Genomic DNA, 43,318 nt, shown 5'->3' with positions numbered 1-43,318 from the left:
ACGACGGGATCAGCCAGCTGTCACCAGAAATAGCCCGCGTCCCAGCCGTCGTAAACGCCGCACAGGTTCGCGACCTGCCACAGGGGCAGCCAGTAGTAGGCCGGGGCGGTGAACCCGCCCAGGGCGCTGCCCGCGGGGTCCGCGATGAGCAGCTCGCGGGTGTCCGGGTCGTAGCCGTCGATCACCACGTAGTGCCCGATGCGGCTGGTGTTCCCGTGCCACAGCGGGTAGGAGCCCGCCGGGGCCTGCCAGTACGCGATCGAGGGGTACCCGTTGCGGACGTTCTCAGTGACGCGCTCCCACAGCAGGTTCGCGGAGTAGGAGGTCGCCGGCTTGGTGGGGACCTTCTGGAAGCTGTAGGTGGCTCCGGGCATCGTCGCGCTGAGGTAGTCGTCGATGGTCCAGAACGGGGTGGCGCCGTACTCCTCCGTCTCCAGGTGCGCGGCGATCGTCGCGAGCGACGGCGGCGTCGCCATCTTCGCGCTCAGTACCATCCACACCGACGTCGGGCCGCAGTAGTAAGAGTTCGGCTGGTAGAGGTGCTTCGAGGCGGTCTCGACGCGGCCGGAGGCGGAGGCCGGCGCCGACAGCGCGGCGCTGCCGGCCGCCAGGCCGGTCCCGAGGAGCGCGGCGGTGCCGAGCGTGCGCAGGGCTCCGCGGCGGGTCAGCCGGGGAGCGGTCGTCGTGAGATCGGGCATGTCGGTCCCTTCGATGCGGGGGGATGGAGGCCACCCGGGGCCGCAGGCGCGCCGCTGACCGCCTCGACGAGCTCGGGGCCGTCCCAGCGGGCCGAACGCCCCGGGCCCGATCAGGCTAGGGTCCACGCCGCCGGATGTCGATGGGTAGCTCTACCCCTTGACATCTGACCTCAGATGCTTCCCCTCCCCACGCTCAGCGCCGTCGGCGCCGGGTCCCGAAGAGGCTGCGCGTGATCTCCCGGCCCAGCACCGTCCCGGCCGAGCGCAGGAACGACTTCACCGCCGGGTTGGCGAGCACACCCTCGTCCTTCGCACCGGAGGAGCGCTTCCGGGCAGGGGCCGCGGCGCCCTTTGTCCGCGTCGACGTCGGCGCCGGCTCTGCGCCCTCCTCTGCGGCGGCCTCGGCCTCCGCCTCGGCTCGCTCGGCGAGGATCTCGAAGGCGCTCTCGCGGTCCACGGGGGTGCCGTACTTCTGCTGGAGAGGGGAAGCGGCGACGGCCTGCTCGATGACCTGCTCCCCGGCGGGCACCATCGCGGATTCGGGGGCGCGCACCGCTGTGATCGCGACCGGCGTCGGGGCGCCGTCCTCGCTCATCACGGTGACGATGGCCTCGCCGGTGCCGAGCCCGGGGATGACCTTCTCGAGGTCGTGCTCCGAGGTGGGGAAGGTGGAGGCGGTGGCCTTGAGCGCCTTCGCGTCGTCCGGGGTGAAGGCCCGCAGAGCGTGCTGGACCCGGTTGCCCAGCTGGGCGAGCACGTCGCCGGGGATGTCCTTCGGGGTCTGGGTGATGAAGAAGACCCCAACCCCCTTGGAGCGGATGAGCCGGACCGTCTGCACCACCTGGTCCAGGAAGGACGCGGAGGCGTTCTTGAACAGCAGGTGCGCCTCGTCGAAGAAGAACACCAGCTTCGGCACCTCGGCGTCGCCCACCTCGGGCAGCTCCTGGTACAGCTCCGCGAGCATCCACATCATGAAGGTGCTGAACAGCCCCGGGCGGGTGGCCACCCCGGGCAGTTCCAGGCAGGAGATGATCCCGGTGCCCTCGGGCGTGGAGCGCAGCAGCTCCTGCACGTCGAAGGCCGGTTCGCCGAAGAACACATCGGCCCCGGACGCTTCGAAGGCGGTGAGCTTGCGCAGGATCACCCCGGCGGTGGCGGTCGAAATGCCGCCGATGCCCTTCAGCTCGAGCTTGCCCTCCTCGGAGGTGAGGAACTGGATCAGGGCACGCAGGTCCTTCAGGTCCAGCAGAGCCAGACCGCCCTGGTCCGCGTAGTGGAAGATCAGGCCCAGCGAGCTCTCCTGGGTCTCGTTGAGATCCAGCACCTTGCTCAGCAGCACCGGCCCGAAGTCGCTCACGGTGGTGCGGATCGGCACCCCCTGGCCCTGACCGCCCAGGCTGTAGAACTCCACGGGAGCCGCGCGGGAGATCCACTCCTGGCCTCGCGCGGCAGCGCGCGGTGAGCTTCTCGGAGGCGGGCCCGGGCACGGCGATGCCGGAGAGGTCACCCTTCATGTCCGCCACGAACACGGCGGCGCCGGCGTGGGCGGCCTGCTCGGCGATCACCTGCAGGGTGCGGGTCTTGCCGGTGCCGGTGGCGCCGGCGATCAGGCCGTGGCGGTTCAGCATCGAGACGGCGAGGTTCACCGGCACGCTCGGGTCCGGCTCGTCCCCGTCGAGCATCGCGCCGAGGTGGATGCGCGCACCCTCGAAGCCGTAGGCGGTGCGGATCGCCTCGGCCTTCTACGAGCTCGCGGGCGGCGCGGCCGGGGCGTCCTGTGCCCGGGAAGCCGGGGCGTCCTGCGTCCCGGGCGTGGCGGGATCCTGCTGCGCACTGGTCATCATGGCCTCCTCGCCGGCGAACCGGCGCGCTCGCGGTCGGGACGCACCGATCGTAGCGGGAGAACGCGGCTGACCCGCTACCGTGATCACATGAAGCCACCCCCGCCGGCCGAGATCCGTGCCGAGGACGAGCTCGCCGCCGCGGACGTACGCGTCATGCTCACCGCCCCCTCCCGCGCCGCCCTGCTCGAGAACCTCGGGATCACCGACCAGGACGCCTCGGACCTGCTCCCCTTGCTCGACGCCGCCGCGGCCGACGCGGAGGTGCTGGCCGAGGTGGCCGAGACCGCGAACCGTCTGCGCGCCGCCGCCGGACTCGAGGTGCCCGAGGTCGACCTCGCCGCCGAGAAGGAGCGCCACGACGCCCTCCAGCGGCGTCTTGCCCCCGGGGAGGGTCTGGTGGCGATCCTCGCCCTGCTGGTCTCGACCTCGACGGTGCGCGCCTGGCACGCCGTCCGCGGGCTCACTCCCGAGCAGTCCTGGGAGGTGCTCGCCGATCTCGGCCAGCAGATGCGGGTCCATCGCGCCGGCACGGGGCGCCTGGGCCTCCACCAGCAGAACTGGGTGAGCATGAACTGGGCGGGACGGCTCGTGCACCTCGGGCGCCTCCAGTTCGACCTGCACCGCCGAAGGGCCGCCCTGCTCGCAGGCGCCGGTTCGACGCCGTCGGCCGATAGCTCCCGCCGCTGGGTGCTCGGCACCCACATCCCGGCGCGGGGCCCGCTGGATCCCTCGGAGGTCGACGCCTCCTTCGACGCCGCGACCGCCTACTTCACGGAGCACTACCCCGAGCTCGGCGCGGGGCGCGGCCCGGAGGAGCCCGCGTTCGGCCATGAGTTCGTCTGCGACTCGTGGCTGCTGAGCGACCAGCTCGCCGAGATCACGGGAGAGGGCTCGAACCTCGCCCGCTTCGCCGCGCGCTGGGAGATGCTCGAGCGCTCCCGGATGGACGACGGGGCGCTCTTCTTCGTGTTCGGCCGCCGGCCACCGGTCGACGTCGCCTCGCTCCCCCGCTCCTCGCGCCTCGAGCGCGGGGTCGCCGAGCGCCTCGAGGACGGGCGCGGCTGGATCGGCGGCCTCGGGCGCCTGCTGCGCTGAACCCTGCCCACCTCGGCCCGGGCTCACTCGGCCTCCGGCTCAGATCTCGGTGCCCGACCCGTCGTAGAGGGTGAGCACCTGGTCGAAGGCGCGGACCGGGTCGATGCCGCGCCGCATGGAGATCGCGAACGCGCTGCGGGTCAGGGCGAAGCTGACCTGCACCAGGATCACCGCATGATCGCGGGCGAACTCGCCCTCGAGCGCCTCCGCGAGCTCCTCGACCAGCTCGGTCTGCATCGCCTGGAGGTTTCCGCTGGAGACCAGGTGCAGGCTCGGCTCCTGCTCCATGACCTGCTTCTTCAGCTCGCGCAGACCGCGGTCGACGGGGACGTTCGCGATCGCCTCACGCATGATCGAGCGCATCGCCTCGCGCGCCGGCATGACCGCGAGCTTCTCCCGCAACGAGGCGATCGCCTGCGCGCCCTCCCCGCCGTTGATCCCGAGGATCGCGGACTCCTTGGTCGCCCAGTGGTTGAAGAAGGTGCGGGTGGAGACCCCGGCGCGCTCGGCGATCATCTGCGCTGTGACCGCCGAGAGCCCGTGCTCGACCACCAGCTCGAGGGCGGCGCGATGCATCGCCATGCGGGTCTGGCGCTTCTTCTGCTCCCGCAGGCCGAGCTCCTCCGAGCCCGCAGAATCATGGTCATCGGTCGTCTGCGCGGAAGTCACGTTCCCATCCTAGGTCCGACACATCACTCAATCTGCACTCGATGCAATAGTGCAGTCAATGCAACAGTTCTGTATTGTTGCCGAGTCACAGCCCGACGGGGTGCTGCGGCCGTCCCCCACCGCTCACCCCCGAGGACCTCATGACTGCATCCATCACCCGGGCACCGCAGGCGGAAGCCGCAGAACCCGCCGCCTTCACCGGCCTCGACCGCCAGGGCACGCTCGTCTTCGTCGGGCTCATGCTCGGCATGTTCGTCGCCTCCCTCTCCCAGACCATCGTCGGTCCGGCGATGCCGCGCATCGTCGCCGAGCTCGGCGGCGTCGAGCACTACAGCTGGATCGCGACCGCCGCGATGCTCGTCTCCGCCGTCGCGGTCCCGATCGTCGGCAAGCTCTCCGACCTCTACGGGCGCCGCTGGTTCTACCTCGGCGGCCTCGCCGTGTTCATGATCGGCTCCGTGCTCGCCGGCCTCGCCCAGGGCTTCTGGTTCCTGGTCTTCGCCCGCGCCGTGCAGGGCCTGGGCATGGGCACCCTGATGCCGCTGAGCCAGACCATCATCGGCGACATCATCCCGCCCCGTCAGCGCGGCAAGTACCAGGGCATCATGGGCGCCGTCTTCGGCGTGACCTCCGTGGTGGGCCCGCTCCTCGGTGGCACCATCACCGACAACTTCGGCTGGCGCTGGCTGTTCTACCTCACCCTCCCTCTCGGCGTGGTCGCCTTCGGCTTCATCCTGCGCTTCCTGCACCTGCCGGCCGCCGGCCAGCACGGCAAGGTCGACCTGCTCGGTTTGATCACGCTGACCCCCGGACTCGTCGTCGGCCTGCTCGCGACCACCTGGGGCGGCAACGACTACGCCTGGGGCTCCCCCGTGATCATCGGGATGTACGCGGTGGCGGCCGCGTTCCTGATCGCCTTCGTCGTCATCGAGACCAAGGTGCCCGAGCCGCTGCTGCCGATGCACCTGCTGCTGCGCCCGATCGTCGCGCTCTCCGTCGCGGCCTCCTTCGCGATCGCGGTGGCGATGTTCGGCGCGATCATCTACATCCCGGTCTACGCGCAGGGGGTCATGGGCGTCTCCGCCACCAACTCCGGCGCGATCCTGATCCCGCTGTCGGTCGCGATGATCCTCACCTCGATCGTGGTGGGCCTGCTGATCACGCGCCTCGGCACCTACAAGATCTTCCTCGTGCTCGGCGGCGCCGTGCTCGTGGGCGGGTACCTGCTGCTGGCGAACCTGCAGTACGGCGACTCGCAGTGGCACCTCACCCTGGCCATGATCGTGATCGGCCTGGGCCTGGGCCTGTGCATGCAGGTGTTCACGCTCGTGGTCCAGAACGTCGTCCCCCGGCGCGAGCTGGGCATCGCCACGGCCGCGATCCAGTTCTTCCGCAACATCGGCTCGACCATCGGCACCGCCGTGCTCGGCACGGTGATGACCGCCCAGATGGGCACCGCCATCCAGAACCAGATCTCGGCCCTGCCCGCCGAGCAGCTCGCCGCGCTCCAGCAGGGCGGCGGCGATCTCGACGCCTCCGGCCTCGAGGCCGCGGTGCTCGACCCGGCAGCGCTCGAGCAGCTGCCCGCCTTCCTCGTGGACCCGATCCGCATGGGCATGAGCGAGGCGATGCACGTCGTGTTCCTCACCGCTGTGCCCTTCGTGGTGCTCGCCTTCGTGCTCTCGCTGTTCGTGAAGCAGGTCCCTCTGCGCGAGACCGTCGAGAGCGCCGAGGACATGGCCGCGGACTCCGACAAGCAGCTCGGCCCCGCCGCCGACGGGGCGCTCGCCGGCGAGCGTGCGGCCGGGTCCGTGCCCGTCACCGGCGAGATCCGCACGATCCATCCCCACGCCGACGGGCAGGACGGCGCGGAGCCCGCCCGCTGACCCGCGCCGTCGCCACCCCGCGCGACGACGCATCGCGACACCCCGCAGCACCGTCCCCTCCCGCGCCAGCTCCCCGATGCCCGAAGTCCTCCCGTCCCCGCGTGAAAAGATGGGCGGATGCTGCTCGTCGATCACTTCGCACCCACGCTGCCCGCCGCTCTCGAGGGCCGACTCGCCACGCGCCTGCCGCTCGCCTCGGACGTGGCCCCCGTGACCGAGCTGCTCACGGCCGCGATGCGCCGCTACGACCCTGAGGCCGCGGTCGACGAGGCAGGACTGCGCTCGCGGATGGTGGGGCTGAAGTCGTGGTCCCGGCGCCAGGTCGTCGTCGTGCCCGCCGGCGCCGACGGCTCCCCCACCCTCGAGCTGCCGCCTCTGGCGTGGATCGCTCTCGAGGACCGCGCGAGCGGGCGCACGAACGTCCAGTTCGTCATCGCCGCCGACGCCCCCGAGCGGGAGGAGCTCGCCGCCTCGCTGCTGGACTGGGCGGTCGAGGTGGGCGGCTCCTTCGCCCGCGCCCGCGGCGTGGAGGCCACCAAGCTCACCACCGACGCGAACGCGCTGGACACCGACCGCGCCCAGCTCCTCGAGGTGGCAGGCTACGAGATGGTCCGCTCCTGGCTGCACATGCGCCGCCCCGTCTCACCCGAGGAGGCGACCTCGCTGCCCGCCCCGCGGGAGGGGACCCGGGTCCGGCGCGTGCACCGTCACGAGTCCGGCCTGCCGGTCGCCCAGGACGTCCGCACCGTGCACCGGATGCTTGAGGAGTCGTTCGCCGACCACTGGGGCTCCTACCGCGAGTCCTTCGCCGAGTTCGTCCAGCGCCTGATCGAGGCCCCGGACGAGGCCGACTGGGACCACTGGTGGATCGCGGAGATCGAGCGCGAGGGCCGCTGGCTGCCGGCGGGTGGCCTCGTCGCCGCCCTGATCAAGGCCACCGCAACCCGCGGCGAGGGCACGTATCTGGAGTACCTCGGTGTGCACCGCAGCGCCCGTGGGCACGGGATCGCGAAGTCCCTGCTGCGGGCAGCGTTGCGAGACGCCGCCGAGCGCGGGCGGAAGTTCGTCGACCTCGAAGTGGACGAGGACTCCCCCACCGGCGCGGACCGGATCTATGCCTCGATGGGATGGGAGACCTATGAGCGCACCCGCTCCTGGCATGCGACCGCGCCCTCGCACCCCTCGCGTCTGCTGGAGCCGCCGCCCTCGGCGTGACCCGCCGGTGCACAGGGCAGCACGGGGCCGGTCAGGCGGTGGGCCCGCGGCGCCCGCGCATCCATCGCCAGAGCCGCAGCGGGAACATGCCCAGTAGCGGGGCGTGCTCGCCGAGGCGGGCGTCACCGCGCTGGTCGAAGGCCGCAGCGAAGCGCTCGGCCTCGGCTGCGGTGTCGTAGTCCTTCGTGCCTCCGCCTTCTCCGCAGCCCCGCTCGCACTCCCAGCGCATCGTGCGTCCATCGGCGCGGAAGGCCGGTCGGTGGCCGAACACCAGGCAACCCAGGGGCGTCATGCCCGCTCACCCGTCTCTCCTGCGCCCATCTCGGTCTCGCCGTCGCCGGGGCCGTCATCCTCCTGCGCGGTGAGCGGGGCGGCGAGGTCCTCGAGCTCCCGCCCCTCCGCGCGGACGCCGAACACCAGCTCGGCGACGCCGCCGAGGGACATCACCGCCGCGGCGATCAGGAAGCCGATGGCCACCGGCATCCGCTCCCCGGTGTCGATGAGGCTTCCGAACAGCAACGGGCCGGCGATGCCGCCCGCCGCGGTCCCGAGCGCATAGAAGAAGGCGATCGCGAGCGCCCGCGTCTCCATCGGGAAGATCTCGCTCACCGTCAGATAGGCGGCGCTGGCGCCGGAGGAGGCCAGGAAGAACGTGATCACCAACAGGATCATGAAGGCGGTGAGCCCGCCGGTCTGGCTGAGGAACACCCACGCCAGGGGCAGGGTCACCGCGGCGCTGCCGAAGTAGGCGAGGGCGATCATCGGTTTGCGACCGACGCTGTCGAAGAAGTGTCCCAGCAGCACCGGGCCGGCGAAGTTCGACAGCGCCCAGAAGATGATGAACAGCGGAGTGAGCGACGCACCGACGTCGTAGAAGGACGACAGCAGAACGCCGAGGTTGAAGGTGATGCCGTTGTAGAGGAACGCCTGTCCGAGGAACAGCGCCAGGCACAGGATCGAGCGCCGCGGGTACTTGCGGAATGCGACCGAGGCGATCTCGCGGAACGGGATCGCCTTGCGCTGACGGATCGTGAGCGAACCCTCCGCCGGGGGCAGCTCCTCGCCCCGTTCCTCCTCGATGCCCTCCTCGATCCCGCGCACGATCCGTTCGGCCTCCTCCTCGCGGCCGTGGATGAACAGCCAGCGAGGGCTCTCCGGCACGTGGCGCCGCACGAACAGCACGCAGATGCCGAGGACCGCGCCGAAGCCGAAGGCGAGTCGCCATCCCAGATCGATGGGCAGCAGCACCGTGCTGAGCAGCACCAGCGACAACGCGGAGCCCGCGGCCGAGCCCAGCCAGTAGGAGCCGTTGATGATCAGGTCCACCCGCCCCCGCGCCCTCGCAGGGATCAGCTCGTCGATCGCAGAGTTGACGGCCGCGTACTCACCGCCGATCCCGGCGCCGGTCAGGAAGCGGCAGAGGAAGAAGTACCAAGGGGAGAAGGAGAAGGCCGTCGCCACGGTGGCCACGAGGTAGAGCACGAGCGTCCACAGGAAGAGCTTCTTGCGGCCCAGCCGGTCGGTGAGCTGGCCGAAGACGAGCGCACCGAGGCAGGCGCCGACGATGTAGATGGCACCGGCCACGCCGATCTGGCCGGCGGAGATGTCCAGACCGCTGCCGTCCTCGGTGAGCCGGGCGGCCACGTTGCCGACCATCGTCACTTCGAGGCCGTCGAGGATCCATACGCTGCCCAGCCCGATCACCACGCGCCAGTGGAAGCGGGACCAGGGCAGGCGGTCCAGCCTCGAGGGCACCTGCGTCGTGATCGTGTCGCTCTCGGCCTCGGCCATCAGTCCACCCTTCTCACTCGACGACGTCGCGACAGTCGACGGAGGACGACCGCTCACCGACGTCCGCAGAACGCAGCCCTTCGCCGCCCGACGCGGCAAGGCGCCTCCCCGCCGATCGGTCGGAGCCTGCTGCGAAGTCCCCGACGGCGCAGGGGCTCACTCCCACTCGATGGTGCCCGGGGGCTTGCTGGTCACGTCCAGGACCACGCGGTTGATCTCGGGCACCTCATTGGTGATGCGGGTGGAGATGCGGCCCAGCACCTCGTACGGCACCTTGGCCCAGTCGGCGGTCATGGCGTCGTCGCTGGTGACGGGGCGCAGCACGATGGGGTGGCCGTAGGTGCGGCCATCGCCCTGCACGCCCACGGAGCGCACATCTGCCAGCAGCACCACGGGGCACTGCCAGATCTCGCGGTCCAGACCGGCAGCGGTGAGCTCCGCACGGGCGATCGCGTCGGCTCGCCGCAGGATGTCCAGGCGCTCACGGGTGACCTTGCCGATGATGCGGATGCCCAGGCCCGGCCCGGGGAACGGCTGGCGCCAGACGATCTCGTCGGGCAGGCCCAGCTCTGAGCCGACGGCGCGCACCTCGTCCTTGAACAGGGTGCGCAGCGGCTCGACGAGTTCGAAGGAGAGATCCTCCGGCAGGCCGCCCACGTTGTGGTGGCTCTTGATGTTGGCAGCGCCCTCTCCCCCGCCGGACTCGACGACGTCGGGGTACAGGGTGCCCTGGACCAGGAACGCGGTGGCGTCCTCGCTGGTGGTGTGGGTGCCGCCGCCGGCCTCGTCCTCCACCAGGCCGCGCTCGCGGAGGATCTCGGCCTGGGCGCGCTCGAAGGTGCGGATGAACTCGCGGCCGATGATCTTGCGCTTCTGCTCGGGGTCGGTGACCCCGGCCAGTGCCTGCAGGAACTGGTCCTCGGCATCGACCACCACGAGCTTCGCCCCACCGGTGGACTCGCCGAAGGCCTTCTCGATCTGCGCGGACTCGTCCTGCCGCATGAGTCCATGGTTGACGTACACGCAGGTGAGGCGGTCCCCTATGGCACGCTGCACGAGGGCCGCGGCCACGGCGGAGTCCACGCCGCCGGAGAGCGCACAGATGGCGGTGCCCTCGCCCACCTGCTCGCGGATCCTCTCGACCTGCTCCTCGATCACGTTGCCGGTGGTCCAGGTGGGGTCGATGCCGGCGCCCCGGTACAGGAAGTTCTCCAGCACTTCCTGGCCGCGGTCGGAGTGACCCACCTCGGGGTGCCACTGCACGCCGTACAGCCGCTTCTCGGGGTGCTCGAAGGCCGCCACGGGACTGCCGGCGGAGGTGGCCACCACCTGGAATCCCTCCGGCGCGGCGGTGACGGAGTCGCCGTGGCTCATCCACACGTTCTGCTCGACGTCCTGATCGGCCAGCAGCTGGGACGCGGCGTCGACGGCCTCCAGGCGCGTCGCTCCGTACTCGCGCACACCGGTGGGGGCGACGGTGCCGTCGAGTGCGGCGGCCATCGACTGGAACCCGTAGCACAGGCCCAGCACAGGAACCCCGGCCTCCAACAGCGCCGGGTCCAGGCGTGGGGCTCCGGGTTCGTACACCGAGCTGGGGCCTCCGGAGAGGATGATCGCCAGCGGTCTGCGAGCCAGGATCTCCGCCACCGGCATGGTGTGCGGGACGACCTCGGAGTAGACGTCGGCCTCACGGACCCGGCGCGCGATCAGCTGCGCGTACTGGGCCCCGAAGTCGACGACGAGGACCGGATCGGCATCGGTGTTCTCAGCTGTGCTCACGCCCGGAAGTCTACGGCGTCAGGCAGGGCGTTCCTGGTCCTGCAGCGTGGGGCGGCGGGAGAGATCGGACTCCACCTGCTGGTGGGTCCAGCGCTCCCCGAAGAAGGACAGCACCGGGACCACACCGAAGAACATCAGCAGCAGCATCCGCGGCAGCCCCCAGCGCATCCGCATCCACAGGTCGAAGGCGAGGATCACGTAGACCATGTAGATCAGGCCGTGGATCGGGGACCACACCGAGGAGATCTGGTCCCAGGTGGCGGAGGTGGAGGTGAACAGACCCTCGCCGCCGTACACCCCGTACCGCATCACCATGATCGCGACCAGCACCAGCAGTGCGATGCCCTCCACGATGGAGGCGATGCGGAAGCGCGCGAAGGAGGTCCGCACGGCCATTTCGTCGAGGGGGCGGGTGGAGGAGGCCACGATCATCGGTCCTTGTCAGCAGTCGGGGCGGCGGCGGAAGAGGTCGCCGGGGCGGTATCGGACCCGCCCACGCTACCGCCATCCAGCTCTCGTTCGAGTGCCTCGCGCTGGTCGGCCAGCTCGTCCAGGTAGGCGGTGCGCACAGAGCGCCCCCACAGGTACAGGAAGAAGGCCCCGAACAGGATCCACTGCGCGGCGTAGCCGATGTTCTGCCAGTCCAGCCCGCGCGAGAACGCCGACTGCGCGGCCGGCATCGGTGACAGGCCCGCGGACTCGGAGGTCTGAGCCACGTACCCGGCGTACATGGGCGCGCCCCATTCGTTGACCAGCTGCGGGGTGGCGATCTCCGTGGCCACGCCCCCCTCGATGCCGTCGGAGGCGGCCTCGCTGGCCTCGATCCGACCGGCCACGGCGACCTCGCCCGACGGGGGCGGCGGTGCCAGGGAGGGGTCGAGGTGGCCGTCGGCGCCGGTGACCTCTGCGGTGGGCAGCCAGCCGCGCGCAACCGGGAGGCGGGCTGCCGTGCCGTCGTCGAGGTCGACGTGCAGGGCCGTGACCACCACGGTGGCCTCGGTCCCGTCGATGCGCCGCCCGGCCACCAGCACCTGCTCGGCGGGATCGAACCGCCCCTGTGCGGTGACCAGCTCGCCCACGATGTCGTTGGTCACGGCTCCCCCGACCTCGAGCACGTCGCGCACGTCCCCCAGCTCAGCGGGGGCATCATCGCGGCTGGTCAGGGCACGGTGGGCACGGTCCCACTGCCAGGAGGCCAGCAGTCCGCACCCCACCGTCGCCGCCACCATGAGGGCGAGCAGGCCCAGCAGGCGGGGGCGAAGAGCGGTGCGCAGCATGACCCCATGGTAGGAGCGTCAGCTGGGGACCAGGCGTGCACAGCTGGCATCTGCCCAGGTGCGGGGGGGGCAGCATGAGAGCCGTCACCGCTGTGGGCAGCGGGACTTCGGGCCTGCCGTCGTGGGCTCCCCCACCGTATTGTGGGGAGCGTGTCGCAGAGTGTCTATGTCGCCAGCCCGGAGGGAATGACAGGGAAGTCGATGGTGGCTTTCGGTCTTCTCGAAGCCCTCGCATCCCAGTCCGACCGCGTCGGGGTGTTCCGACCGGTCGTCAAGGCCGATCGGGCGCGTGACTACGCGGTCGACCTGCTGACCCGGCATCCCGCCGTGGACCAGTCCTACGAGGACGCCATCGGCGTGGACTACCAGCTGATGCTCTCGGACCCGGACAAGGCGCACGAGCAGATCCTGCGCCACTACCGCGAGCTCGCCGAGCGCTACTCGATGCTCGTCGTGCTGGGCTCGGACTACGACGACCTGGCCAACCCTGCCGAGCTCTCCTTCAACGCGGAGGTCGCGGCGAACCTGGGTGCCTCCGTGGTGCTGGTGCTGTCCGGGCTGGACCGCAGCCCCGAGCAGATCGGGGCGCTCGCCTCGGTGTCCCTGGGCGAGTTCGCCGGGCACCACGCCCCGCCGATCGCCGTGGTGGTCAACCGTGCGGATCCCGACTCGCTCACGCAGATCCACGAGACCGTGGCCGCGAAGGCCCAGGGCGGCATCGTCGCGGTGATCCCGGAGAGCCCGGTCATCATGGCCCCCACCGTGGGGGAGCTCAAGGAGGCCGTCGGCGGCAGCCTGCTGCAGGGCAACCCCGAGTGGTTGGGGCGCGTGGCCATCGGCACCGTGGTGGCCGCGATGAGCCTGCCCAACGTGCTGAACCGCCTCACGGAGAACTGCACCGTCGTCGCCCCCGGCGACCGGTTCGACCTGCTGCCCGGGCTGCTGATGGCTCAGCAGTCGGGCACGTTCCCCTCGCTGTCCTCGATCGTGCTGACCGGGGGCTACGAGATCCCGGAGGAGGTCACGCGGCTGCTCAGCGGCGTCCAGCAGGACCTCCCGGTGATCGCCACCGACCTGTCCACCTTCGAGACCGCCGTGCAGGTGGCCAAGACCCGTGGCCGCCTCCAGGCCAGCAGCCCGCAGAAGCTGGATGCCGCCCGCCGTGCCGTGGCCGAGCACCTGCCCACGCCCACCCTGCTGAAGGCCCTCGAGGTCAACCGCAGCGAAGTGGTCACCCCGATGATGTTCGAGTTCGAGCTGCTGGCCCGTGCCCGCGGCGAGAAGAAGCGGATCGTGCTGCCCGAGGGCGATGAGCCCCGCATCCTCGCCGCCGCCGAGGCGATCCTGGCCCGCGGCGTGGCGGATCTGATCCTGCTGGGCGACGAGAACGCGATCCGGGCCAAGGCCTCCCAGCTGGGCCACGACATCTCCGAGGCCCGTGTGGTCTCCCCCCAGGATCCGGAGCTGCTGGAGAAGTACTCTGCGGAGTACGCACGCCTGCGCGCCAAGAAGGGCGTGACCATCGAGCAGGCCCGCGAGAAGGTGCAGGACGTCTCCTACTTCGGCACCATGATGGTGCAGATGGGCGAGGCCGACGGCATGGTCTCCGGGGCGGTCCATTCCACCGCCCACACGATCCGCCCCTCCTTCGAGATCATCAAGACCAAGCCGGGCGCGAAGATCGTCTCCTCCGTGTTCCTGATGGCCCTGCACGACCGGGTGCTGGTGTACGGCGACTGCGCGGTGAACCCTGACCCCACCGCCGAGCAGCTGGCCGACATCGCGGTCCAGTCCGTCGCCACCGCGGAGCAGTTCGGCATCGACCCGAGGGTCGCGATGCTCTCCTACTCCACCGGCACCTCCGGGACCGGCGCCGACGTGGACAAGGTGCGCGAGGCCACCGAGATCGTGCGCGGGGAGAACCCCGAGCTCGACGTCGAGGGCCCTATCCAGTACGACGCCGCGGTGGACGTCTCGGTCGCCAAGACCAAGCTGCCCGAGTCCTCCGTGGCCGGCCGTGCCACCGTGTTCGTCTTCCCGGACCTCAACACCGGCAACAACACCTACAAGGCCGTGCAGCGCTCCGCCGGGGCGATCGCCATCGGCCCGGTGCTGCAGGGCCTGAACAAGCCGGTCAACGACCTCTCCCGCGGCGCGCTGGTGGACGACATCATCAACACCGTGGTCATCACCGCCATCCAGGCGCAGGCCGAGTCCACCGCTGCACACTGACCCGCCACCGGGCGGCCATCTACTGTCGCCCTCGGGCCCCGCGCAGGTGTGCCGACACCATCGTCGGTGCCCCCGGCCGCGCCCCGACCGACACCGACCTCCCACAGACCAGGAGACACCACCCCATGAACGCCACGCCCGCCGATCCCCGCGTCCTCGTGATCAACTCTGGCTCCTCGTCCCTGAAGTTCCAGCTGCTCTCCCCTGCCGATGGCACCGTGGACGCCACCGGGATCGTGGAGCGGATCGGCCTGGACATGGGCGCTGCGCGCATCACCGCCGGGGAGCAGGAGTCCACCTTCGCCGGTCCGGTCCCGGACCACGTGGAGGCGATGAGGATCGTGGAGCAGCTGTTCGGCGAGGTGGGACTGTCCCTCACGGACGATCGCATCATGGCCGTGGGTCACCGCGTGGTGCAGGGCGGTGCGCGTTTCGACGGCCCCACCCTGGTCGATGACGACGTCCGCCAGGACGTGTACGAGCTGGGCCGCCTGGCCCCGCTGCACAACTACGCGGCGGTGGACGGCATCGACGGTGCGCGCAAGCTGCTGCCCGAGGTCCCCCACGTGGTGGTGTTCGACACCTCGTTCTTCACCGCACTGCCCGATGCCGCGGCCACCTACGCGCTGGCCAAGGACTTCGCCCAGCAGTACAGGGTGCGCCGCTACGGCGCCCACGGCACCAGCCACCGGTACGTCTCCGAGACGGTCTCCGCGCACCTGGCCGACCAGGGCAAGGACGTCTCCGACCTGCGCCAGATCGTGCTGCACCTGGGCAACGGGGCCTCCGCCTCCGCCATCCGCGGTGGTGTCCCGCAGGACACCTCGATGGGCCTGACCCCGCTGGAGGGACTGGTGATGGGCACCCGCACCGGTGACATCGACCCCTCCGTGTACATCCACCTGCACCGACAGGCGGGCCTGAGCGCGGACGAGATCGACACCATCCTCAACAAGCGCTCCGGCATGCAGGGGCTGTGCGGCATGAGCGACTTCCGCGACATCACCGCGGCGGTCGACGCGGGTGACGAGACCGCGCGGCTGGCACTGGACGTGTACGTGCACCGCCTGCGCAAGTACATCGGCTCCTACGCCTTCGTGCTGGGCGGCGTGGACACCATCGCCTTCACCGCCGGCATCGGCGAGAACGTGTGGCAGGTGCGCGAGCAGGCCCTGGCCGGCCTCGAGGGCTTCGGCATCGAACTGGACCTGGAGAAGAACCGCGAGCGCTCCAAGCAGCTGCGCGTGATCTCGACCCCCGAGAGCGCCGTGACGGTGCTGGTGGTCCCCACGGATGAGGAGCTGGCGATCGCCCAGCAGGCTGCGGAGGTCGCCGCCGCTCTCTGAGCGCTACGAGACGGCTGCTGCGCGATCTGCCACGGCCCACCGCTACGCCGACTCCCACAGCTGGTCCTCGGCGACCTCGCTGCGCCAGCATACCGACGGCATGGGCGTCAACTATCTCGGTGTCCCCGCAGATTCTGTCAGCACCGTCACCTGTGAGGTGGAGGGCGCCGACATCGAGGTCGAGAGGGACAGCTCCGCCATCGTCCTCGGCGAGATCGACGGCGTGGACTACGTGAGCGTCTACTCGATCACTGCCGTCAGCGAGCAGCAGGTGACGGTGAACTGCGAGGGAACGGACCAGCTCGCCCACGCTCCGATGGGGGCGGTGGGCGTGCTGATCAGCACAGCGATCGGCGTCCTGATCCCGGTGGTCCTGGGCCTGCTGTCGCTGGTTCTCTTGATCTGGGGCATCATCGCCCTGGTGCGCTCCACCAGCCAGCGTTGAGCGGGCGGTGCGCGCCGGTGGGCGACGGCAGCCGGGCGATCAGCGTTCGATGCGCGACAGCAGCCCGGTGCGGATCCCCGGGTACTCCTCCCGCAGGATGCTGAAGTACGCCGCGTCGGCGATGGTGCCGTCGGCGGCAGTGCGGAACCTGCGCAGCGTGCCCTCGTAGGTCGCTCCCAGTCGTAGGATCGCCCGGCGCGAGCGCTCGTTGCGGCTGTCGCAGCGCAGAGCCACGCGGCCGACGTCAAGGGTGTCGAAGGCATGGTCCAGCAGCAGCAGCTTCACCGTGGGATTCAGCGCGCCGCCCCACAGCTCCCGCGCGTAGTGTGTGTTGCCGATCTCGACCCGCAGGCGCGGCACCAGGTCGTACAGCGTGGTCCGGCCGACGACGGTGCCCTCGTGCTCCACGGCGAAGCCGTACAGCGCCGGGCGGGAGACCAGCTCGAGAAGGTGCTGGGCCATCTCCTGATCCGTGCGTGGCAGCGGCACGCTCATCCCCGACCAGATCTCCTGGTCGACGATGGCGCGGAGCGCGGGAGCGTCGTCCGGCTGCAGCGGGCGCAGGCGCACCGAGCCATGGGCGAGGGTGATGTCGTGCTGCATGGGTGCTCCTGGTGGTTCGTGGCCGGGAAGGGAGGGCCGATGATCTGGTGGTCGCGGTTCAGTGCTCGCCGAGCATCTGTCCGCCATCCGGCCGGGTCCTGCCCAGCATGCGGCGGCGACGGGTGGCCTCCTGCTCCGCCTGGATCTTCTTGTGCACGCCGGCCGCCACCGCCCAGACCAGGCCGAGCCGCACCGAAAGGATCTGGAACCCCTCCATTGCTCTGCCTCGTTTCGAGCTCAGACGGTGGTGACGACCTCGACCCGCTGGAACTCCTTGAGATCGAGGTAGCCGGTGGTGGCCATGGCGTGCCGCAGAGCTCCCACCATGTTGGTGGTGCCGTCGGCGGCGACCGACGGGCCGAACAGGATCTGCTCGAGCGGGCCGGCCGTGCCCACGGCCACGCGGTGGCCGCGCGTGAGCGTGGGATGGTGGGCCTCGCTTCCCCAGTGGTAGCCGCGCCCAGGAGCCTCCTCGGCGCGAGCCAGGGCCGCACCGACCATCAGGCCGTCGGCCCCGCAGGCGATGGCCTTGACCAGGTCGCCGGAGTGGCCCAGGCCGCCGTCGGCGATGACATGCACGTAGCGGCCACCGGACTCGTCCAGGTAGTCGCGGCGAGCACCGGCCACGTCGGCCACGGCGCTGGCCAGCGGCACCGAGATGCCGAGGGTCTCGCGAGTGGTGTGGGAGGCCCCACCGCCGAAGCCGACCAGCACACCGGCAGCGCCCGTGCGCATCAGGTGCAGGGCCGCGGTGTAGGTGGCGCAGCCGCCCACGATCACGGGGACGTCCAGCTCGTAGATGAACCTCTTGAGGTTCAGCGGTTCGCGCCCGGAGGAGACGTGCTCGGCCGAGACCGTGGTGCCGCGGATGAAGAACAGGTCCACACCGGCGTCGACGACCGTCTTCCAGTGCTCCTGGGTGCGCTGGGGCGACAGGGAGCCGGCGGCGGTCACGCCCGCGTCTCGCAGTTCGCGGATCCGGTCGCGGATCAGCTCCGCCTTGACCGGTTCGGCGTAGATCTCGCGCATCAGGGCCACCACGTCGTCGTCCGAGGCGGCGGCGATGCGGTCGTAGTAGCGGGTGGGGTCCTCGTAGCGGGTCCACAGGCCCTCGAGGTCCAGCACGCCCAGGCCGCCGAGCTTGCCCAGGGCGATCGCGGTGGCCGGGGACATGGCGGAGTCCATGGGGGCACCGAAGATGGGGATGTCGAAGTGGTAGGCGTCCATCTGCCACGCCGTGGAGACGTCCTCGGGGTCACGGGTGCGGCGGGAGGGCACCACCGCCACGTCGTCGAGGCTGTAGCTGCGTCGTCCCCGCTTGTTGCGGCCGATCTCGATCTCGCTCATCACCATGCCAGTCTATCGACGCTTCGAAATCTCACAGCCGAACCGCCCCCTGCTCGCGCCGCCGGGCGATGTGCTGCTGGTGCAGGTCGGCGCGCGAGGAACGCGACACGGCACGCGTGGTGACGACCACGAGTTCTGACTGTTTGACCAGAATCGTCATTCCGGTCAAACTGGTGGTGCTGGAAGGCCTCGACGGACAAGGAGCCGGGCCCGTGAATGACGACGATCGCAGCCGAGCACACTCGGTGACCGTGGAGCGCGCAGGGTCTCGCCTGCACGCCTGGGTCCACGGGTCCGACGGCGCACCCCTGATCGCCCTCACGCATGGGGCCACCATGGATCACCGCATGTTCGATCCGCAGATCCCCGCGCTCACGGACGCCGGGTACCGAGTGCTAACCTGGGACGTGCGAGGACACGGCATATCGAAGCCGTTGGGCCGCACCCCGATCACGATCGGCGACATGGCCGAGGACCTGTTCGCACTGCTGGAGCACATAGGAGTCGACGAACCGATCTGCGTGGGCGGCCAGTCACTGGGCGGGATTGTGGCACAGGAGATGGTGCTGCGCCGGCCGGGCGTCTTCAGTGCCGTGGTCATCATCGGATCCACCTGCACGACGATGCCGATACCCCGGTGGGAGCAGTGGGCTCTGCGCACGTCGACGTTGTGGTTCGTCCCATGGCCGTGGGGGTTCCTCCAACGAACCTTCGCTCGCTCCACTGCACGCACGCGAAACGTCCAGGAGTATGCGGTCGATGCCATCGGCCAGTTGTCCAAACGCGAGTTCCTGCATGTGTGGGGGGCTGTGACACGCGCGATCCGGCCCCGTCCCAACTACCTGATCGAGGTGCCGCTGCTGCTCACCCACGGCGAACACGACAGGACGGGCAACGTCGCTCGCACGATGCCGGCATGGGCCGCACGTGACCCGCATTCGCGTTACGAGGTGATCCCCGATGCCTCGCACAACGCGAACCAGGACAACCCAGCGCGCTTCAACCAGGTGCTGCTGGAGTTTTTGACCGAGCACTATCCCGCAGGAAGCACGGCATGAAGGACCGACGCGAACAGCTGCTGGAGGCCGCTGCACAACTCTTCGTCCAGCACGGCGTCCGCAAGACGAGCGTCGCGGACGTGACCCGCGCCGCGGGTGTCTCCAAGGGGTCCTTCTATCTGGAGTTCTCGTCCAAGGACGCCCTGTTCGACGAGGTGGTGCGCCACGAGTTCAGCGCCTACCTCGCCGACGCCGCGGCGCGTGTGGCGCAGGACCCAGCGGGAGGACGGCTCTCCCGCATCTACCACCACAGCGTGCATGCGCTGCTGCACCGCGCGTTCCTGCGCTCGCTCTACACGGACACCAGCGGGGCACTGACGGGACTGCTCCACGGTCGCGGTCCGGGTCACTACCGGCCCCGCGTGCTGCTGGGCGCCGAGTTCATCGAGCAGATGCAGGCCGCCGGGCTCATCCGGGCGGATCGACGGCCCGCCGCGATCAGCCACACCCTCAGCACACTGATGGTCGGCCCGCTGCTGTCCGAGCCTCTCTTGCGAAGCGAGGGCTCGCCTCCGCTGGCGGACACCCTGCAGGCGATCAGCTCGATGATCACTGATTCGTACGAGTGCGCGTCCGGCGACGTCGAGGCCGGGAAGAGGGCCTTCGCTGCGCTGATCGAGGCGATGACGGAAGCCATGGGAGAAGATCTGCCGTCGGTGATCGCACCTCGCCCTGCGCCGGGTGAGCCCACAGGCGGAGGACACCGATGATCCTGCAGCGCCCGCGCACGTCGGTCTGCTACGAGGTGAGCGGCGACGGACCAGCGGTCGTCCTGATCCATGCCATCAGCACGGGTCGACGTATGTGGGACCACCACGTCGCGCAGCTTCGCGCACGCTCCAGGGTGATCACGTTCGATGCCCGCGGCGTCGGGGACTCGGGTGACCTGACCGGCACCGATCGTGTGCGGGACCAGATCGCCGACCGCTGTGCCAGCCCCGCGACTTCACCATGATCCTGTCCGAGGCGCTGGACGAAGTGGACAACAGGCAGGCCCACCAGAACGAGTGATCGGCTCGTGAACCACTACCGTTGCTCCATGGACCGTAGCGACCGAGCCAAGGCGGACGACCGACGTCCGGCACTCAACCGGAGGGACCTCGCAGGCTGGGAGGCGACGGGCCCCGGGCACGCACTACTGGGCCCGTTCTCCCCCGTGTGGGCGGCGGGGCCGTCGCTGGCGGGGCTGGTGCTGGCTGTTCCCGCTGCGGCGGAGGCCTTCGGCACGGCCCCGGAGGCTCGCACCCCCGGGTACCTGGTGCCGCTGCTGCTCGCCCTGGCGCTGCTGGCCGGTGGGTACTCGCTGCTGCGCCTGATGCAGCTGGCCGTCATGGCGTCCCGATGGGACGTGAGCCGGCAGGGTGGCATCCCGTCGAGGCGCGTGATGAGTGAGCATTCGATGCACGGCACGTGGGTGACGGGCGTCGGTGGCTCACTGCTGCTGATGGGCGCGCTGGGCGTGTGGTCCGATCTGGACGGGAAGCTGTCCGGCCTCGAGCCGGGCACGACGCTGGTGGCTGTGGGGGCGGCCGGCAGCATCGCTGCACTGGCCCTGGCGAACTGGATCGGGCGCGCGTGGGAGGGACACACCCAGCACCACGAGCGGGTTCAGAAGGAGGAGCGGGAGCGCCGGCTCGCAGACCCCCTGGTCCGCATCAGAGAGGCCAGTCGAGATTCACATCCGGGGTCCGACCCTTCTTCCTGAGGAACTCGTCGACGTTCTCCGCCCAGGAGTGACGCCGGCTAATCTGCCAGGCACCACACCTCGACCATGACTGGGGACGAGCGGCCCTCCGATCTGCCATCAGCTCTCGCGGTACACGGGCCCGAAGCTGCGGCGCATCCGCTCGCGCAGCCTCGCCACCTCATCAGCGCCAGCGCGAAGCTTGAACACAAGGTCCTTCTCCCTCACCGGCGCAAACCGGACCCGTGGCGGAGCCATCAGCCCTCCGGCAGTGATCTCCACCGCCCGGATCTGCGACCGAGAGATCTCACGTCTGACCTTCCAGCGGATCAGCCCCTGCGCCGTCCAGAGCACGCGGCGATCAGTGACCAGCAGCACCGGGGGATCCTCCGTCGCGACCTGTCCAACAGCAGCGGCCACCACCCGCTCGTCCTCCTCAAGGACCGCACGCGAAGTCCAGACCTCGAAGTCGGCGATGCCGTCCTCCCTCATCAGCTGTGCGAGGCTCTGCTCAGCAGGACTGCTCGCCGTGCTGGAGATCGCGTCCTGGTACTCGCGAAAGCGACTGTCCATATCGCCAGCATAGACATGATCCGATGTGCGGAGCCCGGTTCTCGATCGATGCCCATGGGGACTTCTCCCCATGGCCCCGATCAGCCCTCCCACCGTACTGTCGCACCTGAATCCAGCAACGTCAGGCTGCGCCCCGGCCTCCGAGCCAGGCGTGCGCCTCCCTCATCCCAAGGAAACGGCCATGCCCTTCATCGGTGGCGATACAGAACAGATGCGCCAATACAGCGAATTGGCCACACGAAAGAGCACGCTGCTCGCGGAGATGGGCTCCCACCTCGACGCAGTTGTGCTCAATGAGCAGATGTGGGTCGGCCACGATGCCGATGAATTCCGCACCAGGTACCAGACTGACATCCGGCCCCGGCTGGACCAGGTCAGCGCCGATGTGCAGGGCTGCGGCATCACCGTGACCGATCACGCCGAGGAGCAGGACGCCGCTTCCGGCGCGGACTCCGGCACAGGTACCGACAACGGCAGTACCGGAAACGGCAACGGTGGGGGTGGACTCCCCGAGTGGTTGACCAACCCGACCAAGACCTGGTCCGACTTCCAGAAGCTGTGGAACAAGGGCAAGAAGCTCTTCGACGTCTCCCGGGCTGTTCCGTCCTGGATGCGCGGGCTGACGGACCCGGATGCAATGAAGCAGATCGGCCATCTCCTGGATGCGAACCTGCTCGCCCAGTCGAAAGTGTTCAACTGGGGCAAGGAGTTCAGCAAGCTGACGGAGAAGGTCCTAGGCAACTTCAACATCCCTACCGGGTTCTTCAACCGGCAAGCGTTCGGGTTCATCGATGATTTCGCCCAGGGCTTCGCAGGCAAGGCCTCCCACTTCCTGAGCAATCCCGCATTCCGCCTCGCCGGCAAGGCGGCACCGTGGTTGGACGTGGGGCTCGGCGGCTTCGAGGCGTACGAGGGCTTCCGCGATGGGGATCGGCAGAAGCAGGTCACCGGCGGCATGACAGCCGTAGGCGGCGGTATGGTCCTGGCTGGTGCAGCGGCCTCCGCAACCGGTGTTGGAGCAGTTGCCGGCGTGCCGTTGATGGTCGGGGGGACTGCACTCAGCCTCGGCGCTGCCGGATTGGACATTGCGAAGGACTATTTCGGCTGGAGCGGATTCTGAGACCCTCGCGACATCGATACCGGCCCACCGGTCCTCCCCCACCGCCTCAGCGAACCGGATGACCCCGCCCCTGCCGGTTAAAGTGGCGCTGTCTCCGTCTCACCCGTCAGCCCCGAGGAGTTCTTGATGCCCCCCTCTACGCTCGGCCCCACCTCGCTGATCACGGAGCGCGATGTCAGCTCTGTCAGGTTTCTGCTTCAGCAGATGCCGGAGAGTGAAGAGCAGACGACTTTCATCATGCTCACCGATGAAGAGATCGCGGGGGTCGATGGCACGCAGTCCCTCGAACTGGTGGGGAGCCCCTACCTCTCGAACGAGGGCATCGACCAGCGCTCGGCCGTGGCCTCCGCGACTCGCTCCTTGGCTGCCCGCGGCATGGTCACCCTGGACCCTGAAGCACGGGACGACGAGGGTGCCGTGCTCGAAGGGGACGGCGACCCCTCGAAGCGCACCATGCAGCTCAGCCCTGTTCTGGCCGGCGTGTTCCTGCTGCGCCGGTCGGCCGCCGGTTTCCTCACCGCGACGCGGGTGCTCGAGGACGGAACCACGACGAACTCTCTGTATTTCACGCCCGACGGCACGGCGCTGGAAGAGTTCGTCACGACCGACGGCCTGCATCTGTTCAGCCTGCTGCGACGCGATGCGATCGCTGACCGGCTGGCCACCTATGCTGACCCGTTCAACGCCGCTTCGGAGGACGGCGAAGAGCAGATGATGAACCGCTCCGAGCTGACACCGGGGTTCGTGCTTCCCGATACCCGCGTGGCCACCACGTTCACTGCGATGCACCCTGGCGGCGGCTACGCAGCCTACGTGTACGCCACCGGTGACGCTGTGCACCTCATCGATGCAGGCGCCTTCGATGAGGACGGCCCGGAGGATTCCCAGACTCTGCCAATGGCTGCGGTCTCGGCGTCGACCCTGAGGGAGATGCTCTCCGCGATCCTCGACGAGGTGATACCACCCGGTCAGCCTCAGCCCTGAGGGCTGGACCCGGCGTGCGGCCCGCCCTGGACGGGAAGCTGTCCGTCAGAGAGGCCAGTCGAGGTTCACGTCCGGGGTCCGACCCTTCTTCCTCAGGAACTCGTTGAAATTCTCCGCCCAGGAGCGATGCCAGCTGATCTGCTGCTGATGCAGGTCCTCCAGGCTGGAGACCCCCACCTGAGGGTGCGCGGCGACGATGGCCCGCAGCACGTCCAAAGTGGCGGAGACGTCCACATCCGCGGTGTGGAGCCTGCCGTCCTGCTGGATCCCGTAGTGCGCCAGCAGATCCGTGAGGGTTCGCTTTCCCTTGCGGTAGCGGTCCACACCACGATCCACCACCAGAGGATCGATCACCGGGGCGATCACATGGCCCACGCGATCGGTGAGGGTGGGCAGCCCCAGGCGGCGCAGCTCGTTCTCCAGGATCGCCAGGTCGAAGCTGCCGTTGAAGGCCACGATGGGGACGTCCAGGGCGAGGGCGTCGGCCAGCATCGTGGCGACCTCGTCGAGGGCCTCGGCGGACTTCATTCCGTGCATGCGGGCGTGCTCGGTGCTGATGCCGTGCACCTTCTGCGCGCCCTCGGGGATCTCCATCTCCGGATCGATGAGCCAGGTCGCGACCGTCTCCCCCAGCCTGCCGGGAGCCACCGAGTGCACCAGGGCCACGGTGACGATGCGATCCCGGCCGACGTCGGTGCCGGTGGTCTCGGTGTCGAAACCGAGCAGCGGGCGCTGGGTCCAGGAGGCGGCAGGGGCGAGTGCGGTCATGGATCCAGGGTAGGCGCCAGGGCCGACATCCCGGTCCGCTGTGGACGGCAGAGCGGCGGGGAGGAACCTGGCTCGCCGGGCACCGGGACCCGGCGCGGACCGGTCAGCTGATCGTCGAGGCGATGATCAGGGCCGAGATCGCGAACGCCCCGAACCAGAGCGCAGGTGCGACAAAGGCGATCAGCAGGCCGGCGATGGCGCGGCCGGGCCGCTCCCGCCGCACCAGCGCCACCACGCCGGTCACCATGGCCGCGAGCGCCGTCAGCCCCCACAGGATGAAGGAGGCGAAGGCCGCGGTCACCAGGGTCTGATAGCCCTCGGGGGTGTCTCCGAGGTAGCGGCCGGCCTCGGCCTCCTGCGGGGCGATGGTGAAGCCCACCAGAGCCGCGACGCCCATACCCCCGATCAGGGCGACCAGGCCGAGGATCAGCGAGATCCGACCCCAGCGGGTGCCGTTGCGCGGGGCGACCGTGCGTCGGTCGGTGCTCGGCGCGGGTGCGGGCGCGGGACCGGCCGTGCCCTGCCCAGGCGCGGGACCGGCTGCATTCAGCGCAGGATCGGGGGCCTGGCTCGGAGTCGGATCGCCTGCGGGGCGCGGATCGGACTGGGGCATCGGGGTGTTCGTCGTGCTCATGGTCCTCGACGTTAACGAATGCGCGCGTCACAGTCCTGGGGGTTATCCCCACGGATCAGTGCGGGCGCGCCCCGCCCCTGCGGTCTCAGCGGGAGGAGTAGTTGGGCGCCTCCATGATCGCGGCCAGGTCATGAGGGTGGGACTCCTTGAGCCCGGCCGGGGTGATCCGCACGAACTGCCCCTTGTCCTTCAGCTCAGCGACGGTGTGCGCGCCCACGTAGAACATGGACTGGTGCAGGCCGCCCACCAGCTGGTGGAGCACGCTTCCCAGCGGGCCGCGGTAGGCGACCCGGCCCTCGATGCCCTCGGGCACGATCTTGTCGTCGCCGGAGACGTCGGCCTGGAAGTAGCGGTCCTTGGAGAAGGACTTCTTGCCGCGCGAGGCCATCGCGCCCAGGGAGCCCATGCCCCGGTAGGACTTGTACTGCTTGCCGTTGACCAGCACCACCTCGCCCGGGGATTCCTCGGTGCCGGCCAGCAGCGAGCCGACCATCACGGAGTCCGCTCCGGCCACCAGGGCCTTGGCGATGTCACCGGAGTACTGCAGGCCACCGTCGCCTATCAGGGGCACACCGGCGGGCTTGGTGGCCTTGGACGCCTCGTGGATGGCGGTGATCTGGGGGACGCCCACACCGGCCACCACGCGGGTGGTGCAGATGGAGCCCGGTCCCACGCCCACCTTCACCGCATCCACACCGGCGTCCACCAGGGCCTGGGCCCCGGCCTGGGTGGCGACGTTGCCGCCGATCACCTGGACGCCGTCGAAGTAGGAGTCGGACTTGATGCGCTGGATCATCTCGCGCGCCAGGCGTGCGTGACCGTTGGCGGTGTCCACCACCAGCACGTCCACGCCGGCGTCGCGCAGCGCACCCGCACGGTCGATGGAGTCGCCGAAGAAGCCCACGCCGGCGCCGACCAGCAGGCGCCCCTGCCCGTCCTTGGAGGCATCGGGGAACTGCTCGGACTTCACGAAGTCCTTCACCGTGATCAGGCCGCGCAGGGTGCCATCCGCGGCGACCAGCGGCAGGCGCTCACGCTTGTTCTTGCGCAGCAGGGCGGTGGCCTGCTCGGGGGTGACGTCTTCCGGGGCGGTGAACAGCTCGGTGGTCATCACCTCCCGCACCTGGGTGGTGGCCCATTCGGCCACGGGGATGAATCGTAGGTCGCGGTTGGTGCAGATGCCCAGCAGCTGGTTCTTCTCATCCACCACCGGCAGGCCGGAGACCCGGAACTGGCCGCACAGGGAGTCGAAGTCCTCGAGGGTGGCGTCGGGGCCGATGGTGATCGGGTTGGAGATGCGGCCGGTCTGGGTGCGCTTGACCAGGTCCACCTGGTGGGCCTGGTCCTCGATGGAGAGGTTGCGGTGCAGGATGCCGATGCCGCCGTGGCGGGCCATGGCGATCGCCATCCGCGACTCGGTCACGGTGTCCATGGCGGCGCTCGCCAGCGGCACCCGCAGGGAGATCTCCCTGGTCAGGCGGGAGGTGGTGTTCACCTCGGAGGGGATCACGTCCGTCTCGCCGGGCAGCAGCAGCACGTCGTCGTAGGTCAGGCCGATGAAACCGAAGGGGTCCGCGCTCGTCATGGATCGATGCTACCCACGCCCCCGCGATGGCAGGGCCCCCCGGGGCGTGGTTCCGGACACGTGCCCACGCACCGGTCTACAGTCGGCCCATGACCTCTCCCACCCCGTACCTCCACTTCCCCGGCACCGCGCGCCAGGCGCTGGAGTTCTACGCCGAGGTGTTCGGCGGGGAGCTCGAACTGCACACCTTCGCGGACTTCCAGCGGGAGGACGGCCCCGGTTCGGCGATCGCCCACGGGATCCTCACCGGCCCGGTCTCGCTCTACGCCGCCGATGCCACCGAGGAGCACCACGAGCTGCGCACCGACGGGCTGATGTTCTCCCTGCTGGGCACTGCCGACCCCTCGGTGCTGCGACGCTGGTTCGCGCGTCTGGTGTCGGAGGGAACGGTGGTCGAGCAGCTCCAGCGTCGACCCTGGGGCGCCTCCGACGGGCAGGTCAGGGACCGCTTCGGCCTGCTGTGGCTGATCGGCTTCGAGCACGAGCAGGCGGCAGAGCTGGCCCCCGCCACGACGTCCCCGCAGGAGCCCCCCTCCAACGAGCGGTGATCCCCTGTCGAGGTCTCCCGTCGGCCCGGCTGCGCGGGTCACCGGCAGGCTGACGTGGCGTCACCCTCGGAATTCACCCGAAGTTCACCAAGCACCGGTTGACGTCCTAGAGTGAGCGAGTCCTAGCCGGGAAGCTGGATGCTCGAATCGCTCCCCGGATCCTGCCCCCTCCACACTCGGGAACCACGACGATGCGACGCATCCACGAGCCGACCTCCACCGATGCCCCAGTCGGTTCCGCCAGGCACACCCCGGCGCCGGTCGGCATGCTCGGTCCGGACCGGAACTGGCACCTGGGTGCCGGGCTGATGACCCTCGCGACGGCCGGGGCCTTCACGATCTGGGCGTTCGCCTACGCGGGCACCCATGTCAACGCCCTCCTCCTGGTCCTGGCCCTCGCCTTCGGCCTGTTCATGGCCTTCAACATCGGCGGCAACGATGTGGCCAACTCCTTCGGCACCAGCGTGGGTGCCGGCACCCTGACCATGAAGCAGGCCCTGGTGGTGGCGGCCGTTTTCGAGGTCTCCGGTGCGGTGCTCGCCGGCGGCTCTGTCACCGAGACCGTGCGCAGCGGCATCGTCGATCTGGACCAGATGCAGGTCGACGCGCCCGCCTTCACCTACATCATGATGTCCGCACTGCTGGGTGCAGCGGTATGGCTGCTGCTGGCCACCCGGATGGGCTGGCCGGTCTCGACCACCCACGCGATCATCGGCGGCATCGTCGGTGCCGCGGTGACCACCGGTCTGGTGACCGGGACCGGCGGGCTGGCGATGGTGCAGTGGGGTGAGATCGGGCAGATCGCCATCTCCTGGGTGCTCTCCCCCGTGCTCGGTGGGATCGCCGCGTTCCTGCTGTTCGGCGCCATCAAGCGGCGCATCCTTGCGCCGGCCGCGCGTGCGATCGCGCTCGGCTCACGGGGGTTCGACGACGGCGACGACGAGGACGATGCGGACGATCCGGAGCAGGCCCGCCACGTCCCCGGCTACGAGCGCCTCACCGAGCTGCAGCAGACGGCGTTCGCCGAGTCCGCGGAGCTGGACCGGAGCCCGGGCAGCCCCGGGGCGGAACTGGTGGAACGAGCCGAGCAGCTGACCAAGAAGTAGCGCAAGGCCGCCCGCAACGTGGAGCGCAAGGCGGCCTACCACGCACTGGAGAAGAGGGTCCCGCCGCTGGCCGCGGGAGCCGCGGTGGTGATCGCCTCCATGCTGATGTTCAAGGGGCTGAAGAACGTGGGCCTGGACATCACTCCCTGGGGCGGCGCGGTCCTGCTGACCATGCTGGCGGTCGCCGTATGGATCGGCACCCGCGTCTTCGCGCGCGCCCTGCGCACGCAGACCATCTCGCAGGCCACCTTCATCATGTTCAGCTGGCTGCAGGTCTTCACCGCCTGCGCCTTCGCCTTCAGCCACGGTGCGAACGACATCGCCAACGCCGTGGGTCCGTTCGCCGCGGTGCTCGACGTGCTGCGCACCGGAACCGTGTCCCAGGAGGCGGCGGTGCCCATGGCAGTGCTCGTCGCCTTCGGGATCGCGCTGGTCTCCGGCCTGTGGTTCGTGGGTCGCAAGGTGATCCAGACCGTCGGATCCGGGCTCACCACGATGCACCCCTCCTCGGGGTTCGCCGCCGAGCTGGCCGCGGCCGCCATCGTGCTGCTGGCCTCGGTGCTGGGGCTGCCGGTCTCCTCGACCCACATCCTCATCGGTGCCGTGCTGGGCGTGGGTATCGTGAACCGGGCGGCGAACTGGAAGCTGATGCGGCCCATCTTCCTGGCCTGGATCATCACCCTGCCCGCCGCTGCAGGCATCGGCGCCGTGGCGGTACTGGTGATGCGGGCGATCTTCTGACCCACCGCTCACCGACGCCGCGCAGCATCGCGCTCACCCCCTCCTGCGGGGCCGGCACGGCTCCGGCAGCACTCAGGTGGGCTGGTGCACGCGACGCCAGGCGGGTGAGGTGGCCAGGTGCGCCAGGGCCAGACCGAAGGCCGCCGCAAGCACCGTCTGCACCGCTTCCTGCAGCAGCAGCACGCTCTCGGCCAGCTCCCCGGCGTTCAGCATCGTGAACCCGGTGTACATCGCATAGCCGGGGATCATGATCACCACGGCCGGCACCGAGATCGAGATCCGCGGCACGTGCTTGATCCGCGCGATCACGTAGGCGGCCACGCCCACCAGCACGGTCGCTGCGAGAGTGGCCAGCTGCACCGGGGCCCCACCCTCGGTCATCAGGAAGCGCAGCGAGTTGGCCACGGTGGACACAGCAGCCGCAGCCACCGCGATCTTCCACGGGGAGTTGAAGATGATCGCGAAGCCGAGCACGCCCAGGAACGTGGCCAGGGCTCGCAGCGGAAGCTCCAGTGCGAACGGCAGGCCCAGGGGCGTCGCTGGCTGGGCGTCGACGCCGGCGGCGATGCTCACCGTCCAGATCGCTGCGGCCGCGCCCAGGATGATCATCCCCGAGTAGGTCAATCGAGCCATGCCGGCCGAGAAGTCGGAGCGCACCAGGTCCAGCACCCCGGTGATCATGGGGAAACCCGGAACCAGGAACAGCACGGCGGCCATGTAACCGCCGAGGTTGCCCGGGGGGATCCAGCCCAGGCCCACCGGGACTCCGACCATCGTCAGGTACAGGCAGGCGGTGACCACGGCCGCGATCACGGTGATCAGCAGGTGGTTCCACTGCCGCAGCTGGAACACCCGGCGCACGGCCTGCCCCAGGGTGGCTGCGATCAGCACGGCGAGGATCTCGATGGGGCCGGCCTGGTTCAGGAAGGCGAAGGCCGCACAGGCAATGCCGGCCGCCAGCGCGTTGACCGGGCGCGAGTACAGGGGGCGCCGTGCCTTGATCCTGGCCAGTGCCTCGAACACATCGGCCGCGGTGGTGCCGCGCTCCGGGAGCGTCTCGACCATGCGCTGGGTGCGGTACAGGTGGTCCACGTCCACGCCCACGTGCCCGGGCTGCGTGATCCGGGTGCGGTAGCGACCGTTCAGCGTGGCGGTGGCCGTGATGTCGGTGTAGGTGACGATCGAGGTGAACGAGTCCAGCCCCAGCGCGCGGGCGGTGCGGCTCATGGCCACCTTCACCCGGTACGAGGCCATCCCGCCGGCCAGCAGCTCGCTGCCCACGGCCGCCGCGGCCTCGGAGCGGATCGTCAGGGAGTCGGCCACCCCGAGGGGGCTGGTCGAGGTGGGCACCGGCCGATCCCTCCCCTCGATGCCGCCGTCTGCATGCTGCTGGTTCACGGCTGCGGGTCCCCCTCCCGTGCGGGCTCCTTGCCCCCGAGCACTCGTCGGATCCGATCGAACTCGGCCTGGAACGCCTCCTCGTCGTGCCCGTAGCGGTCCTGCCAGGGCATGCCGAGCCGCTGGGCGAGTTCCCGGTTGTTCTGCTCGCGTCGGGCCCGGCGCGCCTCGTCCACCAGGACGCGGCGCGGTGGTGCCGCTGGCAGACCAGCGGCAGTCTGCAGCATGCGCAGACCGTCGAAGGAGGCCTGGTCCCAGCCGATCTCCGGGATCAGCCACTGGCGCTCCTGCGCCGCATCGTCGCGGATCCCGATCAGCGCCAGGGACCCGCGCTCGGCCTCGCCCACGGCGTAGACCACCTGGTCCGTGCGAGCTCGGTCCGTGGTGCGCATCCCCTTGCGCAGAGCCAGGGCACCGTGCTGCTCATCGAGCAGGGCGACCCGGCGGGTGAACACCAGCGGCACGAATGCCCACAGTGCGAACAGGCCCCACAGCAGCAGCGCACCGACAAGCAGCTGCGTCCACGCCGGTTCGAGCATCTGCTCGAGCTGTCCGCGGTGCCCGTCCAGGATGCGGGTTCGCCGCCACTGCTGCAGCCCCGCCCCCGCGAAGGGAGACAGCAGCAGGGAGATCAGGGGCAGCCCGATCAGCACCCCGGGCAGGTAGCGGGCCCTGATGCTGGGGCCGACGAGCACCGCGCCGGACCGGGTGCGGCGGGGGGCCGGCGCGGTCGCGGCGTCGCTGAGCGTCTCACCGGTCGTCACCCTCCCAGGGTACGGGGCCGACCGCGGGCTCTCACCGTCGATGTCGCCGTTCATGAGGGGGCCCCGGCAGGTCGAGTGCGGAGGTGAACCGTCGCTCCTGCCCGGTGACGGGGTCGGTGAAGGCGAGGGAGCGGGCCAGCAGGTGCAGCGGCCCGACCGGATCGCGAGGCGTGGGGTAGAGGTCCTCCCCCACGATGGGCATGCCTCGGGAGGCGAGCTGCGCGCGCAGCTGGTGGGTGCGGCCGGTGAGCGGTCGCAGCCGCAGGGTGAGGGTGCCGTCCAACTCGACGGCGGCCACCTCGACCTCGGTGACCGCATTGGGCTCCCCTGGCACCACGCGGGCGAGCAGATCGCCGTGTTCCTTGACCAGGCGATCCCGAAGCAAGGTCCGCTCACCGACGGCGGTGGGCAGCGCCGGAGTCACGCGGGGCACGGCTACCGCCGCCGTCCCGCTCCCTGCGAGGGGGCCCGCCCACGCCAGGTACTCCTTGAGCACCTCACGGCGGGCGAACAGCTCCTGGTAGGCACTGCGTTCGGCAGGATCCACGCCGAAGGCCAGCACGCCGGCGGTACGGCGGTCCAGGCGATGCAGGGGGCTGAGCGTGGTGATGCCGGTGCTCCCGCGCAGCCGCACCAGGGCGCTGGAGAGCACGTGGGCGCCGCGCGGCATGGTGGCCATGTCGTGCGGCTTGTCCACCACCAGCAGGTGCTCGTCCTGATGCAGGATCACCAGGTCGACATCAGGGACGTGCTCTTGGCGGAGTTCGCGGTGGAACCACAGCTCGTCCCCGGGCTGCAGGACATCCTCGGCCGCCCACGCGGTGCCGTCGGCACGCACGATGTCACCGCGGGCGAAGCGCTGCTCGAGCGGAGTCGCGGCTGGATCGGCCAGGGCGGGGTATCTCTGGCGCAGACCGGCCAGGGCCGTGGTCCCCGGAACGTGGCTTCCCCGAGGAGCGGGGGCGGGCTCGGGGCCGTGCGCACCCCGGCCGGGAGGGGTCGCTGCGGGGTTCGGGATCCGGTAGCGGACCGGGTCCAGTCCCTCTCGCTGCGGCAGCGGGGGCGGCATGCGACGGGAGCGCCTCCGGGCGGCTCGGCCGGGCCGACCGAGCTCGGGGCCGGGATCGCGGCCGGGTTCGGGGGACGGGCTCACAGCCCCCACACGACGAAGGTGAACACGTTGTGGAACACGTAGAACGCGATCAGCCCCAGCAGCAGCAGGTTCGGGTGCCTATCGATGAAGGTGAGGGCCTGCGGGACCTGATCGCGCAGCTCCCGCGGCGTGAGGGCGTCGTAGTGGTCCACGGGGGTTCCCGCCTCACCGGCACAGCGCAGCACGGCCTCCTGCGCGCGCGGACCGAACAGTCGGCTGGAGACGGCCAGCATCCGCTGGTCCCGCTTATCCAGCAGGTACACACCGTCGTAGCTGGTATCCGCGGTGTCGAGCATCTCGGCCGGGGTGGCTCCCCGGTCGATGTCCCGTACCGCGATCACACGCCCCACGTCCCTCCACTGGGCCTCGATGGTGGTGCGGCAGAGCCCCTGCAGCCGGAAGCCCTTCTCGTTGACCTGCAACCAGGCGGTGAACACTCTCAGCACGGTCACCGCGGCGATCACGGCCACGGCCACCCACAGCAGCAGGGGCAGGGTGAACAGCGGGTCGCGGGCGAGTTCGGGGTCCCGCCACAGCTTCTGCCCCACGAAGCTGATGATCACCAGGAACTCAAGCACCACCACGAACACCAGCGCGATCAGCAGGGTACCCAGGATGACCCGGCCGGGTGGGCTGAAGGTCCGGGTGGGTGCGTTCGCGTCAGCCGGTGGCTGCACCTCGCGACTTCCGACCACAGGTCCTCCTGTCCAGCGGCACGACGGAGGGTCGCACCGGTTCCGTCCCAGCTCGTCATCGAGCCGCCAGCGGCTCGATGCACCCTGATTCTAGGCTGTCGCGGCGCTCGTGCCCTGCCGCGAGCACGTGGAGGGGGCGTGGCGCCTCCACAGCGGGAATGACGGAGCGGGCCGCACCGGGGTTCGGTGCGGCCCGCTGCCTGTCGGCAGGTCAGGGCCGACAGCGGGGGTGACCCGCCGGTCGACCGACCGGCCGGACGATCAGACGATCACTCGTCCTCGTCCTTCTTGTCGACCACGAGGGTCTCGGTGGTCAGGACCAGACCCGCGATCGAGGCCGCGTTGCGCAGCGCCGAGCGGGTGACCTTGACCGGGTCGATGATGCCGGCCTCGGCCAGGTCGACGTACTCGCCGGTGGCGGCGTTCAGGCCGTGGCCGACCTTCTCGGCCTTGACCTTCTCCACCACGACGTAGCCCTCGTGGCCCGCGTTCTCGGCGATCCAGCGCAGCGGCTCGGCGACGGCCTTGGCGACCGCACGCACGCCGACGGCCTCATCGTCCGACAGCCCCAGGTCGCCCTCGAGAGCGGAGGCCGCCTGGACGATGGCGCTGCCGCCACCGGCCACGATGCCCTCCTCGATGGCCGCACGAGTCGCGGAGACCGCGTCCTCGATGCGCATCTTCTTCTCCTTGAGCTCGACCTCGGTGTGGGCGCCCACCTTGATGACGGACACGCCGCCGGCGAGCTTGGCGAGGCGCTCCTGGAGCTTCTCGCGGTCCCAGTCGGAGTCGGTGTTCGCGATCTCGGCGCGGATCTGCGCGACGCGATCGGCCACGGCCTGCTCGTCACCGGCACCGCCCACGATGGTGGTGGTGTCCTTGGTGACCACCACGCGGCCGGCGTGGCCGAGCACCTCGGTGCCGACGGTCTTCAGGTCCAGCCCCAGATCGGAAGTGACGACCTGGGCACCGGTGAGCACCGCGATGTCCTGCAGCATCGCCTTGCGGCGGTCGCCGAAGGCGGGGGCCTTCACGGCGGCGCCCTTGAAGGTGCCGCGGATCTTGTTGACGACCAGCGTGGACAGGGCCTCGCCGTCGACGTCCTCAGCGATCACGAACAGCGGCTTGCCGCCCTCGACGACCTTCTCCAGCAGCGGCAGGATGTCGGCGACGGCCGAGATCTTGCCCTGGTGCAGCAGCACCTGGGCGTCCTCGAGCACGACCTCCTGACGGTCGGCGTCGGTGACGAAGTGCGGGGAGATGAAGCCCTTGTCGAACTGCATGCCCTCGGTGAACTCGAGCTCCATCGCGGTGGTGGAGGACTCCTCCACCGTGATGACGCCGTCCTTGCCGACCTTGTCGAAGGCCTCGGCCAGCAGCTCGCCGATCTCGCGGTCCTGGCTGGAGACGGCCGCGACGTTCGCGATCTGCTCCTTGCCGTCGACCTCGATGGCGATCTCGCCGAGCTTGGCGGAGATGGCCTCCACGGCCTTCTCCATGCCGCGCTTGAGCGAGGCCGGAGCCGCACCCGAGGCCACGTTGCGCAGGCCCTCGTGGACCAGCGCCTGGGCCAGCACGGTGGCGGTGGTGGTGCCGTCGCCCGCCACGTCGTTGGTCTTGGTGGCGACCTCCTTGGTGAGCTGGGCACCGAGGTTCTCGTAGGGATCCTCGAGCTCGATCTCACGGGCGATGGTCACGCCGTCGTTGGTGATCGTGGGGGCGCCCCACTTCTTGTCCAGCACGACGTTGCGGCCCTTGGGCCCCAGCGTCACGCGGACGGTGTTGGCGAGCTTGTCGACTCCGCGCTCCAGGGCGCGACGAGCCTGCTCGTCGTAGATGATCTCTTTCGCCATGTGGATCTAGACCTCAGTCCGTTCAGTTCTCGATGATCGCGAGGATGTCGCGCGAGCCCAGCACCAGGTACTCCTGGTCGCCGTACTTCAGCTCGGTGCCGCCGTACTTGGAGAAGACGACCTTGTCGCCCACCTTGACGTCGACCGGGATGCGCTTGCCCTGCTCGTCGAAGCGGCCCTCGCCGACGGCGACGACCTCGCCCTCCTGGGGCTTCTCCTTCGCGGTGTCCGGGATGACCAGGCCGGAAGCGGTGGTCTGCTCCGCCTCGAGCGGCTTGATGACGACACGGTCCTCGAGGGGCTTGATGGAGACCGACATGCGGCTCACTCCTTCATGAAGAGATGACTCTGTGAGTTCGGGGTGCGGGATCCCGATCCTGATCGTCGTCGCGGTGCCGACCGGGAAGGATCCCTCTGGCGGCTTCTGGCACTCTGTGCCGTCGACTGCCAACGAGGGCAACTCTAGAACTACGCTGGCACTCATGCAAGATGAGTGCTAACGACTCCCCCGACTTCCTCCTGCGCACCAGGTCACCCCCTTTTTGTGAAGGCAGCAACAATGAACCGAGATCCTCCCCTTCACCCGCGCGGGCATGCACCGGGTGATGGAGCTCGGCGGCGCCGGGCGTGTGGCCGGCAGTGCGGTCGCCGCTCCGGCTGCGGACGGCGACGTGGTCGACGGCTCTCAGCGCCCGGCGGCGTCGATGATCGCCTGCACGTCCTCGGGTCCGAAGTCGTAGACCGGCACCCGCACGTCACCGTCGGTGTCCCCTCCGGTGTCCCCGGCATTGGGCCACAGGGAGGTGATGATCCCCGGGGCCGTCCCGTTCGCGTCGATCTGGAGGATGCTCGCACCGGACAGGGCCAGGGACCTCTCGTGATCCCCCGCCGCCACCGGATCCACCACGTTGGTGATGCCAGGGGTCACGTGCACGGGGATCCCGGCGAGCTGCCCGGTCATCTCGTGGTGGTAGTGCCCCGAGAGGATCGCCCGCACATCGGTGCCGACGAGCACCTCGGCCAGCTCGTCCACCCCGTCGAGGTCGAGGGCGCGCAGCATCCGGGTGGCGGCCGTCAGCGGGGGATGGTGCACCACCAGCACCGTTCCACCCACGGAGGGCTCGGCCAGAACGCTGCGCAGCCACTCGAGCTGGGCCGGATCCAGGTGGCCGTAGCCGGCACCGGGGACACTCGAGTCCAGCACCACCGCCCGGGCTCCGCCGACCGTGGTGATCACGCGGTCCTGGTAGCGGGGGTCGTGGTCCCCGGGGCCTGCCACCTGGGCGTAGGCGGCGGGATCGTCGTGGTTGCCCATCGCGACCACCAGGGGCGCACCGAGAGTTGCGGCGAAGGGGTCCAGCAGGGCGTGCAGCCTGCGGTAGCTCTCCACCGTGCCATCCTCGGAGGCGTCCCCGCTGTGCACCACCAGGTCCACGCCCTCAAGGCCCGCCAGGCGGTCCAGCACGCCGCGCAGGGCGGCCGCGGTGTCGATGCGCCCGTAGTGACGAGCGGTGGGATCGCCGTACAGGTGGGTGTCGCTCAGGTGCAGGATGCGCATGGCGTCGAGAGTAGCGACCGCAGGTTGCCAGCAGGTGACATCGGCACTGTCGGTGGGTCGTGCGCGGTGCCTGTTCGCGCCGAGGATCTCGGTGGGAATGCCCTCACGGTCCAGTCGCTGGAGCGCCTCCTCCAGCGCCTTCCAGCGTGCGTAGATCGGTCGCAGCCGACCGGGGGGACGGACGGTCTCCTCCCGCACGCCGAGGGCGAGCAGGAACTGCCCCGCCGCGACCCCACAGGTAGTCGTGGTCCTGGGTCCATGCGAAGCCCGGTGGCGTCGACCTGGTCTCTGATCCCCCCGTCATCCCAGGGCGCCCACCCATTCATCGGTGCCGTCAGCGAAGTGCTGGTGCTTCCAGATCGGCAAGCGCTGCTTGACCGTGTCCACCAGGTCGTCGCAGGCGGCGAAGGCCTGCTTGCGGTGCGGGGCCGCGACCGCGCAGCCCAGTGCGGTCTCACCGATCGCGAGCGGCCCCACGCGGTGGGCGAGGGCGATCACCGTGTCGGGGTAGCGCTCGGCGATCTCACGTGCCACCTCGACGATCACCTCGCCCGCGCCGGGGTGCCCGGAGTACTCCAGGCGATCCACGCCCTTGCCGCCGTCATGGTCGCGGACCACGCCGTCGAAGGTGACCACGGCGCCGCAGCGCGGATCGGCCACCGCGCGGGCGAGCGCGGTGACGGACACGGGCTGCTCGGTGACCTGTGCGTGGCGCACCCGATCAGGGGCGGGGCCGATGGGAGGGTCCTCCGGCACGCGCAGCTGACCGGGGTCGGCTCCGAAGGGCGTGGGCCCGGGCCCGGGATCCGCTGCCGACGGCGCGGCCGGGTCCGGATCCGACGGTGCAGCCGGGTCCGGATCCGACGGTGCAGCCGGGTCCGGTGCCATCATTCGTGTCCTCCGCCATCGCGCTGCTCCAGCAGGTGGTCGAGGATCGGGTCCAGCACGGCGATGCCGTCCTTGACCCCGCCACGGGAGCCGGGCAGGTTCACCACGAAGCTGCGGCCGGCCATGCCGGCCAGGCCTCGACTGAGCACGGCGGCCGGGGACTTCTGCGCGCCGATGCGGCGCACCGCCTCGAGCACACCGGGCATCTCCCTCTCGATCAGCGGGGCGGTCTGCTCGGGGGTGACGTCGGTGGGGCTGATCCCGGTGCCGCCGGAGCTGATGATCACGTCCACGCCGTCGGCGACGGCTGCGGCGAGCGCTTCTCCCACCTCGGGGCCATCCGGTACCAGCACCTTGGTGACCTCGTCCAGGCCGCGCCCCTGCAGCCACTGCACCAGCAGCGGGCCGGTGCGGTCCTCGTAGGTGCCGTCGGAGGCTCGGGTGGAGGCGATCACCACACGGGCGGTGCCGGTGAGGGCGGGGGCGGGGGCATCCTCGTCGCGGGCTGTGCAGTCGGCGTCGGTGCGCCGAGCGGGCATCTGCTTCATCGGGTCTTCTCCTCGTCGGTCGCGGGCTCCGCGGGTTCGGCGGGCACCACGGGCTCAGTGGGCCGGGTGTGCTCAGCGGACTGGACGGATTCCGGGGGCTCGGCGGGCTGGGCGGATTCCGGGAGCCCGGCGGACTGGGCGGATTCCGGGGGCTCGGCGGGCTGGGCCGACCGGTCCTCCCGGCGCCAGTCGCCGCTCTTTCCGCCGGACTTGGCCAGCACCAAGACCTCCTCGATCACGGCCAGGTGGTCCACGGCCTTGATCATGTCGTACACGGTCAGTGCGGCGATCGACGCCGCGGTCAGGGCCTCCATCTCCACGCCCGTCACGCCCTTGGTACGCACGGTGGCGGTGATCTCCACCCGGTCCTCGCGCGGCTCCAGGTCGATCTCGATGCCGGACAGCGGCAGCGGATGGCACAGCGGGATCAGGTCGCTGGTGCGCTTGGCGCCCATGATCCCGGCGATGCGGGCCACCGGCAGGGCCTCACCCTTGGGCAGGTCGCCGTCGGCGATGCGGGCCACCACGTCGGGGCGGGTGCGCAGGATCGCACGGGCAGTGGCCCGACGGGAGGTGGTGGCCTTCTCGGTCACGTCGACCATGTGCGCGGAGCCGTCGGCGCGCACGTGCGAGAGGCCCTGGGGCGGGCTCGCGGGATCCTGGGTCATCGTTCTCCTCCGGGAAGCAGGATGGTCTCCACCACGTCACCGTCGCGCAGGTGGCCGGTGCCCACGGGCACCAGCACCAGGGCATCAGCCTGGGCGAAGCCTCCGATCAGGTGGGAGGAGGCTCCCCCCACCAGTCGCACGTGGCCCGAGGGCATCACCCGGGCGCGGCGGTACTGTGCCAGCGCCTTGGGGGACGTCTCCTCGCTCTCGAGCTGCACGGGCAGGCGCAGCGTGGTGCGGGCGGGCGCCCCCAGGGCGGGGCGCGCTATCAGCTCGCAGCTGAGCAGGGCGGAGACAGGGTTGCCGGGGAAGGCCAGCCACGGGATGCGCGCGGCGGGCAGGCCGTCGGAGCCTGCCCGGTCCAGGGTGCCGATCCCCTGGGGGCCACCGGGCTGCATCGCCACGGAGGTGAAGGTGAGCGTGACGCCCTCGTGCTGGGCGGCGTGGCGCACCACCTCGAAGGCCCCCATGCTCACCCCACCGCTGGTGACGATCAGCTCGGCCTCGTTCTCCGTGACCAGCCGGAGCAGCGCCTCCAGGAGCTTCCGTGCGTCGTCGGGCACGGAGCCGACGTGCACCACGTCGGCACCGGCGGCGGTGAGGGCGGCGGCCAGTCCCGGTCCGTTGGCGTCGAAGGTGGCGCCCTCGGCGAGTTCGGCGCCGGCCGCGGGGGCGGCGACCTCGCTGCCGGTGGACAAGACGATCGCGCGCACCGGGGCGATCACCTCCACCTCGCCCACGCCGCAGGTGGACAGGTGGGCGAGGCGCGCCGGGGTGAGCACCTGCCCCTCACGCAGGATCACATCCCCGTGGTGGGTGTCCGAGCCGCGGCGGCGCACGTAGCGGCCCGCCTCGGTTCCGGCGGGGCGCAGGGTGACGGTAGCGGGACTCTGGGCGGGGGCGCCGGTGACGGTGTCGGGGGTGCCGGGGGTGCCGGTGACGGTGTCGGGGGTGCCGGTGGCGCCGGCGGGGTCGAACCTGCCGCGCTCGCTCTCCTCCACCGGGATCACCACGTCGGCGCCGCGCGGGATGGGCGCTCCGGTCATGATGGGGGCCGCCGTGCCCGGCCGATGGTCCACAGGCGGGTCGCCGGCAGCGATGGTGGCCGCCAGCGTCAGGGTGACGGGAGTCCCCGGCGCACGGGGGGTGCCTGTCGGGCCATCCAGGTCGGCGAGCGCCACGGCGTATCCGTCCATCTGGGAGTTGTCGTGGCCCGGTACGTCGACCGCCGCCCGACGGTCCGCTGCGGCGACCCTGCCGACGGCTCCTGCCCCCACGGCGATCCGCTCAGTGCGGCGCACGGCGGCCAGCAGGGCGACGGCATCAGCCACGTGGTCGGCCAAAGGGGTGCGCTGCCGACCCGCGGTGCCCGCGGGGGAGCCTGGTGTGCCTGTTGACATGGCCGCCTCTCCGGTGTGACTGGGTCTCCAGACCAGTATGGCGCGGTGGCCCTCCGGCGCGGGGCTCGGGCGCAGGGAGCGGAGGCTCGATATGGCACACGGCACCGATCCGTGTGCCTCCGCCGGATACCTCCTATGCTATTCGGACGCCCGGCATCACCCGCCGGGCCGATGGGAGTGATGCAGCGTGAGCCCTCGCCGAGTGGGACTGGGGATGCCCAAGCCGCGCAGCACCGACGCGACCGCGCCGTCGCTGCCGGACGTCTCCGATCGCCCGGCCACCGATGCCCTGGTGGACCGCTTCGGTCGCGAGGCCACGGACCTGCGCCTGTCCCTCACCGACTTCTGCAACCTGCGCTGCACGTACTGCATGCCCGCCTCCGGGCTCACCTTCCTGGCCAAGGACCAGATGCTCTCGGTCGATGAGGTGGTGCGCCTGGTACGCATCGGCGTGGAGCACCTGGGCATCGACCAGGTGCGCTTCACCGGGGGCGAGCCCCTCACCCGCCCGGACCTTGACGAGATCATCGCCGGGGTGGCTGCCCTGCGCCCCCGCCCGAACATCTCTCTGACCACCAATGCGATCGGCCTGGACGTGCGAGCCGCGAAGCTCAAGGCGGCGGGTCTGGACCGCATCAACGTCTCCCTGGACACCGTGGTCTCCGAGACCTTCGAGCGGATGAGCCGCCGCCCCCTGCTGCACCGGGTGCTGGAGGGCATCGACGGTGCGCGCCGGGCGGGCCTGGACCCGATCAAGGTCAACGCCGTGCTGCTGCCCGGGGTGAACGACCATGAGCTGCCGGACCTGCTGGACTGGTGCCTGGACCGCGGCCTGCAGCTGCGGGTGATCGAGCAGATGCCGCTGGATGCGGACCGGATCTGGGACCGCACCTCCATGATCACCGCGGCCGACGTGCACGGCATCCTGGCCGACCGCTTCGAGCTCACCGCCGCCGAGGAGCCCCGCAACGGTGCCCCCGCCGAGCTGTACGAGGTCACCGACCGTTCCAGCGGCGCGCATCGGGGCCAGGTGGGCATCATCGCCTCGGTGACCCGTCCGTTCTGCGCCGACTGCCGCCGCACCCGCCTCACCGCCGAGGGCCGCGTGCGCACCTGCCTGTTCTCCCGGGAGGAGACCGACCTGCGCGGTGCCCTGCGCGGCGGAGGCAGCGACGAGGAGATCGCCCGGATCTGGCGGGCCGCCCAGTGGGGCAAGAAGGCCGGCCACGGCATGAACTCGAAGGACTTCGTACAGCCCGACCGCCCGATGAGCGCCATCGGCGGCTGAGCCCGCCGCGACGACCAGGAGGAGACCGTGACCACCCCCACCACCCCCTCGCGGGGCGCCCACGCAGCGCAGGACACCCGGATAGCACAGGCCACCCAGGACACCCAGGCCGCACAAGCCACGACCCCCGCCGAAGCCTCTGTGACCGGCAGCGGATCCGCTGCCGAGGACAGGACCGCGACCATCACAGTGCGCCTGTTCGCCGGGGCGGCAGCCGAGTACGGCTCCGACACCGCCCTGGTGCGCGGCAGCACGGTGGCCGAGGCCATCGCCGACCTCACCTCAGGAGCATCCCCGCAGGCCGCGACCGCGATCGAGCGCTCCAGCCTGCTGGTGAATGCCGTTTCCTGTACCGATCACTCCCGTGCCCTCAAGGACGGCGATCGCATCGACGTGCTGCCGCCCTTCGCCGGCGGCTGATCCCTGCGCCGGTCGCCGGCGGCTGATCCCTGCGCCCTTCCGGCTCGGTGAGCAATACCGGGCGGCCAGCTTCCAGAAACGGGAACGTACTCGCCCGTAACCGGTGCACGGTGAGCCATACCGGGCGGCCAGCTTCCAGAAACGGGAACGTACTCGCCCGTAACCGGTGCACGGCGAGCAATACCGGGCGGCCAGCTTCCAGAAACGGGAACGTACTCGCCCGTAACCGGTGCTCAGGGCGTGGTGATCTGCAGTCCGAGGACGTCGGCGCGATCGCGCAGCCCCTCGAAGCCCCCTGCCAGGGAGCGCACCGTGATGCCGCGCCCAGCGAGGGTGCGCTGGGTGCTCGCGGAGCGGGTGCCGGCCGCACAGTAGAGGACGGCGCCCTGGAGCGGATGGGCACCCCCTGCAGCACCGCCGACAGCAGCATCGCCGACAGCAGCATCGCCCGCAGCACCGTCGTTGTCTGTCCCGTCGCCCGCGTCAGGGTCGTCGCCGGTGGCATCGCCCCTCAACAGAACGCCCATGGGCATGTGCTCAGCTTCCGCGAGCATCCCGCGGGCCACCTCGTCGTCCTCGCGGATGTCGATCACCCGCACCCCGGAGGCGAGCAGGCCGGCCAGCTCCTCGGCCGTGACCTCGTCGGTGGCGGGACCCGTGGGTCCGGGCAGCCCGCACGTGAGCGTGAGGTCCTCCAGCTCGGTGACCGGCGCCCGGCCAGGATCACGGGCCACGGGGATCTCGGTCCAGCGAGCGGCCAGTGCGTCGTACAGGGCGATGCGGCCGTGCAGGGTCTCCCCCACCCCCAGGATGTGCTTGGCCGCCTCCATCGCCATGGTGGATCCGATGACGCCGCACAGCATCCCCAGCACCCCGGCCTCGGAGCAGCTGGGCACCTCACCGGGGCGCGGCGGCACCGGATGCACGTCGCGATAGGTGACCCCCGTGCCCCCGGCGCAGTGGAACAGGCTCACCTGGCCGGTGAAGCCCAGGATCGATCCCCACACCAGCGGCAGGTCCAGGATCTCGCAGGCATCGGAGGCGAGGTAGCGAGTGGGGAAGTTGTCGGTGCCGTCCAGCACCAGGTCATGCCCTCCCAGGATCTCCAGGGCGTTTGCGGGGGTGAGGGTGTCCACCACGGCCCGCAGCTCCACCTCGGGGTTCAGCGCCTGCAGGTGCTGCACGGCGCTGACGGCCTTGGACTGTCCCACCGCGTCGGTGCGGTGGATGACCTGTCGATGCAGGTTGGAGACGTCGACGGTGTCCGCGTCGATCACCGTGATCGACCCGATCCCGGCCGCCGCGAGGTAGGAGAGGACGGGAGCTCCCAGGCCTCCCGCACCGATCACCGCGACCCGCGCGGAGCCGAGCTTCTCCTGGCCGGCGGTGCCCACCTGGGGCAGGCGAATCTGACGGAGGTAGCGGGCATCGGCGTTCATGCTCCCAGTCTCCCACCACCGAGGTGAGAGCAACGCGCGCTGCGGCAGCCATGGCCGGCAGCGAGACGGGGTCCGCGCTGCGGCAGCCATGGCCGACAGCGAGACGGGGTCCGCGCTGCGGCAGCCATGGCCGACGGCGAAACGGGGTCCGCGCTACGGCAGCCACGGCAAGCGGTGAGAGGGAAACCGCTCCGACAGTGGTGGCGGACGGGCAGGGG

The 43,318-nt window shown here is 70.4% G+C and carries 41 protein-coding genes and 3 pseudogenes; 16 read left to right on the top strand and 28 right to left on the bottom strand.

All coding sequences use genetic code 11. The features are described from left to right. Positions 1–20: 20 nt before the first annotated feature. On the bottom strand, positions 21–698 hold the full coding sequence (locus M3B01_RS06910; protein ID WP_193865518.1) for a C39 family peptidase: 678 nt from the start codon (positions 696–698) through the stop codon (positions 21–23). Positions 699–891: 193 nt separating this feature from the next. Continuing rightward, positions 892–2,428 (bottom strand): annotated as a pseudogene (locus M3B01_RS06905) (helicase HerA-like domain-containing protein). 201 nt (positions 2,429–2,629) lie between these two features. Between M3B01_RS06905 and M3B01_RS06900 the strand changes: the two are divergent. After that, on the top strand, positions 2,630–3,637 hold the full coding sequence (locus tag M3B01_RS06900; protein WP_259790511.1) for an acyltransferase domain-containing protein: 1,008 nt from the start codon (positions 2,630–2,632) through the stop codon (positions 3,635–3,637). Between the two features lie 39 nt (positions 3,638–3,676). Here the strand turns inward: M3B01_RS06900 and M3B01_RS06895 are convergent, their stop codons facing one another. Then, on the bottom strand, positions 3,677–4,306 hold the full coding sequence (locus M3B01_RS06895; protein WP_193865521.1) for a TetR/AcrR family transcriptional regulator: 630 nt from the start codon (positions 4,304–4,306) through the stop codon (positions 3,677–3,679). Between the two features lie 140 nt (positions 4,307–4,446). Between M3B01_RS06895 and M3B01_RS06890 the strand changes: the two genes are divergently transcribed. Together M3B01_RS06890 and M3B01_RS06885 are read left to right on the top strand one after the other, a co-directional pair. Next, entirely contained in the window at positions 4,447–6,192 is a 1,746-nt protein-coding gene (locus tag M3B01_RS06890) for an MDR family MFS transporter (RefSeq protein ID WP_259790508.1), read from the top strand. A 117-nt stretch (positions 6,193–6,309) separates the two neighbouring features. Next, positions 6,310–7,407 (top strand): GNAT family N-acetyltransferase, encoded by a 1,098-nt coding sequence (locus M3B01_RS06885; protein WP_259790507.1) that lies wholly within the window; start codon positions 6,310–6,312, stop codon positions 7,405–7,407. Positions 7,408–7,438: 31 nt separating this feature from the next. Here the strand turns inward: M3B01_RS06885 and M3B01_RS06880 are convergent, their stop codons facing one another. The 5 genes from M3B01_RS06880 to M3B01_RS06860 all read right to left on the bottom strand — a co-directional run bounded on the left by M3B01_RS06880 (position 7,439) and on the right by M3B01_RS06860 (position 12,254). After that, positions 7,439–7,699, bottom strand: coding sequence for a hypothetical protein (locus M3B01_RS06880; protein ID WP_259790505.1), 261 nt, complete (start codon positions 7,697–7,699; stop codon positions 7,439–7,441). Next, positions 7,696–9,198, bottom strand: a complete 1,503-nt coding sequence (locus tag M3B01_RS06875; RefSeq protein WP_259790504.1) for an MFS transporter — start codon at positions 9,196–9,198, stop codon at positions 7,696–7,698. Before M3B01_RS06875 ends, M3B01_RS06880 begins: the two co-directional genes overlap by 4 nt. Positions 9,199–9,354: 156 nt before the next feature. Further along, positions 9,355–10,977, bottom strand: a complete 1,623-nt coding sequence (gene guaA, locus M3B01_RS06870) for a glutamine-hydrolyzing GMP synthase (protein WP_259790502.1) — start codon at positions 10,975–10,977, stop codon at positions 9,355–9,357. An 18-nt stretch (positions 10,978–10,995) separates the two neighbouring features. Further along, complete coding sequence (locus M3B01_RS06865; RefSeq protein ID WP_193865527.1) at positions 10,996–11,409, bottom strand: DUF3817 domain-containing protein; 414 nt, start codon at positions 11,407–11,409, stop codon at positions 10,996–10,998. Then, a complete protein-coding gene (locus M3B01_RS06860) occupies positions 11,406–12,254 on the bottom strand; it encodes an SURF1 family protein (protein WP_259790500.1) in 849 nt (282 codons plus the stop codon). Before M3B01_RS06860 ends, M3B01_RS06865 begins: the two co-directional genes overlap by 4 nt. 150 nt (positions 12,255–12,404) lie before the next feature. Between M3B01_RS06860 and pta the strand changes: the two genes are divergently transcribed. The 3 genes from pta to M3B01_RS06845 all read left to right on the top strand — a co-directional run bounded on the left by pta (position 12,405) and on the right by M3B01_RS06845 (position 16,277). Beyond that, positions 12,405–14,486, top strand: a complete 2,082-nt coding sequence (pta, locus tag M3B01_RS06855) for a phosphate acetyltransferase (RefSeq protein WP_259790497.1) — start codon at positions 12,405–12,407, stop codon at positions 14,484–14,486. A 125-nt stretch (positions 14,487–14,611) separates the two neighbouring features. Next, a complete protein-coding gene (locus tag M3B01_RS06850) occupies positions 14,612–15,832 on the top strand; it encodes an acetate kinase (protein ID WP_259790494.1) in 1,221 nt (406 codons plus the stop codon). A 100-nt stretch (positions 15,833–15,932) separates the two neighbouring features. Then, positions 15,933–16,277 carry a hypothetical protein gene (locus tag M3B01_RS06845; RefSeq protein WP_259790492.1) on the top strand — a complete coding sequence of 115 codons (345 nt, stop codon included), beginning with the start codon at positions 15,933–15,935 and terminating at the stop codon, positions 16,275–16,277. 39 nt (positions 16,278–16,316) lie between these two features. On the opposite strand, the gene M3B01_RS06840 is transcribed toward M3B01_RS06845, so the two are convergent. Genes M3B01_RS06840 through M3B01_RS06825 form a run of 4 tightly spaced genes read right to left on the bottom strand, consistent with a single transcriptional unit; the run spans position 16,317 to position 18,387 of the window. Next, the gene (locus tag M3B01_RS06840) at positions 16,317–16,880 is read right to left on the bottom strand and encodes a GNAT family N-acetyltransferase (RefSeq protein ID WP_193865531.1); all 564 of its coding nucleotides are present in this window, start codon (positions 16,878–16,880) and stop codon (positions 16,317–16,319) included. A 58-nt stretch (positions 16,881–16,938) separates the two neighbouring features. Continuing rightward, positions 16,939–17,097, bottom strand: coding sequence for a hypothetical protein (locus tag M3B01_RS06835; RefSeq protein ID WP_193865532.1), 159 nt, complete (start codon positions 17,095–17,097; stop codon positions 16,939–16,941). A gap of 20 nt (positions 17,098–17,117) precedes the next feature. Beyond that, positions 17,118–18,227 (bottom strand): GuaB3 family IMP dehydrogenase-related protein, encoded by a 1,110-nt coding sequence (locus M3B01_RS06830; RefSeq protein ID WP_259790489.1) that lies wholly within the window; start codon positions 18,225–18,227, stop codon positions 17,118–17,120. A 31-nt stretch (positions 18,228–18,258) separates the two neighbouring features. After that, positions 18,259–18,387 carry a hypothetical protein gene (locus M3B01_RS06825; protein WP_259790519.1) on the bottom strand — a complete coding sequence of 43 codons (129 nt, stop codon included), beginning with the start codon at positions 18,385–18,387 and terminating at the stop codon, positions 18,259–18,261. Positions 18,388–18,400: 13 nt separating this feature from the next. On the opposite strand from M3B01_RS06825, the gene M3B01_RS06820 reads away from it, so the two are divergent. The 4 genes from M3B01_RS06820 to M3B01_RS06805 all read left to right on the top strand — a co-directional run bounded on the left by M3B01_RS06820 (position 18,401) and on the right by M3B01_RS06805 (position 20,990). Then, the gene (locus M3B01_RS06820; RefSeq protein WP_396123343.1) at positions 18,401–19,285 is read left to right on the top strand and encodes an alpha/beta fold hydrolase; all 885 of its coding nucleotides are present in this window, start codon (positions 18,401–18,403) and stop codon (positions 19,283–19,285) included. Further along, positions 19,282–19,995, top strand: a complete 714-nt coding sequence (locus M3B01_RS06815) for a TetR/AcrR family transcriptional regulator (protein WP_259790485.1) — start codon at positions 19,282–19,284, stop codon at positions 19,993–19,995. Before M3B01_RS06820 ends, M3B01_RS06815 begins: the two co-directional genes overlap by 4 nt. Continuing rightward, a complete protein-coding gene (locus M3B01_RS06810; RefSeq protein WP_259790482.1) occupies positions 19,992–20,240 on the top strand; it encodes an alpha/beta fold hydrolase in 249 nt (82 codons plus the stop codon). The genes M3B01_RS06815 and M3B01_RS06810 overlap by 4 nt, the downstream gene beginning before the upstream one ends. A gap of 84 nt (positions 20,241–20,324) precedes the next feature. Continuing rightward, on the top strand, positions 20,325–20,990 hold the full coding sequence (locus M3B01_RS06805) for a hypothetical protein (RefSeq protein WP_259790479.1): 666 nt from the start codon (positions 20,325–20,327) through the stop codon (positions 20,988–20,990). Positions 20,991–21,089: 99 nt separating this feature from the next. Here M3B01_RS06805 and M3B01_RS06800 read toward each other — a convergent pair whose 3' ends face one another. After that, positions 21,090–21,542 carry a PH domain-containing protein gene (locus M3B01_RS06800; protein ID WP_193865537.1) on the bottom strand — a complete coding sequence of 151 codons (453 nt, stop codon included), beginning with the start codon at positions 21,540–21,542 and terminating at the stop codon, positions 21,090–21,092. A gap of 181 nt (positions 21,543–21,723) precedes the next feature. Between M3B01_RS06800 and M3B01_RS06795 the strand changes: the two genes are divergently transcribed. Together M3B01_RS06795 and M3B01_RS06790 are read left to right on the top strand one after the other, a co-directional pair. Then, on the top strand, positions 21,724–22,662 hold the full coding sequence (locus tag M3B01_RS06795; RefSeq protein ID WP_259790475.1) for a hypothetical protein: 939 nt from the start codon (positions 21,724–21,726) through the stop codon (positions 22,660–22,662). Between the two features lie 204 nt (positions 22,663–22,866). Continuing rightward, complete coding sequence (locus M3B01_RS06790; RefSeq protein WP_259790472.1) at positions 22,867–23,646, top strand: hypothetical protein; 780 nt, start codon at positions 22,867–22,869, stop codon at positions 23,644–23,646. A gap of 45 nt (positions 23,647–23,691) precedes the next feature. Here M3B01_RS06790 and M3B01_RS06785 read toward each other — a convergent pair whose 3' ends face one another. From M3B01_RS06785 to guaB, 3 genes are all read right to left on the bottom strand, one after another. Beyond that, on the bottom strand, positions 23,692–24,414 hold the full coding sequence (locus M3B01_RS06785) for an exonuclease domain-containing protein (protein ID WP_259790469.1): 723 nt from the start codon (positions 24,412–24,414) through the stop codon (positions 23,692–23,694). A 103-nt stretch (positions 24,415–24,517) separates the two neighbouring features. Next, positions 24,518–25,048 carry a hypothetical protein gene (locus M3B01_RS06780; RefSeq protein ID WP_259790466.1) on the bottom strand — a complete coding sequence of 177 codons (531 nt, stop codon included), beginning with the start codon at positions 25,046–25,048 and terminating at the stop codon, positions 24,518–24,520. A gap of 85 nt (positions 25,049–25,133) precedes the next feature. Next, a complete protein-coding gene (guaB, locus tag M3B01_RS06775; RefSeq protein WP_259790463.1) occupies positions 25,134–26,633 on the bottom strand; it encodes an IMP dehydrogenase in 1,500 nt (499 codons plus the stop codon). Positions 26,634–26,722: 89 nt separating this feature from the next. On the opposite strand from guaB, the gene M3B01_RS06770 reads away from it, so the two are divergent. Continuing rightward, positions 26,723–27,181 carry a VOC family protein gene (locus tag M3B01_RS06770; RefSeq protein ID WP_259790460.1) on the top strand — a complete coding sequence of 153 codons (459 nt, stop codon included), beginning with the start codon at positions 26,723–26,725 and terminating at the stop codon, positions 27,179–27,181. A gap of 191 nt (positions 27,182–27,372) precedes the next feature. Next, positions 27,373–29,028: pseudogene (locus tag M3B01_RS06765) on the top strand (inorganic phosphate transporter). 72 nt (positions 29,029–29,100) lie between these two features. Here the strand turns inward: M3B01_RS06765 and M3B01_RS06760 are convergent. The 11 genes and pseudogenes from M3B01_RS06760 to glp form a co-directional block, all read right to left on the bottom strand. Further along, a complete protein-coding gene (locus M3B01_RS06760; RefSeq protein ID WP_259790458.1) occupies positions 29,101–30,426 on the bottom strand; it encodes a threonine/serine exporter ThrE family protein in 1,326 nt (441 codons plus the stop codon). After that, the gene (locus tag M3B01_RS06755; RefSeq protein ID WP_259790457.1) at positions 30,423–31,190 is read right to left on the bottom strand and encodes a hypothetical protein; all 768 of its coding nucleotides are present in this window, start codon (positions 31,188–31,190) and stop codon (positions 30,423–30,425) included. The genes M3B01_RS06760 and M3B01_RS06755 overlap by 4 nt, the downstream gene beginning before the upstream one ends. 31 nt (positions 31,191–31,221) lie before the next feature. After that, positions 31,222–32,259 carry a pseudouridine synthase gene (locus tag M3B01_RS06750; RefSeq protein ID WP_259790456.1) on the bottom strand — a complete coding sequence of 346 codons (1,038 nt, stop codon included), beginning with the start codon at positions 32,257–32,259 and terminating at the stop codon, positions 31,222–31,224. Positions 32,260–32,339: 80 nt separating this feature from the next. Further along, complete coding sequence (locus M3B01_RS06745; RefSeq protein ID WP_259790454.1) at positions 32,340–33,038, bottom strand: hypothetical protein; 699 nt, start codon at positions 33,036–33,038, stop codon at positions 32,340–32,342. A gap of 269 nt (positions 33,039–33,307) precedes the next feature. Further along, a complete protein-coding gene (gene groL, locus M3B01_RS06740) occupies positions 33,308–34,891 on the bottom strand; it encodes a chaperonin GroEL (protein WP_259790453.1) in 1,584 nt (527 codons plus the stop codon). 22 nt (positions 34,892–34,913) lie between these two features. Further along, a complete protein-coding gene (gene groES, locus M3B01_RS06735) occupies positions 34,914–35,210 on the bottom strand; it encodes a co-chaperone GroES (RefSeq protein ID WP_193865552.1) in 297 nt (98 codons plus the stop codon). A 366-nt stretch (positions 35,211–35,576) separates the two neighbouring features. Further along, complete coding sequence (locus M3B01_RS06730) at positions 35,577–36,449, bottom strand: metallophosphoesterase (RefSeq protein WP_259790452.1); 873 nt, start codon at positions 36,447–36,449, stop codon at positions 35,577–35,579. Positions 36,450–36,749: 300 nt separating this feature from the next. Further along, positions 36,750–37,337: a molybdenum cofactor biosynthesis protein MoaE gene (locus tag M3B01_RS06725; protein WP_311203206.1), complete on the bottom strand. Its 588-nt coding sequence runs from the start codon at positions 37,335–37,337 to the stop codon at positions 36,750–36,752. Then, positions 37,337–37,885: a molybdenum cofactor biosynthesis protein B gene (locus M3B01_RS06720; protein ID WP_259790450.1), complete on the bottom strand. Its 549-nt coding sequence runs from the start codon at positions 37,883–37,885 to the stop codon at positions 37,337–37,339. The genes M3B01_RS06725 and M3B01_RS06720 overlap by 1 nt, the downstream gene beginning before the upstream one ends. 164 nt (positions 37,886–38,049) lie before the next feature. Further along, positions 38,050–38,553: pseudogene (moaC, locus tag M3B01_RS06715) on the bottom strand (cyclic pyranopterin monophosphate synthase MoaC); the annotation flags it as partial. Beyond that, positions 38,550–39,953 (bottom strand): gephyrin-like molybdotransferase Glp, encoded by a 1,404-nt coding sequence (gene glp, locus M3B01_RS06710; protein WP_259790448.1) that lies wholly within the window; start codon positions 39,951–39,953, stop codon positions 38,550–38,552. The gene glp and the pseudogene moaC, both read right to left, overlap by 4 nt. A 214-nt stretch (positions 39,954–40,167) precedes the next feature. Here glp and moaA point away from each other — a divergent pair, with 214 nt between their 5' ends. Continuing rightward, positions 40,168–41,241, top strand: coding sequence for a GTP 3',8-cyclase MoaA (gene moaA, locus M3B01_RS06705; protein WP_396123342.1), 1,074 nt, complete (start codon positions 40,168–40,170; stop codon positions 41,239–41,241). A 27-nt stretch (positions 41,242–41,268) separates the two neighbouring features. After that, positions 41,269–41,661, top strand: a complete 393-nt coding sequence (locus M3B01_RS06700; RefSeq protein WP_311203205.1) for a MoaD/ThiS family protein — start codon at positions 41,269–41,271, stop codon at positions 41,659–41,661. A gap of 233 nt (positions 41,662–41,894) precedes the next feature. Here the strand turns inward: M3B01_RS06700 and M3B01_RS06695 are convergent, their stop codons facing one another. Next, complete coding sequence (locus M3B01_RS06695; protein WP_259790443.1) at positions 41,895–43,100, bottom strand: ThiF family adenylyltransferase; 1,206 nt, start codon at positions 43,098–43,100, stop codon at positions 41,895–41,897. Positions 43,101–43,318 lie beyond the last annotated feature (218 nt).

The sequence above is a fragment of the Brachybacterium sp. p3-SID957 genome (assembly GCF_025144775.1).
Taxonomy (GTDB): domain Bacteria; phylum Actinomycetota; class Actinomycetes; order Actinomycetales; family Dermabacteraceae; genus Brachybacterium; species Brachybacterium epidermidis.
This window is presented reverse-complemented; position numbering and strand designations above follow the sequence as displayed.

Bases quoted from the DNA above. Each gene is read 5' to 3' on its own strand.
- guaB (WP_259790463.1), bottom strand. From the start codon at position 26,633: ATGACGAGCGCGGACCCCTTCGGTTTCATCGGCCTGACCTACGACGAC.
- M3B01_RS06900 (WP_259790511.1), top strand. From the start codon at position 2,630: ATGAAGCCACCCCCGCCGGCCGAGATCCGTGCCGAGGACGAGCTCGCC.
- M3B01_RS06910 (WP_193865518.1), bottom strand. From the start codon at position 698: ATGCCCGATCTCACGACGACCGCTCCCCGGCTGACCCGCCGCGGAGCC.
- M3B01_RS06810 (WP_259790482.1), top strand. From the start codon at position 19,992: ATGATCCTGCAGCGCCCGCGCACGTCGGTCTGCTACGAGGTGAGCGGC.
- M3B01_RS06725 (WP_311203206.1), bottom strand. From the start codon at position 37,337: ATGGCACCGGACCCGGCTGCACCGTCGGATCCGGACCCGGCTGCACCG.
- groES (WP_193865552.1), bottom strand. From the start codon at position 35,210: ATGTCGGTCTCCATCAAGCCCCTCGAGGACCGTGTCGTCATCAAGCCG.
- M3B01_RS06865 (WP_193865527.1), bottom strand. From the start codon at position 11,409: ATGATCGTGGCCTCCTCCACCCGCCCCCTCGACGAAATGGCCGTGCGG.
- M3B01_RS06830 (WP_259790489.1), bottom strand. From the start codon at position 18,227: ATGAGCGAGATCGAGATCGGCCGCAACAAGCGGGGACGACGCAGCTAC.
- M3B01_RS06840 (WP_193865531.1), bottom strand. From the start codon at position 16,880: ATGCAGCACGACATCACCCTCGCCCATGGCTCGGTGCGCCTGCGCCCG.
- M3B01_RS06730 (WP_259790452.1), bottom strand. From the start codon at position 36,449: ATGCGCATCCTGCACCTGAGCGACACCCACCTGTACGGCGATCCCACC.
- M3B01_RS06785 (WP_259790469.1), bottom strand. From the start codon at position 24,414: ATGACCGCACTCGCCCCTGCCGCCTCCTGGACCCAGCGCCCGCTGCTC.
- M3B01_RS06795 (WP_259790475.1), top strand. From the start codon at position 21,724: ATGCCCTTCATCGGTGGCGATACAGAACAGATGCGCCAATACAGCGAA.
- M3B01_RS06800 (WP_193865537.1), bottom strand. From the start codon at position 21,542: ATGGACAGTCGCTTTCGCGAGTACCAGGACGCGATCTCCAGCACGGCG.
- M3B01_RS06815 (WP_259790485.1), top strand. From the start codon at position 19,282: ATGAAGGACCGACGCGAACAGCTGCTGGAGGCCGCTGCACAACTCTTC.
- glp (WP_259790448.1), bottom strand. From the start codon at position 39,953: ATGTCAACAGGCACACCAGGCTCCCCCGCGGGCACCGCGGGTCGGCAG.
- M3B01_RS06695 (WP_259790443.1), bottom strand. From the start codon at position 43,100: ATGAACGCCGATGCCCGCTACCTCCGTCAGATTCGCCTGCCCCAGGTG.
- M3B01_RS06825 (WP_259790519.1), bottom strand. From the start codon at position 18,387: ATGACGATTCTGGTCAAACAGTCAGAACTCGTGGTCGTCACCACGCGT.
- M3B01_RS06780 (WP_259790466.1), bottom strand. From the start codon at position 25,048: ATGAGCACGACGAACACCCCGATGCCCCAGTCCGATCCGCGCCCCGCA.
- M3B01_RS06835 (WP_193865532.1), bottom strand. From the start codon at position 17,097: ATGGAGGGGTTCCAGATCCTTTCGGTGCGGCTCGGCCTGGTCTGGGCG.
- M3B01_RS06845 (WP_259790492.1), top strand. From the start codon at position 15,933: ATGGGCGTCAACTATCTCGGTGTCCCCGCAGATTCTGTCAGCACCGTC.
- M3B01_RS06790 (WP_259790472.1), top strand. From the start codon at position 22,867: ATGCCGGAGAGTGAAGAGCAGACGACTTTCATCATGCTCACCGATGAA.
- groL (WP_259790453.1), bottom strand. From the start codon at position 34,891: ATGGCGAAAGAGATCATCTACGACGAGCAGGCTCGTCGCGCCCTGGAG.
- M3B01_RS06890 (WP_259790508.1), top strand. From the start codon at position 4,447: ATGACTGCATCCATCACCCGGGCACCGCAGGCGGAAGCCGCAGAACCC.
- M3B01_RS06805 (WP_259790479.1), top strand. From the start codon at position 20,325: ATGGACCGTAGCGACCGAGCCAAGGCGGACGACCGACGTCCGGCACTC.
- M3B01_RS06720 (WP_259790450.1), bottom strand. From the start codon at position 37,885: ATGAAGCAGATGCCCGCTCGGCGCACCGACGCCGACTGCACAGCCCGC.
- M3B01_RS06750 (WP_259790456.1), bottom strand. From the start codon at position 32,259: ATGCCGCCCCCGCTGCCGCAGCGAGAGGGACTGGACCCGGTCCGCTAC.
- M3B01_RS06880 (WP_259790505.1), bottom strand. From the start codon at position 7,699: ATGACGCCCCTGGGTTGCCTGGTGTTCGGCCACCGACCGGCCTTCCGC.
- M3B01_RS06875 (WP_259790504.1), bottom strand. From the start codon at position 9,198: ATGGCCGAGGCCGAGAGCGACACGATCACGACGCAGGTGCCCTCGAGG.
- M3B01_RS06770 (WP_259790460.1), top strand. From the start codon at position 26,723: ATGACCTCTCCCACCCCGTACCTCCACTTCCCCGGCACCGCGCGCCAG.
- M3B01_RS06885 (WP_259790507.1), top strand. From the start codon at position 6,310: ATGCTGCTCGTCGATCACTTCGCACCCACGCTGCCCGCCGCTCTCGAG.
- M3B01_RS06860 (WP_259790500.1), bottom strand. From the start codon at position 12,254: ATGCTGCGCACCGCTCTTCGCCCCCGCCTGCTGGGCCTGCTCGCCCTC.
- M3B01_RS06850 (WP_259790494.1), top strand. From the start codon at position 14,612: ATGAACGCCACGCCCGCCGATCCCCGCGTCCTCGTGATCAACTCTGGC.
- moaA (WP_396123342.1), top strand. From the start codon at position 40,168: ATGCCCAAGCCGCGCAGCACCGACGCGACCGCGCCGTCGCTGCCGGAC.